Annotated in this window: 44 protein-coding genes and 1 pseudogene; 25 read left to right on the top strand and 20 right to left on the bottom strand. The window is 68.0% G+C overall.

The features are described 5' to 3' along the window. The 9 genes from A5655_RS22970 to A5655_RS23010 form a co-directional block, all read right to left on the bottom strand. On the bottom strand, positions 1–577 hold a 577-nt coding region (locus A5655_RS22970), incomplete at its 3' end, for an MlaD family protein (RefSeq protein ID WP_156765005.1). Then, positions 577–1743 carry an MCE family protein gene (locus A5655_RS22975; RefSeq protein ID WP_067014091.1) on the bottom strand — a complete coding sequence of 389 codons (1167 nt, stop codon included), beginning with the start codon at positions 1741–1743 and terminating at the stop codon, positions 577–579. The genes A5655_RS22970 and A5655_RS22975, both read right to left, overlap by 1 nt. A 14-nt stretch (positions 1744–1757) precedes the next feature. Continuing rightward, positions 1758–3161, bottom strand: a complete 1404-nt coding sequence (locus A5655_RS22980) for an MCE family protein (protein ID WP_067014093.1) — start codon at positions 3159–3161, stop codon at positions 1758–1760. Next, complete coding sequence (locus A5655_RS22985; RefSeq protein ID WP_067014095.1) at positions 3161–4243, bottom strand: MCE family protein; 1083 nt, start codon at positions 4241–4243, stop codon at positions 3161–3163. The genes A5655_RS22980 and A5655_RS22985 overlap by 1 nt, the downstream gene beginning before the upstream one ends. Continuing rightward, a complete protein-coding gene (locus tag A5655_RS22990) occupies positions 4236–5270 on the bottom strand; it encodes an MCE family protein (protein WP_067014097.1) in 1035 nt (344 codons plus the stop codon). Before A5655_RS22990 ends, A5655_RS22985 begins: the two co-directional genes overlap by 8 nt. Then, positions 5267–6493 carry an MCE family protein gene (locus tag A5655_RS22995; RefSeq protein ID WP_067014099.1) on the bottom strand — a complete coding sequence of 409 codons (1227 nt, stop codon included), beginning with the start codon at positions 6491–6493 and terminating at the stop codon, positions 5267–5269. Before A5655_RS22995 ends, A5655_RS22990 begins: the two co-directional genes overlap by 4 nt. A gap of 138 nt (positions 6494–6631) precedes the next feature. Next, the gene (locus A5655_RS23000; protein WP_067014102.1) at positions 6632–7543 is read right to left on the bottom strand and encodes an SDR family NAD(P)-dependent oxidoreductase; all 912 of its coding nucleotides are present in this window, start codon (positions 7541–7543) and stop codon (positions 6632–6634) included. Further along, positions 7540–7869, bottom strand: coding sequence for a ferredoxin (gene fdxA / locus A5655_RS23005; protein ID WP_067014104.1), 330 nt, complete (start codon positions 7867–7869; stop codon positions 7540–7542). The genes A5655_RS23000 and fdxA overlap by 4 nt, the downstream gene beginning before the upstream one ends. Then, positions 7866–9431, bottom strand: a complete 1566-nt coding sequence (locus A5655_RS23010; RefSeq protein WP_067014106.1) for an NAD(P)/FAD-dependent oxidoreductase — start codon at positions 9429–9431, stop codon at positions 7866–7868. Before A5655_RS23010 ends, fdxA begins: the two co-directional genes overlap by 4 nt. Before the next feature lie 142 nt (positions 9432–9573). On the opposite strand from A5655_RS23010, the gene A5655_RS23015 reads away from it, so the two are divergent. Then, complete coding sequence (locus tag A5655_RS23015) at positions 9574–10173, top strand: TetR/AcrR family transcriptional regulator (protein WP_067014108.1); 600 nt, start codon at positions 9574–9576, stop codon at positions 10171–10173. Between the two features lie 98 nt (positions 10174–10271). On the opposite strand, the gene A5655_RS23020 is transcribed toward A5655_RS23015, so the two are convergent. The 5 genes from A5655_RS23020 to A5655_RS23040 all read right to left on the bottom strand — a co-directional run bounded on the left by A5655_RS23020 (position 10272) and on the right by A5655_RS23040 (position 16166). Then, positions 10272–11906 carry a fatty acyl-AMP ligase gene (locus A5655_RS23020; protein WP_067014110.1) on the bottom strand — a complete coding sequence of 545 codons (1635 nt, stop codon included), beginning with the start codon at positions 11904–11906 and terminating at the stop codon, positions 10272–10274. A 256-nt stretch (positions 11907–12162) separates the two neighbouring features. Continuing rightward, a complete protein-coding gene (locus tag A5655_RS23025; RefSeq protein ID WP_197508780.1) occupies positions 12163–13119 on the bottom strand; it encodes a 4-(cytidine 5'-diphospho)-2-C-methyl-D-erythritol kinase in 957 nt (318 codons plus the stop codon). A 22-nt stretch (positions 13120–13141) separates the two neighbouring features. Next, positions 13142–14059, bottom strand: a complete 918-nt coding sequence (rsmA, locus tag A5655_RS23030) for a 16S rRNA (adenine(1518)-N(6)/adenine(1519)-N(6))-dimethyltransferase RsmA (protein ID WP_067014114.1) — start codon at positions 14057–14059, stop codon at positions 13142–13144. Further along, positions 14023–15150: a resuscitation-promoting factor gene (locus A5655_RS23035; RefSeq protein WP_197508781.1), complete on the bottom strand. Its 1128-nt coding sequence runs from the start codon at positions 15148–15150 to the stop codon at positions 14023–14025. The genes rsmA and A5655_RS23035 overlap by 37 nt, the downstream gene beginning before the upstream one ends. 161 nt (positions 15151–15311) lie before the next feature. Further along, on the bottom strand, positions 15312–16166 hold the full coding sequence (locus A5655_RS23040) for a TatD family hydrolase (RefSeq protein ID WP_067014119.1): 855 nt from the start codon (positions 16164–16166) through the stop codon (positions 15312–15314). A gap of 18 nt (positions 16167–16184) precedes the next feature. Here A5655_RS23040 and metG point away from each other — a divergent pair, with 18 nt between their 5' ends. Continuing rightward, positions 16185–17741 (top strand): methionine--tRNA ligase, encoded by a 1557-nt coding sequence (gene metG, locus A5655_RS23045; protein WP_067014121.1) that lies wholly within the window; start codon positions 16185–16187, stop codon positions 17739–17741. Between the two features lie 128 nt (positions 17742–17869). Next, positions 17870–18232: a PAS domain S-box protein gene (locus A5655_RS23050; protein WP_067014172.1), complete on the top strand. Its 363-nt coding sequence runs from the start codon at positions 17870–17872 to the stop codon at positions 18230–18232. 90 nt (positions 18233–18322) lie between these two features. On the opposite strand, the gene A5655_RS23055 is transcribed toward A5655_RS23050, so the two are convergent. Together A5655_RS23055 and A5655_RS23060 are read right to left on the bottom strand one after the other, a co-directional pair. Beyond that, positions 18323–19096 carry a bifunctional 2-polyprenyl-6-hydroxyphenol methylase/3-demethylubiquinol 3-O-methyltransferase UbiG gene (locus tag A5655_RS23055; protein ID WP_067014123.1) on the bottom strand — a complete coding sequence of 258 codons (774 nt, stop codon included), beginning with the start codon at positions 19094–19096 and terminating at the stop codon, positions 18323–18325. Between the two features lie 18 nt (positions 19097–19114). After that, positions 19115–19999: a WecB/TagA/CpsF family glycosyltransferase gene (locus A5655_RS23060; protein WP_082978834.1), complete on the bottom strand. Its 885-nt coding sequence runs from the start codon at positions 19997–19999 to the stop codon at positions 19115–19117. Between the two features lie 256 nt (positions 20000–20255). Between A5655_RS23060 and A5655_RS23065 the strand changes: the two genes are divergently transcribed. Then, the gene (locus tag A5655_RS23065) at positions 20256–20813 is read left to right on the top strand and encodes a serine acetyltransferase (RefSeq protein ID WP_067014125.1); all 558 of its coding nucleotides are present in this window, start codon (positions 20256–20258) and stop codon (positions 20811–20813) included. Here the strand turns inward: A5655_RS23065 and A5655_RS23070 are convergent. Both A5655_RS23070 and A5655_RS23075 read right to left on the bottom strand, forming a co-directional pair. After that, a complete protein-coding gene (locus tag A5655_RS23070) occupies positions 20810–21538 on the bottom strand; it encodes a TetR/AcrR family transcriptional regulator (protein WP_067014127.1) in 729 nt (242 codons plus the stop codon). The genes A5655_RS23065 and A5655_RS23070 overlap by 4 nt on opposite strands. Positions 21539–21669: 131 nt before the next feature. Beyond that, positions 21670–22347, bottom strand: a complete 678-nt coding sequence (locus A5655_RS23075) for a TetR/AcrR family transcriptional regulator (protein ID WP_067014129.1) — start codon at positions 22345–22347, stop codon at positions 21670–21672. Positions 22348–22831: 484 nt separating this feature from the next. Between A5655_RS23075 and A5655_RS23080 the strand changes: the two genes are divergently transcribed. The 16 genes from A5655_RS23080 to A5655_RS23155 all read left to right on the top strand — a co-directional run bounded on the left by A5655_RS23080 (position 22832) and on the right by A5655_RS23155 (position 42053). After that, complete coding sequence (locus A5655_RS23080) at positions 22832–24052, top strand: PPE family protein (protein ID WP_067014131.1); 1221 nt, start codon at positions 22832–22834, stop codon at positions 24050–24052. A 115-nt stretch (positions 24053–24167) separates the two neighbouring features. After that, a complete protein-coding gene (locus A5655_RS23085; protein WP_067014133.1) occupies positions 24168–24998 on the top strand; it encodes a glucose-1-phosphate cytidylyltransferase in 831 nt (276 codons plus the stop codon). Beyond that, positions 24995–25657, top strand: a complete 663-nt coding sequence (locus A5655_RS23090) for a PIG-L deacetylase family protein (RefSeq protein ID WP_067014135.1) — start codon at positions 24995–24997, stop codon at positions 25655–25657. Before A5655_RS23085 ends, A5655_RS23090 begins: the two co-directional genes overlap by 4 nt. Before the next feature lie 23 nt (positions 25658–25680). Beyond that, positions 25681–26727 (top strand): NAD(P)-dependent oxidoreductase, encoded by a 1047-nt coding sequence (locus tag A5655_RS23095; protein WP_067014138.1) that lies wholly within the window; start codon positions 25681–25683, stop codon positions 26725–26727. After that, positions 26724–27281 carry a dTDP-4-dehydrorhamnose 3,5-epimerase gene (rfbC, locus tag A5655_RS23100; RefSeq protein ID WP_067014140.1) on the top strand — a complete coding sequence of 186 codons (558 nt, stop codon included), beginning with the start codon at positions 26724–26726 and terminating at the stop codon, positions 27279–27281. Before A5655_RS23095 ends, rfbC begins: the two co-directional genes overlap by 4 nt. A 103-nt stretch (positions 27282–27384) precedes the next feature. After that, positions 27385–28890 (top strand): sugar transferase, encoded by a 1506-nt coding sequence (locus tag A5655_RS23105; RefSeq protein ID WP_082978835.1) that lies wholly within the window; start codon positions 27385–27387, stop codon positions 28888–28890. Then, positions 28890–30365 (top strand): flippase, encoded by a 1476-nt coding sequence (locus tag A5655_RS23110; RefSeq protein ID WP_067014142.1) that lies wholly within the window; start codon positions 28890–28892, stop codon positions 30363–30365. The genes A5655_RS23105 and A5655_RS23110 overlap by 1 nt, the downstream gene beginning before the upstream one ends. Next, positions 30362–32380 carry a glycosyltransferase gene (locus A5655_RS23115; RefSeq protein WP_067014144.1) on the top strand — a complete coding sequence of 673 codons (2019 nt, stop codon included), beginning with the start codon at positions 30362–30364 and terminating at the stop codon, positions 32378–32380. Before A5655_RS23110 ends, A5655_RS23115 begins: the two co-directional genes overlap by 4 nt. Positions 32381–32397: 17 nt before the next feature. Next, a complete protein-coding gene (locus A5655_RS23120; protein ID WP_067014146.1) occupies positions 32398–33819 on the top strand; it encodes a hypothetical protein in 1422 nt (473 codons plus the stop codon). Then, on the top strand, positions 33800–35041 hold the full coding sequence (locus A5655_RS23125; protein WP_067014148.1) for a class I SAM-dependent methyltransferase: 1242 nt from the start codon (positions 33800–33802) through the stop codon (positions 35039–35041). Before A5655_RS23120 ends, A5655_RS23125 begins: the two co-directional genes overlap by 20 nt. Continuing rightward, positions 35038–36135, top strand: coding sequence for a class I SAM-dependent methyltransferase (locus A5655_RS23130; RefSeq protein WP_067014150.1), 1098 nt, complete (start codon positions 35038–35040; stop codon positions 36133–36135). The genes A5655_RS23125 and A5655_RS23130 overlap by 4 nt, the downstream gene beginning before the upstream one ends. Continuing rightward, on the top strand, positions 36132–37247 hold the full coding sequence (locus A5655_RS23135; protein WP_156765006.1) for a glycosyltransferase family 4 protein: 1116 nt from the start codon (positions 36132–36134) through the stop codon (positions 37245–37247). Before A5655_RS23130 ends, A5655_RS23135 begins: the two co-directional genes overlap by 4 nt. Before the next feature lie 3 nt (positions 37248–37250). Then, a complete protein-coding gene (locus A5655_RS23140) occupies positions 37251–38810 on the top strand; it encodes a polysaccharide biosynthesis tyrosine autokinase (protein ID WP_067014152.1) in 1560 nt (519 codons plus the stop codon). Continuing rightward, the gene (locus A5655_RS23145) at positions 38807–40285 is read left to right on the top strand and encodes an O-antigen ligase (RefSeq protein WP_067014154.1); all 1479 of its coding nucleotides are present in this window, start codon (positions 38807–38809) and stop codon (positions 40283–40285) included. Before A5655_RS23140 ends, A5655_RS23145 begins: the two co-directional genes overlap by 4 nt. Continuing rightward, positions 40282–41373 carry a glycosyltransferase family 4 protein gene (locus A5655_RS23150; protein WP_067014156.1) on the top strand — a complete coding sequence of 364 codons (1092 nt, stop codon included), beginning with the start codon at positions 40282–40284 and terminating at the stop codon, positions 41371–41373. Before A5655_RS23145 ends, A5655_RS23150 begins: the two co-directional genes overlap by 4 nt. Before the next feature lie 8 nt (positions 41374–41381). Then, complete coding sequence (locus A5655_RS23155; protein WP_067014158.1) at positions 41382–42053, top strand: class I SAM-dependent methyltransferase; 672 nt, start codon at positions 41382–41384, stop codon at positions 42051–42053. Here the strand turns inward: A5655_RS23155 and A5655_RS23160 are convergent. Beyond that, a complete protein-coding gene (locus A5655_RS23160) occupies positions 42047–43723 on the bottom strand; it encodes a hypothetical protein (protein ID WP_067014160.1) in 1677 nt (558 codons plus the stop codon). The genes A5655_RS23155 and A5655_RS23160 overlap by 7 nt on opposite strands. Positions 43724–43728: 5 nt before the next feature. After that, entirely contained in the window at positions 43729–45594 is a 1866-nt protein-coding gene (locus A5655_RS23165; RefSeq protein WP_067014162.1) for a bifunctional diguanylate cyclase/phosphodiesterase, read from the bottom strand. 249 nt (positions 45595–45843) lie between these two features. Here A5655_RS23165 and A5655_RS23170 point away from each other — a divergent pair, with 249 nt between their 5' ends. The 5 genes and pseudogenes from A5655_RS23170 to A5655_RS23190 all read left to right on the top strand — a co-directional run. Continuing rightward, entirely contained in the window at positions 45844–46638 is a 795-nt protein-coding gene (locus A5655_RS23170; RefSeq protein ID WP_067014164.1) for an FkbM family methyltransferase, read from the top strand. 88 nt (positions 46639–46726) lie between these two features. Then, the gene (locus tag A5655_RS23175; RefSeq protein WP_067014166.1) at positions 46727–47914 is read left to right on the top strand and encodes an NAD(P)/FAD-dependent oxidoreductase; all 1188 of its coding nucleotides are present in this window, start codon (positions 46727–46729) and stop codon (positions 47912–47914) included. Further along, the gene (locus A5655_RS23180) at positions 47911–48813 is read left to right on the top strand and encodes an RNA polymerase sigma-70 factor (protein ID WP_067014168.1); all 903 of its coding nucleotides are present in this window, start codon (positions 47911–47913) and stop codon (positions 48811–48813) included. The genes A5655_RS23175 and A5655_RS23180 overlap by 4 nt, the downstream gene beginning before the upstream one ends. Positions 48814–48829: 16 nt before the next feature. Then, positions 48830–50083 carry an aminodeoxychorismate synthase component I gene (locus tag A5655_RS23185; RefSeq protein WP_067014170.1) on the top strand — a complete coding sequence of 418 codons (1254 nt, stop codon included), beginning with the start codon at positions 48830–48832 and terminating at the stop codon, positions 50081–50083. A gap of 708 nt (positions 50084–50791) precedes the next feature. Further along, positions 50792–51400: pseudogene (locus A5655_RS23190) on the top strand (SAM-dependent methyltransferase); the annotation flags it as partial. Positions 51401–51524: the final 124 nt, after the last annotated feature.

Below are 51524 nucleotides of genomic sequence, written 5' to 3' on the forward strand. Positions count from 1 at the left end.
GGAGCAGTATGTGGACCTGCGCCCGCGGCACAACGCCGGACCCTACCTCGAAGACGGCTCGGTAATTCCCGTCGAGCGCACCACGATTCCGCAGGCGGTCGGGCCGATGCTGGACCGGGTCAGCGCGCTGATCGACAGCATCCCCAAAGGCAAGATGAGCGCGCTGCTCGACGAATCGTTCCGGGGGCTCGACGGGAATTACCGAGCCGTCTTCGAGGTAGGGTCCGGCGTTGTGCCGCGGGCGCAGGTCCACATACTGCTCCCCGATCGCCGAGATGCTGCGCACCTCCGCCCGCAGATCGGCGGGAATCCGCGGCGACCGGTCAAGCGAGAGCGTCGCGCGCACCCGGTCGGGCTCGAGATCGACCGCGGTCACCTTGCCCACCTGCACGCCCCGGTAGGTCACGTTGGCGAACCGGTATATCCCTCCGCCGGAAGGCAATTCCATCCGCACGGTTATGTGGTCGATGCCCAGCAGGGTCGGCGCCTGTACGTAGACCAGGGCCATCGCCAGGACGCCGACGATCGAGACGATCGTGAAGATCGTCAGCTGGATCTTGACCAGACGCGTCAGCATCAGCCGCCCGCCTGATCTTGCGGTGGGAAATCGGTGGGCAGCGGAGCCCCGTCGGTCGGCACCGGAGCATTCGGCGGCGGCGCGCCGGCGCCGGGCTGATCGTACGTGAAATTCAGATATTCCGGTTCTCCCGGTGCGGGAACGAGTTTCGCGCCGGGCTGACCCCACCGGGTGCCGAGCAGCAACGTCCGCTTGAGCCGGGGAAGCGTGAGATCGGCAATCAGGAACATGTTCATGTAATCGCCCCTGACACCCCGGTCGATCAGGTTCTGGCCGTAGGGGAAGGTCGTCGCCCAGACCAGCGCGCTATCCAGATCGGGACCGATGTCGGCGAGCGCCTTGATCGTCGGTTCCAGGTTCTTCAGGTCGCGCACCAGGTCGTCTCGCGCGTCGTCGACGAGGCCGGTGGCGGTGTCGCTGAAGACCCGCAACTTGTCCAGCGCCGTCGTGAGGCGCGGCCGCTCGCGGATCAGCACGTCCAGGGCCGGGGGAATCTTCTGCAGCGCCTGGGTGATCACGTCGCGCTGCCCGGCCAGCGTGTCGGTGAGGCGGTTCAGGTCTCCGATGACCCCAATGAGGTTGTCGCGCTGGGCGTCCAGGGCCCCGACGAAATCGCCGAGCCGGGTCAGCAGGTCGCGGATCTGGTCCTCGTGGCCGGACATGGCGGCGCTGAAGTTGTGGATGATGTCGCCGATTTGGCCCAGCCCCCCGGCGTTGACCACCACCGACAGCGACGAGAGGGTCTGCTCGGTCGACGGATAGGTCGACGACCTGTTCAGCGGGATGGTGGCCCCGGGTTGCAACCGGCCATTCGGGGCCTGCCCCGCCGGGGGACTCAGCTCGAGGTGCATGGATCCCAGCAAGCTGGTCTGCCCGACCCGGGCCACCGCGTTGGCGGGGACGACGACGGAGGGCTTCACCGAGATCGCGACGTCGGCGTGCCAGTCGTGGAAGGTCATGTGGTCGACGCTGCCGACGACGACGTCGTTGAGCGTCACCGGTGAATTCGCCTCTAACGTGCTGACATTCGCCAACTCGACATAGTAGGTGGCGGCGCCGGCACCTCGTCCCACGGTGCCCGGTAGCGGCAGCGAGTTCAATCCCTGGAACGCACATCCGGTGGGGGCGAGCAGGAGGAAGCCGCCGATGGCGAGCGCCCGGCGCACGGTCGGAGATCGGCTCACGGCTGCACCCCTGCCGCCGGGAGCAGCATGTCCTGCACGTTCGCCGGCTCGCGCGCCGGCATGTCCTGCGGCTCGGTGCCGGTGGCCGTGGTGGGTGGCGGCTCGGGTTGCGCCAGCCCGGGTATGCGTCCCGGCGGCGGCGGTGGCGGCGCCGCCGGCGGGGTGTCGCCGGGCAGCCCGCCGTACGCGGACACCGCGGGCGGCAGCAACGGCAAGGTGGGCTTCGGGCCCTCGCCGCCGGGCGCCAGGCGCGGTTCGGAGTAGACGATGTTGTCGGGGCTGGCCGACTTCATCAGGAACATGCTCGTCGGAATCGGCAGGTAGTTGAAGCTCATCGATCGCAGCGCGGGGCCGAGATATTGGGCGCACAGCTTTCCCGTCTCCGGCGCGGTGGCGTTTTCGAGCGCCCCGATCTGAGAGCAGATGAACTGCAGCGGGTTCGAGAAGTTGTTGAACACAATGGATCCGATGGTGTCGCCGGTGTCGGGGTTGTACGCGTTGTAAAAGTTGGCGAACGCGTTCGGGGCCACATGCAAGAGGTTTTCGAGATCCGTGCGGTGGTCGACGAGGTTCTTCGTGACGTCGGCCAACCGCTGGACCTGCTCGGAGAGCTGGTCACGGCTACCGGAGACGAAGCGTTGCACCTCGCCGACCACGGATGACAGATCGGTCAGGGCGGCGTCCAGATCGGACCTGCCGTCGTCGAGCACGCTGGTGAGCGTGGCGAGCCGATTCTCGAACGAGACGACCTGCTCGTTGCTGTCGCGCAGGGCCGTCACGAACACCTGCAGGTTGTTGATGATGTCGACGATGTTGCCGCTGCCGTTGGCCAGGATCCTTCCCACCCCGGACAGCTCCGCCAGCGTCCGGCGCAATTTCTCGCCGTTACCGCTCAGCGCGTTGGCGGCGCTGTCGATGAACCGCGCGACCGACGGCGTCGACACCTGACTATTGGGTCCCAAATCCGTTGCGAGGCGTGTCAGTTGGGTCTTCACCTCGTCCCACTCGACCGGTACGGCGGTGCGCCCGACGGGAATCACCGCGCCGTCGCGCATCGCCTGCCCGCCCCCGTGGTACGCCGGCGTCAGCTGGACGTAGCGCGCGGACACCAGGTTCTGGGCGACGATCACCGCCTTGGCGTCGGCGGGCACACGCACGTCGCGGTCGACGTTCATCGTGACCCGGACCAGGTCGCCCTCCGGGCGGATCGACGTGATCTTGCCGACCTTGACCCCGGAGACGCGCACCTGGTCGCCGGGGTAGATCGCGGTCGCGGTGGTGAAGTAGGCGGTGATCGTCTTCGGGCGCCAGAATGACTGGTAGGCAACGAAAGCCGCGCTCCCGATGCCCACCACGGCCAGCACGACGGCCACGCCCACTGCCAACCTGTTCCGCGACATCAGTGCGGCACCTCGGGGATCCCGTTGCGCGGGAACGGGAATTCCGCGCGCGGCCCGGCGTTGTCCGGCGGCTGCCCGGAATTGTTGCCTCGGCGGAAGCCGAAGTAGTAGTCGAGGAACGGCTGGATGAACTGCGGCGGCATGATATTCGGGGTGAACGACTGGTAGTAGAACCCGCTGGACACCGCTTCCCCCTGGGTGACCTCGTACTTGGCCAGGCCCGGAAGGGCTTTGGCGATGTTGTCGCGGTTCTTTTGCAGGATGGCGGTCACCGCGTTGAGCTTCTGCAGCATCGGCGCCAGGGTCTTCTCGTTGTCGTGCACCAGCCCGGACAGCTGCTTGGCCATGGCCGACACGTTGGCCAGTAGGTCGACGATCGCCTGGCGCCGCCGCGCCAGCACGTCGAGCAGGTCGTTGGTGTCGAGGATCAACCGGTTCACCTGCTGGCTGCGTTCCGACAGGATGCCGGTGAGGGTGCCGGTGTCCTTCAGCACCTCACCGAGCGTCTGGTTGCGGCCGTTCAGCGACTGCGACAGCCGGGTCAGGCCATCGAACATCGGCCCCAATTGCGGTGCGACCCGGTCGATCGTCGCCGACAGCGTGTCGAGCGATTGGTTCAGCGATGCGGTGTCGGTGCCGGCAAGGTCGTTGGTGAGGCCGCTGACCGATTCCGTCAGGGAATACGGCGCCGAGGTGCGCGAGACCGGGATGACGTCGGACGAATGCAGCGTGCCGGCGCCCGCCGAGTCGAGGGTGAGCACCCGCCGGCCCAGCAGCGAACCCGTGCGGATGTGTGCGGTGGTGTACGACCCGAGCCGAATCCTGCCGTCGACGTTGAAGGTGACCAACGCATCGCCGCCGCTCAGCGTGATGCCCGACACCGCACCGACCTTGATGCCGGACGCCGTCACGTCGTCGCCGACCTCCAGCCCGCCCGATTCGGTGAACAACGCCCGGTAGCGGACGTCGGTCGCCATCGACATCAGTCGCTGCGGTTGCAGGCCGACGGCGATGACGAGTGTCACGAGGACAACGCCGATGAAACCGGCCCGAATCAGGTGGGCGCCGCGGTACTTACGCATCGGGTTCCGCGCACCTCCCGCCGGTCTGCCGCAGCCAGGGGAACACCGCGGTCCGGCCCTGCAGGTCGGTGACCCTGACGGTCATCCCGCAGACGTAGAACTGGATGAAGCTGCCGTACGCGCCGAGGCGGACCAGTTTGCGGTAGTTCCCCGGCGCCTTCTGCAGCGCCACGTCAAGCTGGTCCTTGCCCTGGTCGAGCAGGGGCGCCAGGCGACCGAGCTGTTCCACGGTGCCGGCCAACGGCGGCCGCGCCTTCCTCAGCAGGTCGGTGATGGACGCGGTTCCGTTGTCCAGCGATTCGATCGCGGCACCGATCGGATCGCGGTCCTGGGAAAGGCCGGCGGTCAAGCGCTCGAGCCGGTCGATGGCGCTGGAGAACTTGTCCCCGTCCCGGACGAGGGTCCCGAGGACCGCGTGCATGTTGTCGATCAGTTGTTGGACCGTTCGGTTGTTGTCGGCCAAGGCATTCGAGAACGACGAGGCCTTCGAGAAGACGGAGTCCAGGGTGTCGCCCTCGCCCTGGAAGACTCGCACCAGCGACGAGGTGAGCGCGTTCACGTCCTGCGGGTTGAGGCCCTGGATAACGGGTTTCAGGCCGCCCAGCAGCAGGTCGAGGTCGAGGGCGGGAGCCGTGCGGTCGATCGGGATCTGCGCCCCGGCCGGCAGCCGCCGAGTCGATCCGGGGCCGTCGACCAGTTCGAGATAGCGATCCCCGACCAGGTTGAGGTAGCGAACCGCCGCCTTCGTGCCGGTCGTGAGCGCGACCTCCCGGTCGGCGTCGAACTTCACCAGGACGGTTGTGTCCGTGCGAAGTTCGACGCTGTTGACCGTGCCGACCCGGATACCGGCCGCGCGCACCGAGTCGCCGGGTTTGAGGCGCGACACGTCGGTGAAGATCGCGGAATAGCCGTTCGTCGCGCTGGTGCGGTATTGGCCGAAGATGAAGAAGAGGAACGCGGTCAGCGTCGTCATCACGACGGCGAAGGCCCCGAACTTGAGCACCGTCGCGCCCGTCGAGCCGCTCACCCGGGCTGTCCGACCTGTGCGGAGTTGCGCGGCGGCCCGTCGATCGGTCCGTACAGCAATTGCTTCAGCCCGTCGGAGTTGAGCAGGATGCCCTGGTTTCCGTACTGCGTCGGATTCGCACCCACGTCGGTGACCAGGAACGGCGGAGCGGTTTCGTAGGGCACCGCCGGCAGGTGTTGGTCCGCGCAATGCGGACCGCCCGTGGCCGCGACCTTGGGCAGGTGACCCGGGTAGCGATAGCGTTCGATCCCGAGCGTGAAGCTGACCGAAACCACGACGCCCGGATCGCCGGGCGGCGGGTTCTTCGAGATCGGCACCAGGCCGGCCAGCGCGCAATTCAGCGCGTCGTGGTACTCGTTGGCGATGTCGGTGGTCGGCGCCAACAGGCGGGCGACATCGGTCAGCGCGCTGCGGTTGCCGCCCACGACGTCGTTCCCGACGTCCGCCAGGCCGATCGAGCTGATCAGGAACGCATCGAGGTTGGCTTGTTCGTCGACGACCGTCTGGCTGATGCGTGTCGTGTTGTCGATGACCTCGACGAAGTCGTGCGCGCCATCCGCATAGGCGCCGAACGCCTTTCGCGAGGCGGCGATGTCGTGGGTCAGGTCGGTCAGGCCAGGATCCAGCTTGGCTAGGAACGAATCCAGGTCCGCGAGCATCTGCCCGATCTGGTGCCCGCGGCCGTTAACCGCCGAGGCGAGCGCGCCCAGCGTCTCGGTGAGTTTTTCCGGCTCGATCTTCGACAGCACCGAGGTGAGTTCTTCGAACACCGTATTGATCTCGACCGTAACGCTTTTGGCATCTAGAACCTGGCCCGCGCGCAGCTTTTCCCGCGAGGGCTCGGCCGGGGGAATCAGCTGCACGAACTTGGCGCCGAACACCGTCGTCGAGGCGATGTCCACGAGCACGTTGGCCGGAATCAGGCGTAACTTCGACGGATCGATCGCCAGGTGCAGCGCCGCCTGGCCGTCCGGCCGCTCCTCTATCGAGGAAACCGATCCCACCTGCACCTCGCGCAATTTCACCTTCGCGTCGGGATTCATCACCAACCCGGCGCGCGGCGACAGCACCGTGACCGGCACGCTCTCGTCGAAGTCCCCGCGGAAGGAGAACGCGGTGAGGGCGACGACCCCCGCGATCGCCGCGAAGGTCACCAGGCCCATCAGCGGGCGAACGACTGACGGACCGGAGACGTTGCGCGCCAACCCCCTTGGCTCAGTCATGGCTCGAGCTCCTTGTCCGCAGCGCCCCCCGGGGCGGATCACTGAATGCCCCGGCGTGAGGCCAGAATATGTCAGTGCTGACGTATTTGGAAGACGTCAGTACTGACAAATTTTGCTGCGCGCACGGGTGCCAGGTCGTTAGACCGGTTCTGCCGGTGCAGGTTCGGCGAACCCGCGGCCGAACCGCTCCACCATCTGCCAGTAAGCAGGCACGTTGCCGTCGCCCAGGTAGTCGACCAGCAGCCGCACCTCGGGCGGCAGATGCCCGTCGACGTCGGTGAAACCGTACTCGCGGGCGAGCCTGGAGGCGAAGAACGATCGGCCCGTGCGGGCCATCCGGTCGGTATCGGTGAACAGCGCGACGACGGCGCGCCCCGGGAAGCGCGGCGACTCGCAGATGTCGAGGTCGAGCCCGAACAGCTCGCGCGAACCCGACGGACCCTCCGTCGCGAACGCGAGGATGCGCTCGGTGAGCACCAGTCCGGGCCACAAGCCGATCACGGCGACGTTGTGCTCGCGCAGTTCGAGCGCGGTGTCGTGGGTGATCTTCTCGATGGCAGCCTTGGCCGCCCCGTAGGGCGTCGAGAGCAGGTAGTCCTGGCAGCCGTGGGAGGAGATGTTGACGATCAGCCCACCCCGCTGCTCGATCATCATCGGTGCGGCGAGCGCCGAGGTCACGAAGTTCGCGCGGGGTCCGACGGCGAGGCTGTCGGTGATCGCCTGGAACGGCAGCGTCCAAAACGGCTGCGCCACCATGGATGTGAAGTCCGGCGAGGCGACGTTGACCACCATGTCGAGCCGGCCCGCCTCGCGCCGCAACTCGTCGAACACGGCCACCACCTGGTCGTCGTCGGAGTGATCGCAGGTCCTGGCCACCGCGGCGCCGCCGAGCTCGCGGATCTGGCCGGCGGTGTGCTCGAGCCCGGCGGCGTTGCGGGCGGTGAGCCAGACGGTGGCGCCCTGAGCGCCGAGCTCGATCGCGATGCCCTGGCCGATGCCCTGGCTGGCGCCGGTGACCAGGGCCACCGCGCCGTCGAGGGTCCGCGTCACTGGCACTTGCCCCCGGCCGGCTCCAGCTGTTTGACCGCCAGCGGATCATGCTCGCTGACACCGACTTTGGCCGCGCCGCCCGGCGAACCCAGCCGCTCGAAGAAGTCGGCGTTGATCTGCGTGTAGGCGCTCCACTCCTGGGGCAGGTCGTCCTCGTAGTAGATGGCCTCGACCGGGCAGACCGGCTCGCAGGCACCGCAGTCGACGCACTCGTCGGGCTGGATGTAGAGCATCCGGGCGCCTTCGTAGATGCAGTCGACCGGGCATTCCTCGATGCAGGCCTTGTCCTTGAGGTCGACGCAGGGTTGGGCGATCACGTAGGTCATCGCGAGACATCCTCGAGCGCCTGGTGCGCGGCGTTGTAGCCGGGGGTGAAGGTAATGCCCGGACCCCCATGGCATCCCGCGCCGCCCAGGTACAGCCCCTCGACCGGAATCGGCATGTCGAGGAAGCCCTTGGGCCCGGGCCGGTTGGGCCCCATCAGGTCCGGATGCAGCATGCCGTGGCAGAAGTCTCCGGCGGGGGCCGCGAACATCGTCTGCATGTGGTACGGGGCGAACGTGATATGCCGAATCTGGATGTCGCGGAAGTTGGGTGCGAAGCGGGTGATCTTGTCGATGACCTTTTCCGCCATCACGTTCTTGAGCTGGCCGTGCATTTCGCGCGGGGTTTCGACCGGGAACGCGTAGGCGAACGCGCTCGCCGCGTGCTTCCCCGGGGGCGCCATGCTGGGATCGTGCACGGACGGGATCTGCATGCCCATCGACGGATTGTCCGGAATGATGCCCCGCTTGCACTCCTCCCATTGGCGTTGCTGTTCTTCGGGTGAGCCGAAGATGCCGATGGACGATTGCATGCCCGGTTCGTTGAGGAAGTCGTACGGCGGGGCGAATTCCGGCAGGCCGTCGAGGGCGAAGTGGATCTGGACGAACGGCGCCCGGTGGTCGCGCCCGCTGAGCCGGGTGATCAGGTCGGCGGGCAGGTGCTCGACGCCGACCATATCCATCATGGTCAGGTCGGGCGACAGGTTGGACACGACAACCGGGGCGGTGATCTCGAAGCCATCCTTGAGGCGCACGCCGGTCACCCGGTCGTTCTCGACGAGGATCTTCTCGACCTTGGCGCGGTATCTGACCTCGCCCCCGTGGGAGACGAACAGGTCGTGCAGGTGCTGGCCGAGCGCCCCGATCCCGCCCTCGAGCTTCGTCATCATCGCCGCCCCTTCGTTCGGGACGGCGAGCGCGAACGCCAAACATGTTGCGCTGCCGGGGGTGTAGGGCCCGCGGTAGGTCGAGTTGATGGCGAGGAAGGCGAGCATGCCGCGCAGCACCGCGTGCTTGTCCTTGTCGGGCAGGAAGCGGTCGATGGGATCCATCGCCGAGCCGAACAACACTTCGTGGATGGCCCTGCGTTCGGATTCGTTTGCCGCGCAGGCGTACATCTCATCGAGCGTCTTGGGCGGCGTGCACACCTCGAAGCGGCCGAGCGCTTTCGCCGGCCCCTGGCTCCAGCCGATCATCTCGGCCATTCCCGTGACGGCGTCGGTGCCGAGCTTCTCGGCGAGGTGGGTCATCAGCTGCATCGGATCGCGGTAGAAGATCATGGGTTCTTCGCCGTTGTCGCCGAGGTTGACCGACTGGACTTCGGCATCGACCGTGGGCAGGGTGTCCAGTCCCAGCTCTTTGGTGATCGCCGGGGCGGTGGGGAACTGCACCGAACCCGCGATCTCGTAACGGAATCCGTCGATCAGCTCGACCGTGGCCGCCATTCCGCCGCTGTAGGTGTTGGCCTCCAGGCACAGGGTGCGCAGGCCGCCGCGCTGCAGGACCGCCGCCGCGGTCAACCCGTTATGGCCGGCGCCGACCACGATCGCGTCATAATCCGTCATCGCTGATACTCCTTGTCCGAACAGTCTTCGAGGCGAGCCGGCCGCACAGCCGAAGCGGGTGGAACCTAATATATGTCAGTACTGACTCAATTGGAAGGTGTCGGCGCTGACAAGGCCAACCCGACGTGATGGGATGCCAGGTATGAGCGAGCGGACGAATCTGCACAAGCTGCGCCACAGCAGGACCCATGAGGCGCTGCGGCAGGTGGCGTTGAAGCGGTTCGCCAGCGAGGGCTTCGGGAACGTCACGGTGCAGCAGCTCGCGCAGGAGGCCGGCGTCACCGAACGCACGTTTTTCCGGCACTTTCCCACCAAGGAAGCCGTGCTGTTCCAGGACTACGACACCCAGGTGGAGTGGCTGGCCGACGCGCTGGCAACACGTCCGCGCTCGGAGTCGGTGTTCGAGGCGGTGCTGGCCAGCATGGCCAGCTACCCGCACGACATGGAGCTGGTTCGGCAGGCGGCGCTCGCCCGGGCCGAGCTGATCACCGGGGAGCAGATCGCCGGCCACCTGCGAGTGGTCCAGTCGTCATTCGCCGCGGTCATCACCGACTTCGTCAAGCACCGCTACCCCGATGTGGACAACATCGACCTGGTGGCCAACGTCGCGGGCTCCACGCTGGCCGCCGCAATGGTCATCGGGGTGGAGACGTGGGGGCGCAACGGTTGTGTCGACGATCTGGCGGCCATCTCCGCCACCTGTCTGGACTTGGTGCGGTCGGGGCTTTCGCCGCTGACCTGAGGCCTCGCCGATCGCGAGCGCGCGTGTCTGTAAGGCGACACGCCGCAATCCGTGGCAATTTGCGCGCGCTCGCCGCAACGGGCGCGGCCGAACGAAAGCTAGCTGACCAGGCTGACCGACGTGGAGCGGCGCAGCTTGCCCGACGGCGTCTTCGGGATGGTGCCGGGGCCCAGCACCACCACGTTGCGGGGCCGCACGTCGACCTCGGCCACCACTTCGTGGGCGACCTGGTGCTCGATGCGGCGCACCTCGGCCGGGTCCTGCCAGGCGTTGGACTCGACCGCGACGGCGAACGTCTCGCGCGAATGGCCGGCGTCGAGGCGCACCGCGACGGCGCAGCCGGGCCGGACCCCCTCGACGCGGCCGGCGGCCCGCTCGATGTCGGTCGGGTAGATGTTCCGGCCGGCCATGATGATGACGTCCTTGACGCGGCCGCACACCACGACGTGGCCCTCCTCGGTCAGGTAGCCGAGGTCGCCGGTGTCGTACCAGCCGTGCTCGTCCTGGGCCGGGATGAAGCCGCCCATGGTGAGGTAGCCGGGCGTCAGCGACTCGCCGCGCAATTCGATGACCCCGACGCCGCGCGCGGGCATCACGTTGCCGTTCTCGTCGATGATGCGGGCCTCGAGGTCCTTCAGCAGGGGGCCCAGCGTGGCCAGCCTGCGGGTGTTGCCCTTGGTGGCCGGGACGGCGCGGCGCAGGGCGGCCAGCAGGTCGGCGTCGACCTCGTCAACGACGAGCCCGGCGTTGCACTCGGAGAACGAGACGGCCAGCGTCGTCTCGGCCATGCCGTAGGCCGGCAGGATCGCCGAGGGCCTCAGGCCGAACGGCTTGCCCGCGTCGAGCACGACCGCGACGTCGGCCGGCTCGACGGGCTCGGCGCCGGACAGCGCGAAGCGCAGGGTCGACAGGTCGAAGTCGCCGGGCTTGGCGTTGCGGCGCAGCCGCTTGGCGAGCAGCGCGTAGGCGAAGTTGGGCGCCGCGGTCATGGTGCCCTTGTACTTGTCGATGAGCTTGGCCCACAGCAGCGTGTCGCGCAGGAAGTCCATCGGCGTGACCTTGACCAGCTCCGCGCCGAAGTACATCGGGATGGTCAGGAACCCGACCATGCCCATGTCGTGGAAGCAGGGCAGCCAGCTGACCATGACGTCCTTGTCGACGTCGTACTGGGCGCCGATGAACATGGCCTCGGCGTTCGAGTAGATGTTGCGGTGGGTGATCTGCACGGCTTTCGGAGATCCGGTCGAGCCGCTCGTCAACTGCATGAGCGCCAGGTCGTCCTCGCCCACCTCGACGGGGTCGATCGGCTCCGACGCGAGCAGGTCGGCGACGGTGAGGACCGTGAGGCCCTTCTCCTCGAGGACGGGGATGGCCACCAGGAAGGGCTCGGACACGATGACGGCCTTGGCCTCGATCATGCCGATGACGGTCATGGTGTCCTCGGCCCACACGGCCAGGTCGGTGCGCGGCGTCGGCTGGTGCAGCATGGTCAGGCTGGCACCGCGCATCCACAGCCCCTGCGCCGTCGGGGCGATCTCCACCGGGTAGCCGGCGAGCACACCGACCGCGTCGCCCAGGCCGATGCCCGCGGCGGCCAGGCCGCCCGCGATGCAGCGCGCGCGCTCGTGGACCTCGCCCCAGGTGTGCCGGACGGGTTCGTGGGGTTCACCGGTGACCATGCCCGTCGTCGCGGTGCGGGCATTGCGGAACATCTTGTCGGTAAACCTGCTCACAAAAACCTCCTCGGTTCCGGCAGTTGCCCCAAGGCCCGGAATCTCATGTTCCGCCTGCTGGGCGCCACTTTGAAGCAGCCACGCGAGCACAGTTGCGCAGCGGTTAGGTCTCGAACCGGTGATGAGCCAACGAGCCCACCGGCAATTCCGGTGGGCGAAGTAATCGAGTGGTCTTGCTTACCGCTGCTCGTCACCGGGAGCCATCTTAAACTCCTCTTAAGTAACTGCCAAACCGTGACGCGGCTTGAGCGCGAATTCACACTTCAGTGGGGGCCGGCACCACGCGGGCACCGGGCACCGGGCCGCTGGCCACCCGGACGGTGCGACAGACACCCGCTCCGGACAGCTGGGTCCCGACATCCACCGCCGACGCCGCCGATGTGCACAGGAAGGCGCAGGTCGGGCCCGACCCGGACACGATTCCGGCCAGGGCGCCGGCCTCCACCCCGGCGCGCAGCGCCTTGCGTAGGACTGGGTTCAGGCTCACCGCGGCCGCCTGCATCTCGTTGCCCAGCAGCGGCGCCAGCTGCTCCGGGTCGCCCGCGGCCAGAGCCGCAAGCACCGGCCCGGGCTCGGCGAGTCGCGGCGGATCCCCGGCCTTGCGCAACCGGTCGAGCTCTTTGAAAACTTTCGGGGTGAGCAGCTCGCTGTCGGCGAACGCCAGCACCCAGTGAAAGCTGTTGCGTGACAGGACGGTGGCCAGCTCCTCGCCGCGACCGGTTCCCAGCGCGGTGCCGCCGTGCAACGCGAAGGGCACGTCGCTGCCGAGCCGGGCGGCGAGCATGCGCAGGTCGCGGCGCGGCACGTTGAGTTCCCACAGCGAGTTGATCGCGACCAGCACCGCCGCCGCGTCGGCGCTGCCGCCCGCCATGCCCCCGGCCACCGGAATGGACTTGTCGATCATGATCGACACGTCGGGGGCCCGCCCGACGTGTTCGGCCATCAGCTCGGCCGCCTGCCAGGCGAGGTTGCGCTCGTCGGTGGGCAGCTTGTCCGCGCCCTCACCGACGAGCTCGAGCGAGAGCACGTCGGCGTTGCGAACGGTCACCTCGTCGAGCAGCGAGACGGCCTGAAACACCGTTGTCAGTTCGTGGTAGCCGTCTCTGCGGCGGTCCCCGACCGCCAGGTAGAGGTTGACTTTCCCGGGCACCCGGACGGTGACCGACCCGGTGGGCACCCACTGCGCGGCGGTGTTGCCGTCAGACATTGTCAACCACCGCAGCAGACTATCGCGGTCAGCTCGCCGAAGCGTGCCCCGAAAGGGCCGAGCGCTGCAACAGCCGCACGAAGTCGTCGATGGACAGCGTCTCGCCGCGCCGGGCCGGATCGATGCTGGCGGCCAGCAGCCGATTCGCCGACTCGTTGCCTGAGCCGGCCCACTCGGCGAACGCGTTGCGGGAGGTCTTGCGCCGCTGGGCGAAGGCGATGTCCACGAGTTCGAACACGCGCCGCCGGAAGGCGTCGTCGGTCGGCCAGGGCGAGGTCGAGTGCCGGTCGATGCGGACCAACCCCGAATAGACCCGGGGGATCGGCCAGAAGACGGTGGGCGACACCATGCCGCAGCGGCGCACCCGCCCGAAGAACCGGACCTTCACGCTGGGCACGCCGTAGTCCTTGCCGCCCGGCTCGGCGGCGAGCCGCTCGGCGACCTCGGCCTGCACCATCACGGTGACGACCCGAATGGACGGGAATTCGGCGAGCAGGTGCAGCAGCGCCGGAACCGCGACGTTGTAGGGCAGGTTGGCGACGACGGCGGTCGGCGGCTCCCCGGGGACCTCGTCGCGGCGCAGGGTCAGCACGTCACGGTTCAGCACCGACAGGCGCTGTAGCTCGCTGTGCGAGTGTTCGGCGACGGTCTGCGGCAGCCGGCCGGCCAGCACCGGGTCGATTTCGACGGCGGTGACGGTGGCGCCGCGGTCAAGCAGCGCCAGCGTGAGCGACCCGAGCCCCGGACCGACCTCCAGGACGTGGTCGGAGCGGCCGACGCCGGAGGTCGTAACCACCCGCCGCACGGTGTTCGCGTCGTGAACGAAGTTCTGCCCCAAGGCCTTTCGTGGCCGAAATTCCAGCTCTTTGGCCAGCCGCCTGATCTCGGTGCGCCCGAGAAGCCGGATGGTCAGCTTGCACCAGCTCTTCCGCTGCACACGGGCCAGGCGCCCCAGCCCTGGCGCTGCCGGGTCACCTCGGCGACGGCGATCTGCTCCTCGCGGGTGGCGAGGTCGGCGCGGGGGGCGAAGCGCAGCCCGCCGTTGCGCTCCCAGGTTCCTTGGTCGAACTGCACACCGCCGTAGTACCCGTTTCCGGTGTTGATCGCCCAGTTGCCGCCGGCCTCGCAGCCCGCGATGGCGTCCCAGACGGATCCGTTGCTCACCGGGGGCACGTCGGTGCCGGGCTTGGTGCCCACGCGGACCACGGCCTCACGGGCGGGGGTGATGACCGTGTTGGCGACGGGCAGCCGGCCGGTCTCGACGCCGTTGACCGTGGCCACCGCGAACGTCACGTCCTGCGTGCCCGGGCTGCCCGCGTCCTCGACGACCTGGCGGCTGACATTCATCTCCGGATCCTCGATCCGGTGCGCCGGCGGCTGCAGCGGCACCCGCTCGGTGACCCGCTGGATCCGGTTGCGGGTCACCTGGATCTGCATCCCGTCGACGATCGGGGACGCCGCGCCGGGTGCCACCTGGTCGCTCTCGAGCAGCGGCGCGCCGGCGGCGTTCAACAGCCCGGCGACGTTGGCCGCGGCGAGGTGGACGGTGCGCACCGCGCCGCCGTCGTTGATCTGGACCGTCTTGGCGCTCACGACGGGCAGCGCCATCCCGGCCAGCGGAACGCGGCTGCCGCGGGAGGCCGCGGCAGGGGCGGTGTCGGTCATCGCGAGTTGGGCCAGCGCCTCGTCCACGGTCGAAGCGGTCGTCCACACCTGCTTGGAGTCGTGGCCGTCCAACGAGATCTGCAGCGGCCGGCTGCGCCGCAACACGATGTTGGCGGCGTCACGAACCTCGACGTCGGCGGCCGGGTAAAGGTCGTCGCGCTCGTCGACCCTGAAGCCGTTCTCCTGGACGATGTCGATCACCCGCGACTTCATGGTCGACACCCGCATCGCGATTCCGTCAACGGTCAGCGTCACGGTCTTGGACGCGGAAACTGCCAACCCGCCGGCGAAGCTCAGAACCAGCAGCAGGCCCGCGACGACGAGCCGCAACATCGGTGATGAATTGTGATGAAGTTTTGTCAATACAGTCAACGCGCGCTACCCCGACCTCAGCAACCACTCACGAACCACTCAGCAGGAAAATGACAAAAGGGCCCAAAGGCCCCACCGTTCGATCACAAGACGGTAACGAACCGGCCAATGTTGGGCAACTCCAACGGCACGGTGTTAGCGAATTCACCGCCCCGCCGCAGCTACTCCGAAGCCAGTCCGTAGACCCGCCGGGCATTGCTGGTCGTGACCTGTGCCACATCCTCGGGGCGCCGATCCAGCAGTTCAGCGATCGCCCGCACAGTATAGGGAAGGCAATACGGCTCGTTCGCTGCGCCCCGATAGGGGTGCGGGGTCAGAAAGGGCGCATCGGTTTCGACCAGCATCTGCTCCGGCGGGATCAGCGCGACGGCCTCCCGCAGGGCGCGCGCGTTGCGGAAGCTGACCGTCCCGGCCAGGCTCAGCAACCACCCGCCGTCGACGCACCGTCGGGCCATCGCACTGTCCGACGAAAAGCAGTGAAAGATCACCGCATCGGGGGCGCCCTCGGCCGCCAGCACGTCGAGCACCTCGGCGTCGGCCTCCCGGTTGTGGATCATCAGCGGTTTACCGCACCGCTTGGCCAGGTCGATATGCCATGCAAACGCCTCCCGCTGCGTCGACGGCTCCGCGCAGCCATCCAGGCGGCCCGGCCAGTACAGGTCCATCCCGGTCTCCCCCACCGCCACCACCCGCGGGTGCACGGCGAGCCGCTCGATCTCCGCGCGGGCCGCGTCGTCCAGCGCATTCGCGCGCGTCGGGTGCAACGCCACCGCGGCGTAGACGCGCGGATCCCATTCGGCCGCGCGCGCCACCCAGCGCGCCGAATCGAGATCGTCGGCGATGGTGACCACCGCGCCCACACCGACCGCCGCGGCGCGGTCGAGGATGGCCCGCACGCCCTCGGCGTCGCTCGCTCCGCACGCGTCGAGGTGGGTGTGGGCGTCGATCAGGGGCGCCAGCGGCTCGGGCGCGGGCGGCGCCTCTCGTTTACCAGAGCGGTTGGAGCTCACCGCCACACAATAGGGTGAGTCTCGATGAGGCCCTACTACGTCACCACCGCGATCACGTACCCCAACGCCGCGCCGCATCTGGGGCACGCGTACGAGTACATCGCCACCGACGCCATCGCGCGGTTCAAGCGGCTGGACGGTTACGACGTGCGCTTCCTGACCGGAACCGACGAGCACGGGCTCAAGGTCGCCCAGGCCGCCGCAGTCGAGGGGCTGCCCACGGCCGAACTGGCCCGGCGCAACTCGGACGTGTTCCAGCGCCTGCAGGAGCGGCTGAACATCTCCTTCGACCGGTTCATCCGGACCACCGACGCCGACCACCACGAGGCCTCCAAGGAGATCTGGCGGCGGATGGCCGCCGCGGGCGACATCTACCTGGACACCTACTCGGGCTGGTATTCGGTGCGCGACGAGCGGTTCTTCGTCGAATCGGAGACCGAGGTCGTGGACGGGACCAGGATCGCCGTCGAGACCGGCACGCCGGTGACCTGGACCGAAGAACGGACTTACTTCTTCCGGTTGTCGGCGTACGCCGACAAGCTGCTGGCCCACTACGAGGCGAACCCCGACTTCATCGCCCCCGAGGTGCGGCGCAACGAGGTGGTCAGCTTCGTCTCCGGCGGGCTGCGCGACCTGTCGATCTCGCGGACCTCGTTCGACTGGGGGGTGAAGGTCCCCGATCATCCCGATCACGTCATGTACGTCTGGGTCGACGCGCTGACCAACTACCTGACCGGCGTCGGCTTCCCCGATACCGGCTCGGAGTTGTACCGCCACTATTGGCCCGCCGATCTACACATGATCGGCAAGGACATCATCAGGTTTCACACCGTCTACTGGCCGGCGTTCTTGATGTCCGCCGGAATCGAGTTGCCCCGCAAGGTTTTCGCGCACGGGTTTCTGCTCAACCGCGGCGAGAAGATGAGCAAGTCGGTGGGCAACATCGTCGACCCCGTCGCCTTGGTCGACGCGTTCGGCCTGGACCAGGTGCGGTACTTCCTGCTGCGCGAGGTGCCGTTCGGCCAAGACGGCAGCTTCAGTGAAGAGGCCATCGTCACCCGGATCAATGCCGATCTGGCCAACGAGCTCGGCAACCTCGGCCAGCGCTCGCTGTCGATGGTGGCCAAGAACCTGGACGGGGTGGTGCCCGAGCCGGGTGAGTTCACCGCGGCCGACACCGAGCTGCTGACGACGGCCGACGGCCTGCTCGAGCGCGTGCGGGCCCATTTCGACGGGCAGGCCATGCACCTGGCGCTCGAGGCGATCTGGCTGATGCTCGGGGAGGCGAACAGGTATTTTTCGGCCCAGGAGCCGTGGGTCCTGCGCAAGAGCGAGTCCGAGGCGGATCAGGCGCGGTTCCGTACCGTCCTCTACATCACGTGCGAGGTCGTGCGCATCGCGGCGCTGCTCGTCCAGCCCGTCATGCCCGACTCGGCCGGCAGGCTGCTGGACCTGCTCGGTCAGGACGCGGACCGACGCGCCTTCAGCGCCGTAGGCACGCGGCTGGTCGCCGGAACCGCGCTGCCGCCGCCGACGGGGGTGTTCCCGCGCTACCAGCCCCCACCTCCGCCGGAAGACTGAGCGCGACGCAGGGACGTTCGGCCGGGATCTTGACACCCTGGGGAATATCGACCGAACGACCGGTAGTCATAGGCCATAATCGGCCTGTGGAGAGAGAGCGACGACGCAACCCGCAATCGAGCGAGCCGCTGACTACTTTGCAGCAGTTGCCTGCGCTGGTCGTCCTCGAACGGATTCCGGTGCCAGTGCTCGCGATCGGGAACGACGGCGCCATCTTGTTCACCAACACCGCGTTCGCCGACATGCTGGGGTTCGAGCCCGACGAAGTCCTGTCGCTGCGGTTCCAAGACATCTTCCACGGGGCTCCTGAATCTGAATCCTTGCTATCCGTGGTTCATGCCCTGGCGAACATGGTCGTCAAATTGGCCCACAAGGACGGCTCGATGGTGCGCGCCCTGATGAGCAAGTCCGCGCTGCTGCGCGCGGACGATCAGTTCGTGCTTGCGGCGTTCCAGGATCTGACCGAGCAGTTGTGGGAAGACGAGCACTGAGCCACACTTTGGCTGCTCGAATTTCCAACTGCCCCTGTAGATTTCGAGCGCACCGTGTCCGCTGCGCGACCCTGGTTCGTCAGGCGACGGTCACTGCCCCATCTTCGGGTTGGACGACGAGACGCCGAAGACAGCGTAGATACTTACCGTGGTGAATCGGTCGAGTCGACGCGAACGCTTGCGGATCTTCTCGAGCAGAGGCAGGAGCCGCTTGTCACCCCGGTTGTAGGCGACGTCGATAAGCCGCAGCCCGCTGTCATTGAACGCGGCCCGGAACTGCTCAGGAGTATTGCCGTTCAGACCGATATCCAATAGCGAGCCCACCGGATGGCAGTTGTGGCGCGCCGCGGCAGCGAGCACCACACGCTTCGGCAAAACGGCGTGCGCCCACGGCACTTTCAGACCGGTGCGACCATGGTCGCCAAACGGGCTGGAGTAAAGCGGACTGAAACCGGCATAGATCACGCCATGCGGCCGGATCAGCCGCTCGCCGAGCGCTTTCAGCAGCGACGCGACGTCGGCAACGTGTTCGAAGGTGTCTTTGGAAACGATCACGTCGAACGGCTGGTCCACCGGAAGCGAAGTCGCTTCGACCGCTTGAAACGTCACGCGGTCAAGCAGATGAGGAAACCGCTGCGGCAGGTTGCGGTTGGCGAATGCGATGCGGCCCTCGTCGAGATCTACGCCAACTACCTCGGCCCCTTGTTGAGCCAACTCAACCGACATGGCGCCGTGGCCGCAGCCGACCTCGAGAACACGCTTGCCGGCCCAATCCACCGGCGCGCCGAACCGCCGCCAAAACTCTTTGTTCGACGCGTCCTGCTCTTGGAAGTACGTCCGGGCGTACTCCTCGGTTTCAGTCAAGGCGAGACCTTCCGATCATCAAACCGCCAGAGCCTTTCCATCCAGCGCAGGGATATAGGTCTTGCGGATGTCTTGTATGCGTATAAGGAACAGAAGATTCCCTATCACGTACCTTCTAGCCAATCGCTTCGGCTCGTTCACCAAGCGAAAGACCCACTCCAGGTGAAGTTGTCGCATCCATTGCGGCGCTCTTTTTACTTTGCCGGCGATGAAATCGACGACGGCGCCCCCGTTGATGAGTATCGGGTTATAACTCGCATTTTCCTTGAGGTACAAGGAAACCAGTTCCTGTTTGGGCATGCCCATTGCCAGTACGACAACCCGCGGCCTGTACTGCTCCACGAGCGATAGGTATGACGCCGTATCCCTGAACCCATCTGCGCAAAAAACGACATTGTGCCCGGCTTGCTTGAGTTCTTCAGCCGCCTTGGACAGGTAAGGCTCCCGGGTCCCAAGGATGCCGACCGTCTCCCCTCGTGCTTTGTCGAGAAATTCCGGTATCAGGTCGGTCCCGTTCATGTTCAGGCCCGGGTCGCCCTTCAACGCTTTGACGAGCAGCTGCATGCCTATGCCGTCGCGAAAGACGACGTCGGACCGCAACACCGCGTCGGCGAATTCATTGTTTCGGTAGCACACGTTGAGGCCATGTGCGTTGAGAAAAGAAATAATCTGCGGCGATTCCGAAGCGAGGCACTTTGCGATCAGCGCGTCCGCCTGGTCGCGGTCCTTGATGGGGGTGATGCTGTTGATCACCTTGTTGATCAGCCCGGGATCCGCCTTGCCCGTCGGTACTTTGTTCGGCGCCTGGCGGAGCCCCGCGCCACCGTATTCCTGGAGGAACCGCTTGCCAGCGCTCCCGCCGGAGCATCCCTCCGGACCCATAGGCAGACTGACGGTAGACATGAAGGGCAGGCTACATGCATAAAGTATGGAATGTAAGCTATAGAAGACTATGAGTTAGAGCACGTCTGGCCTGGACGCGTAGGCGGTCGGCAAGTGCGACGGCACTCACCGAGCGGTGCCGTCCTGATCGGACCCGCCTTAAGGGCATCCGGCGCGTCCCGGCGTCGCGGTCGACGAAACCAAACACCTTGAAAGTGCCTGTGAACTATACGTATGGTTCTACCCTGCTCTGGATACCTGGAGTATCGTTACCGCCATGATCAGGACTCGGGAGGACCTGAGAATGTATCTGGCGGCCGACTTGAAGGCGCACGGCCTAGAACGCTGGAAGTTCCGCTACCAGCTCTTGGAACGTCCCGCCTACTTCCAGCGGATGCTGCGAAAATCCGAGTACTGGACCAACACCGCCCACACGCCGATGGGCCATGCCATCGCATTCTGGTTGAGACTGCGGACGAAGCTGCTCGGCGAACGACTCGGGCTGTATGTCCCGCGAAATGTATGTGGGCCCGGCCTTCGGCTGGCACATCCGGGCGCCCTGTGGATCCACCACAAGGCGCGCATCGGTGCGAACTGCAACATCCACCACGGCGTCTCCGTCGGGGAAAACCGAGGGAAGGTCCCCGTAATCGGTGACGGCGTATGGATTTATCCCATGGCTATGGTGCTCGGCGATGTCCACGTGGGCGATCGCGCCTCCATCCTGGCCGGCGCCGTCGTAACCCAGCCGGTGCCCGACGACGCGGTGGTGGCCGGCGCGCCCGCCCGGATAATTACGGTGGCTTCCCGAGATACCGCAGTCGCCAACGCCTAGCCGACCTCCGGGACGGCGACCGCCTCGCCGGGGGACGATCCGGCCGGCGGGGCATGGCGAAGCGCCTCGCGTGCCAGAAATTCGCGGAAGTACGGAAGCGACGCCTCGGCGACTATGCCCGCCAGCAGAAGTTCCCAGAATCGACCCGTGTGCGGATCCAGGCCAGTGCCGGCGACCGTACCCTCACTACGCCCGGCGGCGCCCTTCGCCGCGATCGCGTTGTACAGCAAACGGGTTCCGAACATGGCGCCGACGATCGACTCGCTGATCGCCACCGGGTCCAGATCCTTCCGGACGTCGCCTTCGGCACTTGCCCGCTGAGCCTGAGCCGCCATCAGCTCAACCATGTTCGCGCAAAAGCGCATGGCTGCTTCGTTGAATCCGGCCAGAGCCGCCGTCAACTGCTCGGCGGCGCGGGCCGTCTTGTCGGTACTGAGCATGTTGGCGATCGTGAAGGTGCCGTGAATCATGTTCTCGAGCGCCGGCGATGACGACCCGCACACGTTGCGGAAGGCGACAAGTATTGTCTCCGAACCCTCCTCGATGATGGCCGACGCCAGCGATTCCTTCGAATCGAAGTGGTGGTAGAGCGCCCCCTTGGTCATGCCGGTCCGCTCGATGATCGTGTTCCACCCGGCCGCAGCGTACCCGACGTCGCCGAAAACGTCGATCGCCGCATCGAGGATCTTCCGCCGGGTGGCTTCCGATCGAACCTGGCGCGCCATCCCTCTACACCCCCGGATTTCCGTCGATGTCCCTGGGCGCGGATCTCGACCCCTTCACCAACCTTCCGGCCGGAGGGGTAAGCGTAACAGCCGCCAACCCGCGGTCCCGATCGCGCGACCTGCACATGGCGCTATTCAGAATCCGCGCCCGTTGAGGTGGATGTGATCGCGAGTGCGGCGCGGCGCCTGAGGAATTGGCGGAAGTAATCGATGCGGCCCGCCTGCAAGATTCCGGTCAGCATCAGCAGCCAGCACTTCTCGAGGTGTTGCAGAAACTGTTCCGGCTCCTCCAGATTGCTGGTTTGTCGCAGCCCCATGTGCAGCGAAACGATCAGGCGTCCCACGTCCTGTGGGTCACACTGCCCGTCGATGTCGCCCTCGGCGATGGCCTGCTCGACGACTCCGGCCAGCGCCTTGGCCCATTCCTCCAAGAGCTTCTTCTGCAGCCCCTCCGACCGACCGACCGACTCGAGGAGGTTGAGGCCGGCCCTGACCCCGTCGGTTTTGATGTCCCCTACGGCGATCAGATACGAGAAGTCGATGAGGGTCTCGAGGCCCGAAAGTCCGCGAGTGAGCAGTTCTTCCACCGCGACATTTCCCGCGGCCGTCTGCCTCTCGATGATCGCGACGGCCAGCGCGTGCTTGGAACGGAAGTGGAAGTACATGGCCCCCTTCGTCAGCTCCGCTTCCGCGAGGATGTCGTCCAGGCCGACGTCGTGATAGGCGCGTCGAGCGAACTGATGCGACGCGGCCCGCAAAATCTGTCGCCGCGTCGCGTCTGCGCGTCCGTCGGTCGAATGGGTGGTCATCGGAATCGGGAACGCAGCTGCCCAGTGCGCGTCGACCGCGCCGCTGCGTGAGCAAGGCGGGTGATCATTCCAGAGCCTGCGTCGTGGCCCGGATCGATCGCTTCCACGTTTCTCGATGCCTTCCTCGAGTAGGCCACACACCTTGGTTTCCAGGGCCAGCACTCCCCGGCGTGTCTCGGGCTGCATATGGGCCGTCTTTGAGGTTAGCAGTCAGGGGTCGCCCAACGGCATTCAACGCAGCGGGTCGCGTTGTCCAACCCGGAAATACTTTCAGTTCGCGATGATGCTGCACTCCGAACTAAAAGTATGTAGAATCGTCATCTATGTGGTCCTCAGTTTCTTCCGCTGGTCAGCGCGATTTTTGCGGGCCGCGGGCGCGCAACGCGCTTCGATCACCGCATCAGCCACTGCCCCGGAAGACCCGTACGGACCTCGCTCGACGTGTGTCGTTCGTCACGTCGCCGACCGGTAGGGGCCCGTCGAAATGATCGATTTTGGCGCCCTTCCGCCGGAGATCAACTCCACGAGGATGTACGCCGGCCCCGGGCCGGGGTCGCTGACGGCGGCCGCGGTGGCCTGGGACGATCTGGCCACCGAGCTGCATTCCGCCGCGTCCTCGTACCGGTCGATCATCTCGGGCCTGACGGTCGGGCGGTGGCTGGGTCCCTCGTCGCTGAACATGGCATCTGCGTTCGGACCGTACGTCGCATGGACGGCCGGGGCCGCCGCTCGGGCCGCGGAGGCGGCCGGTCAGGCCAGGCTTGCCGCGGAAATCTACGACGCGGCCTGGGCCGCGACCGTGCCCCCGCAGGCGGTCATCGCCAACCGGGTTCAGCTCGCGTCGCTGATTGCCACCAACTTCTTCGGTCAGAACTTGCCGGCGATCGCGGCCAACGAGGCCCAATACGGCGAGATGTGGGCCCAAGACGCCGTGGCCATGTACGAATACGCAGCCAACTCGGCGATGGCCGCCGAGCTGACGCCCTTCACTTCTGCGCCGGAGGTCGCCGACCCCTCCGGGGTCGCAGCGCAGTCGGCCGCGGTAGCCCAGACCGCTGGTTCCGCGACGCAGCAGTTCTCGCTGACCAGCTTGATGTCCGCGATGTCCTCGATGCTGCAGAGCCTGGCTTCGCCCGCCTCGGCGAGCGCCGCGGGTACGGAAACGCCCTGGGGGACGCTGGTGGGCGGCGTCACGTCCGGGACCGGCGGGCTGTCGCTGTCGAGCTTCATGAGCAACATGGAGAGCAACCTGCCCTCCCTGCTCCCCGGCTATCTGATGGTGGCCGTGACCCCGCTGTATGCGCTGTCCAGCGTGCTCGGCATGGCCCAGACCATGCAGGGGATAGCGACCACCGCGGCCCAGGGTGTCGCCGATGTGGCCGCGGACGCAGCCGGCGCGGCCGCCGGCGCCGCCGACGCGCTCGGTGCGGGCGTAGCGGGCGCGATGGGCCAGGCGGGCGCACTCGGGCCCCTGTCAGTCCCGGCCAGCTGGACCAGCGTCATCCCTGCGGCCCATTTGACCAGCGCGGGCGCGGTGTTGCCCAACGCCGGCGGCCCCGGCGGCCTCGGCGCCTTGCCACCGAGCATGCTGGGCGGTCTGCCCAGCACCGCCGCGGGGCGTCAAGCGCCGGGTCCGCGGTACGGCCAGATACCGACCGTCATGGCGCAGCCGCCGTCCGGCGGCTATGGGGCGGCGATCGTATGACCGCCGCGAGGGTGCCCGCGCGGGCCGGATCCGACCCGAGTCTCCAAATACCAGAAGTATCTTTCTTGGCCGCTGGGCGGGTATTCGGTCTCGCCTCGTTGAAGGGATGGTTGTCATGAAAGTAGTGCTGTTCTGCGGTGGTTACGGCATGCGGATGCGGACCGCCGAAGGCGACCAGGTTCCCAAGCCGCTGCAGATGGTCGGGCCCCGACCGTTGCTGTGGCATGTGATGCGCTACTACGCCCACTACGGGCACAAGGAGTTCATCCTGTGCCTGGGCTACGGGCAGGCGATGGTCAAGGACTTCTTCCTCAACTACCGCGAGATGGAGTCCAACGACTTCGTCATGCGCGCCGGTCAGATCGAGCTGCTCGATTCCGACATGGCCGACTGGAGCATCACGTTCGTCGACACCGGGCTGGAGTCGCCGATCGGCGAGCGGCTGCGGCGCGTGCGCAAGTATCTGGGCGACGACGAATACTTCCTGGCCAACTACGCCGATGTGCTGACCGACGCACCGCTCGACACCATGATCGACCGGCTGAGGACGAGCGGCGCCGCCGCCTCCATGCTGGTCGTCCCGCCCCAGTCGTCCTTCCACTGCGTCGACGTCAGCACCGACGGTGACATCAAGGAGATCGCCCCGATCGCTAAGTTTCCGATCTGGGTGAACGGCGGCTACTTCGTATTGACGCAGGAGGTCTTCGACCTCATCCCGGAGAACGGCGACCTCGTCGGCGACGCCTGCATGGCGCTCGCCGGGACCGGCCGGCTGCTGGGGTATCAACACGATGGCTTCTGGAAGCCGGCCGACACGTTCAAGGAGCGCGCCGAGCTCGACGCCGACTACAACGCGGGAGTCCGCCCGTGGATGGTGTGGGAGCAACCGCACCGAGCCCGCGCTGTGCCGGCGTCGGTTGGACGCCACGCGAGGCTCTCGGCGTGAACCGGCTGAACACCGGCGCAATCAATTCGATTGCCGTCATCGGGGCGCACTGCGACGACATCGTCATCGGTGCCGGCGCGACGCTGATGCAGATCGCCCACCACAATCCGGGTGTCGTCGTGCACGCCCTGGTGCTCACCGGCGCCGGCACCGAACGCGAGATCGAGGAAAAGAACGCATTCGCGGCGCTGTTCCCGCGGTCGGAGGTCCGGCTGACGGTGGGTGATCTGCCCGACGGCCGGCTGCCGGACAACTGGGGGGCGGTGAAGGGCTACCTCGCCGAGTTCCGGCGCGACTGCCAGCCCGATCTGGTGATCGGGCCGCACCGCCACGACTACCACCAAGACCATCGCTTGGTCGCCGAGCTCATCCCGACCGAGTTTCGTGGGCACCTGGTACTGGGCTACGAGATTCTCAAATGGGAGTCCGACTTGCCGAATCCCACTCTCTACGTGGACATTCCGAGCGAGATAGCCCACAAGAAGGCGGAGCTGCTCGCGCAGTCATACCCGTCGCAGTCGGGCCGGGACTGGTTCGACGACGAGGCGTTCCTCGGCCTGATGCGAGTGCGGGGGGTCCAGTGCCGGGCGCGCTACGCCGAAGCCTTCGTGGGCGAGAAGGCGGTCGTGAGCACGTTCGCCGCTAGTTCACTCAACTGACTTTCGACGGGAGGGACGACACCATGCGAGTGCTGGTCACCGGCACGGAGGGCTACCTGGGCTGCCTCCTCGCGCCGCTGCTTATCGAGGACGGCCACGACGTCGTCGGTTTGGACACCGGCTATTACAGGGCCGGTTGGCTGTGCCCCGGACCGCTCGCCGGCAGCGCCCACGGGGTGGCACCGCTCACCCTCATCAAGGACATTCGCGACGTGACCGTCGCCGACCTGCGCGGGTTCGACGCGATCGTGCACATGGCGGAGCTGAGCAACGATCCGATCGGCGACCTGATCGGCGACGTGACCTTCGAGATAAACCACCGCGGCAGTGTGCATTTGGCCGAGTGCGCCAAGAGCGCCGGCGTCGGCCGGTTCGTCTACATGTCGTCGTGCAGCGTGTACGGGATCGCGGACGGGACCGTCGACGAGACCAGCCCCATCAACCCGCTGACCCCGTACGCCAAATGCAAGGCCCTGGTCGAACGGGACCTGACCGCGATGGCCGACGACGACTTCTCACCGGCATTCCTGCGCAACGCGACGGCATTCGGCGCCTCGCCGAGGATGCGCTTCGACATCGTGCTTAACAACCTGGCGGGGTACGCCTGGACCGAGCACCGCATCGCGATGACCAGCGACGGCACCCCCTGGCGGCCGCTGGTACACGCCCTCGACATCGCGCAGGCCATCCGGTGCGCGCTTCGCGCCGACCGACAGACCGTGCACAAGCTGGTGGTCAACGTCGGCAGCGACGAAAACAACCGCACCGTACGCGAAATCGCGGAGACCGTCAGCGCCGAATTCCCGGGCTGTGAACTGACTTTCGGCCCGCCCAATGCCGACAACCGCAGCTACCGGGTGGCGTTCGGCAAGATCCACGAGGTATTCCCCGACTTCCGCGCCGCGTGGGATGTCGCGGCCGGGGCGGCGCAACTGCACCGCGTCTTCCAGAACATCGCGATGGACCCCGAGACATTCCACGGCCGCGGACATACCCGCCTCAAGCAGATCGAATACCTGCTCAAAACCGGGCAGGTCGACGAGAGACTGTTCTGGAAGGAGACCCAGTGAAGTACACGCCCACGAGTGTCGCCGGGGTGACGATCATCGACATCGAACCCCATCGCGACCATCGCGGCTTCTTCTCTCGGTCCTTCTGCGCCGACGAATTCGTGACATACGGCCTGATTTCCGAAGTTGCACAAACGAACCTGTGCTTCAACTACACCCGGGGCACGGTGCGCGGCCTGCACCGGCAGGCGCCGCCGCACGCCGAGGCCAAGCTGGTCCGCTGCGTCCGCGGCGCAATTGCCGACGTCGCCGTCGACGTCCGACGCGAATCGCAAACTTACGGCAAGCACGTGATGGTGGAGCTGAGCGCGGAGAACCGCCGGGCGCTGTTCCTGCCCCCCTACGTCTTGCATGGCTTCCAGACCCTGACCGATGACACCGAGGTCATGTACCAGGTCAGCGGCCCCTACGTGCCCGACAGCGAAGAGGGATTCCGCTGGGACGAAACCGAATTCGGCATCAAGTGGCCGCTTCCGGTGACGGTCATGTCGGAGAAGGACGCCAGCTGGCCTCCCATGGGGGAGACGGTGCCGGCCGAGAGCGAGGCGTCATGACGCCATACCGCCTGCCCTTTCCGGACACCCCCGTTGGGTGCAACGCCGAACTCCCCCGCGCCGCTGCCGAATCGGCGACGGTATAAGCGAGGGACCTGCCCGCATGACGACAACCCTAAGAGCCGAAAGTGGCATATCGCTGATTCAGGCGCAACCCGCGCAAAGGGTTGGCACCAAGGTTGCTTCGCGTTGGCGGCAGACATATTCGGCGCGTCTGCGCATCACCGACTCGGTGATCGTGTCGACCGCGGTCGCGGTCGCTCAGGTCGTCCGGTTCGGGGACTCACCAAACGCGTCGGGATATCCCGGCCAGGTTATGACGCTGTTTTCGGTCCTCTTTGCCACACTGTGGCTTTCGTCCCTGGCGATGTTTCAGACTCGTTCGACGCGAATCATCGGCGCCGGAATCGACGAATACCGGCGCATCGCCAGCGCCTCCTTCTGGACGTTCGGATTCATCGCCATAGTCACGCTGCTCGCCAAGATCGAGCTGGCCCGCGGCTATCTTGCGGTCGCACTTCCCATCGGCACAATCGCACTGCTGGCGAGCCGCAATTTGTGGCGGAAGCATGTCTGGCACCAGCGGGCGCGAGGCGAATACCAGACGATGGTATTGGCGATTGGTGACAGGCCAGGCGTTTCGCATCTTGCCCGCGAGCTGATCCGCAACCCGAACGACGGGTACGTGGTGGTCGGCGTCTGCATTCCGGGCTACGGTCCGCCGCGCGGCGAAACGCTGACCGTCCAGGGCCAGCAGATCGCGATCCTCGGCGACGAAACCACCGCGGTATCTGCGATCGCCGGCTGCGGCGCGGACACGGTGGCGGTGACGCGCACCGAGCATTTCGGCGTGCATGGGATCCGGGACCTGATGTGGCGGCTGGAGACCATGGACGTCGACCTCGTCGTATCGCCGGGGGTGGTCGACGTGGCCGGCGCGCGATTGTCCCTGAAACCGATCGCGGGTTTTCCGCTTCTCCACGTAGAGAAGCCGCAATACGAAGGCACCCAACGGTTTCAGAAGCGAGCGTTCGACTTCTGCTTCGCTCTGGCCGCGATCATCGGAACATCACCGCTTCTCATCGCGGCGGCCGCATGCATCAAGGCGACCAGCCGGGGGCCGGTTTTCTACCGCGCCGAGCGCATCGGTCTGGATGGCAAGCCCTTCACGATGCTCAAGTTCCGGACAATGGTAGACGGCGCCGACACCCAGATCGACCGGCTGCTGCCGCTCAACGAGGGCGCCGGCGGGATGCTCTTCAAGATCCGCCAGGACCCCCGGGTGACGCCCGTCGGCAAGATACTGCGCCGATTCAGCGTCGACGAGTTGCCGCAGTTCATCAACGTGCTCAAGCAGGACATGAGCGTCGTCGGACCACGGCCACCGCTGCGGCGCGAGGTCGAGAACTACGACGGTCAGGTAAAGCGGCGACTGCTGGTGAAGCCGGGGGTTACCGGGCTGTGGCAGGTCAGTGGCCGGTCGGATCTGTCGTGGGAGGACTCGGTTCGGCTCGACCTGTCCTATGTCGACAACTGGTCGATGGCCGGCGACCTGGTGATCATCGCCAGGACGCTCAAGGCGGTGCTGAGTAGCGACGGGGCGTACTGATGGCGCCCGACACCACGATTGAGCCGACGGCGGCGCAGACCGCCGCATCGGTGCCGGGGTCACGGATCGCGCACGCGTTCTCCGTCCAGCTCGTCTGCCGGGCGCTGGGGATGCTGGCCTCGGTGGTTTCGGTGGCGATGACCGCCCGTTACCTGGGTCCCGGCCGCTACGGCCAGCTCACCATCGCGGTCGCCTTCGTCGGAATGTGGGGCAGCCTGGCCGATCTCGGCATCGGCACCGTAATCGTGCGCCGCGTCACCTCGGGCACCGGCAACCTGGAGCGCCTCGTCCGCGTCAACAGCGGCCTGTCGCTGATCTACTGCGTCCCGCTCGCGATACTGACGGCGGGTTCCGGTCTGCTGCTCTATCACGACCACGACGTGCGGATCATGCTCGTGGTTTTGTCGGGCCAGCTGCTGATGTTCACGATGGCAACACGGTTCGAGCCGGTGTTCCTATCGACCGTCCGCTTCTCGGCCGTGGCGTTGTCCGATGTCGTGGGCCGGGTGGCTACGCTAGCGATGGTCAGCTACTTGGTGGCCACGCGGGCCGACGTCATCTGGTTCGCGGTCGCGCAGCTCATACCCCCGGCGCTGCAACTGCTGATTCAGGGGAGCGCCGCCGCCCGGCACATGTCGTTGCGGCCGATTTTCGCTCCGAGTGAAGTTGCGGACCTGTTGCGCGAGAGCGCATTTCCGATCGGAGTGGCCGTCGTCGGCGTCCTATACTGGCGCACCGACGGCGTCATCCTGTCAAGGGTGAGCACCCATTCCGAGGTGGGGGTCTACGGACTGGCCTACACGGTCGCATTCAACACCCTCGTCGTGTCGATGTTCTTCCTCAAGGCGACCCTGTCGACCGCAACCGAACTGTTTTCGCGCGACCTCGCCGCGTTCGCCAATTTCCTGCGGCGCTGTGTTGAGCTGATGTATTTCGCCGGTGTCCCCCTCGCCGTCATCGGCGCATTACTGGCACGGCCCCTGATCGAATTGTTCGGCGACCGGGAGTTCGTCGAACGCGGCGCACCGACGTTGGCGACGCTATTCGTCGCGGTGGCTTTGCGTTTCGTCACCGGCACCCTGGGCCAGGGGCTGTTCGCGTGCCATCATCAGAAGTTCCTGTTCCGGCTGTCCATCGCGACGCTCGCGTTCAACGTCGCGCTGAACTTGTTGCTGGACCGGCCGTTCGGCGCGGTCGGGGCCGGTCTCGCGTTGATAGGCACGGAGCTGTTCGGCATGGCAATGGCTACCTGGTGGCTGCGTCGCGAGTGCGGCTACCGCACGCCGGTCGCGTTCTTGATTCGGCTGCTGGTGCCGATGGCGGCGTGTGTCTTGGTGGCGCTGCTGCTGTCCGGTTACCACGTGGCGTTGATCGTGATCGCCGCCGCCGCGACCTACCTGGCTACCAGCGCGGTGATCGGGCCGTTCACCTGGTCGACATTGGCCGCGCTACGCCGAAGGCCGGTGGTCGCGTGACCCGGGAATTGGACCGCGCGTACCTGAAGCGCCCGGTCGGCGAGCTCACCAGGTCCGGCCGACCCATGGTGGTGGCGATCGTGACCTACAAGAGCCACGACCTGGTGGAGCAGTGCCTGGCCGGCGTCGCCGAACATCTGCCCGACCTGCCGGTGTACGTCTACGAGAACAGCGGCGACACCTATCCCGGCCGCGAGGAGCTGGCCGCCAGGCACCCGCGGGTGCACTGGGTGCTGGGCCCGGTCAATCTCGGCTTCGCGGCGGCGTTTAACGCCCTGGTCGAGCACACCCCGCCGGATGCCGATCTGCTGCTGCTGAACGCCGACGCCCGGTTGGTCGGCCCGCTCACACGCACCCGGGAGTTGCTCCACCAGACGAAGGTGGCCGCGGCGTCGCCCATGATCCACGACGACGGTGCCCCGGGGCCGGAGCGGTGGGACATCGCAACGCGGCGGCGGACCCTGAGCCGGGCGCTGGTCGCGACCGCCGGCTATTCGGATCTGCTTCGCGGCACACCGCTTTCCCACCTTTACGCCCACCAGCCTGACGAATCGCAAAGCATCGACGGCTATATCGGCGGCGCCTGCCTGGCGATCAACCGTGCGGCCTGGAACGAGATCGGTGGCTTCGACGAGGAATTCTTCCTCTACGGGGAAGAGGCCGACTGGCAGGCACGCGCCACAGCCGCGGGCTGGCGCGTGTTGCTGGCCAACGAACTCGACGTCGACCACGGCAACCCGGCCGCCGCCAAGAATGCCATCGATCCCGGCTCGGGTCACGGCGCACAGGTCGCGACTCCCGAACGGCGCCGCAATCTAGACTTGGCGCGCGCCAATGCGGCACTGCTGCTGGAACATCAACGCGGTGTCCACAGCGCGGACCTGTACCTGGCGAGCACCACCGTGCTCGAGCGGCTGCAGCGCTCAAAGCGCGACGCGCGTCGGCGGTCGTCCAGCGCTGCCGTTTCGCGGAGTACCGGAAAGCCGGCGATCGTGATCACCACAAACCGGCTCGTCTACGGCGGTGCCGAGCGCCAAAAGGCGCTCTTGGCCACCGAATTAGACCGTCGCGGCTATCCGGTGACCATCGTCTGCATGCAGCGGTTCGGCCCGTTGATCAGGGAAATCCCCCACACCGTTCGGGTGGTTCGCCAACCCTGGTGGGCGCCGGTCGTCGACCTTCCCCCGGGCCCCGCGGTACTGGTCAGCGGTGACACCAACACCGAGACGGGTTTTGCGACCTTGTGGCGGGCGCGCGGCGGCGGCCGACGCTGGTTGGTCGCGCCGCACGTTCCGCCGGAACCCGAGCGCCCCATCTACTCTCGGCCGCTGGCGGCGGCGATGAGTCGTGCAGATGGCTTCATCACGCTGGCACAACGGCATTGGGAGATGTTGACCGAACACCATCGGCTTCGGGGACGGCGATTCGTCGCGCCCAACGGGGTGGCCTTGATGGATGAGCCCGAGCCCCGGATTCGGGCCGCCGGTGAACCCGTGCATCTGGTGATGCTCTCGCGCATCGTCGAGCACAAGAACCCGCAGCTGCTGATCGAGGCGCTCGCCGGCCTGACCGACATGCCTTGGGAGCTCTCCATATTCGGCGACGGACCTGATCGGGAGCGATTGCAGGCGCGCACCCCGGCCGCGCTGCGCGACCGCGTGCACTGGCGGGGCTGGTCGGCGGGGCCCGGGCCCGCGCTGGCCGAAGCCGATCTGTTGTGCGTCCCCAGCCGTTCCGAGGCGTTCCCGCTGGCGATTCTCGAAGCGATGGCCCGGGCGGTACCGGTTGCGGCGTCGGCGATTTGCGCCGTCCCCGAGATGCTGGACTTCGGCAAGGCGGGATTCGTCGTCGAGCCCGTGACCGTGTCGGCGTGGCGCGACTGCCTCGCCGAGATCCTGGCCAAGCCCGGCGAACTGCCTTCGATGGGACGGCGGGGCCACGAGCGCATGCGCGTGCACTACACGGTGGAAGCGATGACCGACGATTACCTTGAAGCCATCGAGGCCGTGCTGTGAGCGCTTTGAGACTGAACTTGAAATCGCCCCTCCGGACCAAGCGCCGCGAGCGGACGGTCGTCACCGGGCCGACGCGGGTGTACGAAACCGTGATCCTGGGCGGCGGCCCGGCCGGGACCGGGGCGCTGGTCTGGGCCGCGCGGCACGGTCGGCTGGGTGCGTGGCTGGACGGCGGCGTCGCGCTGGTTGAGCAGGCCGAGGAGTTGGGCGGGACGCTCGGCCGGTACCCGCTGAATGCCGACTCTCGGGGCACCTCGTTCCTGGAGTGCCTGGACGGTCCGGACTGCGAGCCGCTGCTGGCCGACGTGCGGGCCGATCCCGTAGCGGGAGAACTGGAAAACTTCCGAGCCGGGCGGCCCACGCTGGAACTCGTCGATCGCTTTGAGCGACGCCTCGGTGCCGCCATCCTGGCCGAGTTTGACCGGCATCCGAACAGCCACGCCTTCACCCGCACTCGCGCCGAGGCGATCCGGCTGCAGGAGGACGGCTCGGTCGCCGTCTCCGCGGCCACGGGCGACGGGCAGCGCGCGGTCATCCGTGCCGCCAGTGCGGTAGTGGCGCTCGGCGGGCGGCCCAACGCGTCATGGTCTGAGATCGAGGTGGCACCCGGAATCGACCTTGCCCACTGGCGCGAGAAGATCGTGTCCAGCCACCGGCTCCTGAGCCATGGTGGCCCAGAAGAGGTCGCGCGACGGCTGGCCCGCATACCGGGCAACCCGCGAGTGGTCGTCCTCGGTGGCGCGCACAGCGCCTTTTCGGCGGCGTGGATGCTGTTGGAACGGATTCCGGGGGTGAGCTTCGGCCCCCGGGACGTGCAGATTTTGCATCGGAGCGAACCCCGGCCCACGTACGTGTCGCGCGCCGCGGCCCATATCGACTTCTACGAGTTCTCCGAATCGGACGTATGCCAGGCCACCGGTCGCGTGCATCGGCTCGGTGGGTTACAGGGTGACGGGCGTGAAGTGTGGCGTCGCATGCATCGCAAGCCCGGTGCCGAGCCGGACGACCGCGCGGTGGCCATGCCGATCGGCGGCCTGTCGCGTGCGGTCCTGATTGACCTGCTGACCGAGTGCGATCTGATCGTTCCCGCTCTGGGCTATCGCCTTGCCGCGCCGCCCATTTACGACGCGCGCGGCGCCCGGGTGCCGCTGGCCCGCACCGGCCCGTCAGTCGCGCCGAGCGCGCGGCTGCTCGCCGAGGACGGCATGACGATCCCGGGCGTGTTCGGGGTCGGGCTGGGCAGTGGGTTCCTGCCCTGGGGCGCGATGGCGGGAGAGGAATCCTTCAAGGGGCAGCAGAACAGCCTCTGGCTGTACCAAAACGGCCTTGGCAAGCTGATTTACGACAGCACGCGGCGGCGCGCACAGCAGCTCGCCTTGGACATTCAAACACCCAGCAACACAGAGGAGTGCGAGTCATATGCTTTGCCGGTTGTGTGACTCGGACCGCCTGCTCAGCGTCGTGGATCTGGGCGCCACTCCGCCGTGCGAGAAATTCCTCACCGCCGAGGAGCTCGACCTCGCGGAGCCGACCTTTCCGCTGCACCTGCGGTTGTGCGAGGACTGCCTGCTGTTGCAGATCCCGGCGCTGATCACGCCCGAGGACACCTTCACCGAATATGCTTACTTCGCTTCGTATTCGGACAGCTGGGTGCAGCACGCCAAGCTCTTCGTCGACGAAGCCGTCCAGCGGCTCGGGCTCGGCCCGCAATCGCGGGTGGTCGAGGTCGCCAGCAACGACGGCTACCTGCTGCAGCACGTCGTCGCGGCGGGAGTGCCGTGCCTGGGCATCGAGCCGTCCGAGAACGTCGGGGCCGTGGCCCGCGCGCGCAACATCCCCACGCTGACGGCGTTTCTCGACGAGAAGGTAGCCGCCAAGGTCCGCGAAGAGCATGGGCCGGCGGACCTCGTGGTCGCCAACAACGTCTACGCCCACATCCCCGATCTGCGCGGCTTCACCCGCTCGCTGCGCAGGCTGATGGACGACGACGGCTGGCTGAGCATCGAGGTGCACCACGCGCTGAACCTGGTGCGGCTGGGGCAGTTCGACACGATTTACCACGAGCACTTCCAGTACTACACGCTGTTTTCGGCGATCTGCGCGCTGGCCACCTCCGGGCTCGCCGTCGTCGACGTCGAGCTGCTGCCCACCCACGGCGGATCGATGCGGATCTGGGCCCGCTCGGCGGAGATCGCCTCGCGGCCGACCGAACGGGTGGAGAAGGTGATGCGCGCCGAGGAAGCGGCGGGGCTGCATCGTGCCGACGGCTACCTGCAACTGCGTCCGCGCGCGGAGGCGATCCGGCACGACCTGCTGCGCTTCTTGCTGCAGTGCCGCGCCGACGGCAAGCGCGTCGTCGGCTACGGGGCCCCGGGCAAGGGCAACACGCTGCTCAACTATTGCGGGATCCGGCCCGACCTGCTCGAATACACCGTCGATCGCAACCCGTACAAGCACGGGCGCTTCACCCCCGGGACCCGGATCCCGATCTACGAGCCGGAGCGCATCGCCGATGACCGCCCGGACGTCGTGCTGGTGTTGCCGTGGAACCTCGAAGCCGAACTGACCGACCAACTCCGGTACGTCGCGGAGTGGGGCGGGCAGCTTGTCTTTCCGCTTCCGACCCTGCACACCGCTCAACTTGATAGCGTGCGGCGATGAGGACCTGCCGCGGGTGCGACGGCACCGATCTGCAACGGGTCCTCGACCTGGGGAACGTGCCCGCGGGCGACGACTTCCCCCCGGCCGCCGAGCCCGTGCGGCCCGAGGAATCGTCGCATCCGCTCGCGATGGATCTGTGCGGCCGCTGCGGCCTGGCCCAGCTCGCCCACGACGACACCGCGGCCGCCGAGCCGCGCGGCATCGAGCCGCAGGCCCTGCGCGACCAGGCGGCCGAGGCCGTCCGGCGCGTCGCCGACGCGGGCTGGCTGCGCGGCGCCACCGTACGCGAATTCGGCAGCCCGCACGGCGGAACGTGGCTGCCGCTGCTGGCGGAGCGCGGTTTCACCGAGGCCGAACGCGCCGACGTCGTGCTCGACTCCTTCGGCATCATGCACGAGCCGGACCAACGGCTGGCGTTCCAACTCCGCGCGGAGGCCACCGCGCCGGGCGGAGTGTTGCTGCTGCAGTTCCACTCGCTGTTGACGATCGTGACCAACGGGCAATGGAATGCGTTGCGCCACGGGCACTTCGGCTACTATTCGCTGACCGCGTTGTCCAACCTGCTCGCCGAGGCCGGCATGACCGTCGCCTCGGCGTGGGAGTTCGACCTCTACGGCGGCACGGTGTTGGTCGCGGCGGTGCACGGCGCCGTCGAACCCGACGGACGCGCCCGGGAAATCCTGCGGCGCGAGCACAACATCGGCATCACCGAGGCGGCCATCGTGCGCAGTCTGCAGTGCGCCGCCGAGCGTCACGCCGCGCAGCTGCGCGACTGGCTGGTCGCGGAGGCGTGCGAGCGACACGCGGTGTACGGGTACGGCGCCGGATCGCGCGTCGTTTCGCTGTTCAGCATCGCGGGCGTCGATCGCCGGCTGCTGCGGGCCGTGGCCGACGCGTCGCCGGCGAAGCAGGGACGCCGCATTCCGGGCACCGACGTCGGGATCATCTCACCCGAAGAGCTCATCGCGGCCGGGCCCGATCGCGTCATGCTGACCCTGCCGGACCTGTACGACGAGGTCCGGCGGGCCTACCCGCAACTGGACGGGCGCTGGTCGATCGACCCCGGCGCCGACGGGAGCCAGGCGCTGCTATGAATCACATTCGGGTGCTTTGGCTTTCGCCGTGGATGCGGCCGCTGGCGCGCATCCAGGCCGAGGCGCTGCAGCGGCGGGGGGCCGACGTGTTGCTGGTGACCTCCGACCAGCACCCCGAGTCGGACGCCGCGCGCGATTACGAGCTGGTGCTCGATCCGCGGTTTCGTGCGGCCGGGACGTGGCCGTCGAGCCTTGCGGCCCTGCGCCGCATTCGTGGCTACAAGCCGCAGGTGGCGATCACCGAGCTGGTCCGCGATCCACGCTGGATGGCGTTGGCAGGCGGCGTGCCCCGGGTGCAGCTGGTCCACGACGACAGCCCCCATGACGCCGGCGAACAGCGGCCTGCCTACGAGCGCGCGGTATTCGACCGCTGGGGGGCCCGATCGGCGGCGACAATCACCTACAGCGACTACGTCGCGGAGGCCATCAGCACCCGGCGAGACGTGGCCCGGACACCCGTGCACACATTGCCTCTCACGAGCGACCTCGACGTGGATCTGGTGCCGCCGCCGGTGCGCGCCGAGGCGCGCCGCGATTTCGTGATGGTGGGCCGCCTCAACCCCTACAAGAACATCGACGTGGTGCTGCAGGCCTGGCAGCGGCACACCACCGGCGACGGATGGCGCGGCGACGACCTGGTGCTCATCGGCGACGCGCCGATCGGCCTGCGAAGCGCCGCGCTGCCGCCACACACGCGGTGGTGGTCCGGGAAGTACCGTTATCGCGACGTCGTCGAGACACTCTCCGCCGCAAAGGGTTCGGTCGCCCATTACCGACACGCCTCGCAAAGCGGGGTGCAGGTGCTGTCCATGCAACTGGGCGTGATGCCGATCGTCTCCAGCATCGGCGGGCTGCCGGAGTACCAGCCGCCGGGCGGCCCAACCGTGGACGTCGACGATGTCGCCGGGCTGGCCGCCGCGTTCGACAAGCTGGCGGACCCGGCCACGGCGGCGCGCCTCGGTGCCGAGGCGGCGCACCACTACGCGGAGCGCTTCAGCGTGGACCGGGTCGCCGACCGCATGCTGGACATCATCACTGGGGTCTTGGTCACGCATCCGCCGCATGGCGCGCGTGAGCTCGAGAGCGCCGGAAGGCGCCGGGAAAGGTTTTAACCCATGGATTTTCGCACCTTCGTTCGCACGCTGACGACCCACTGGAAGCTGTTCCTCGGTGCGCTGCTGGCGTGTCTGGCGGGCGCCGCGGCGATTACGGTGCTCCAGACGAAGCTTTATCAGTCGTCCGCCACCATCCTCATCTCGTTTACGGGTGAAACCGACCTCTCCCAGGTGTATTCCGGAACGCAGGCCGCCCAGGAACGCCTGTCGTCCTACGCGGCGGTGGCCGGCGGGCATGCCGCGGCGCAGCGCGCAGTCACCCAGTTCCGCCTGCCGATCAGCCCGGACGTTCTCGCCAGCGAGACCCACGTCGAATACACCCCGAAGTCGACGATGTTCACCATCTCGGTCAGGGATACCGATCCGAATCGGGCTGCGACGCTGGCGAAAGCGATGGCTGACACCTTCGCGGGGACGGTCGCCACCCTTGGCGCGAATCCGAAGGACCCGGTGGCACTCGTGAACAGCTCACCGCCTCAAGCGCCGCCCCCTCCGGCACCCGCGCCGCAGGCACCCGCGCCGCAGGCTCCCCCGGCGCCGGACACCGATGGCCAGCCCGCGACGCAACCCACCGAGGCCACCCCGTCCGCGGACCCGCCGGTCGCGCCGCCCCAGCCGGCGCAACCCCTGGCGGTACCGCCCCAGCCGGCACCGAACATGCCGATCGCCCGGGCCACCATCATCGAGCAGCCGGGGGTGCCGGACAGCCCGATCCAACCGGTGCCGATGCGCAACATGGCAATGGGACTTATCGCGGGGCTGCTGCTGGGAACCGGGGTGGCCCTGACCCGCGAGGCCGCCGACCGCACCGTGCGCGACCGTGCCAAGCTGGAACGGCTTTCCGACTTGCCGACGTTGGCCGAGCTCCCCGGAAAGCGCGGCACCGCACCGCGATTCGGCACGGACATCTCATTCGACGACGCGGTCCGCGGTTTGCGCGCGCGCCTGCTGCGCGCGTTGGCACCGGGAGCGCGCCAGGTATTGCTGACGGCGCCGTTCGGCGGCGAGGGAACCACGACGACGGCGCTGAACCTGGCCAGGGCATTCGCCGAGTCCGGCGAAGAGGCCTTGCTCGTCGAGGGCGATACCCGCCGACCCGTGATCGCCGGCTTGCTGAAGGTTGATTCGGGGGAGGGGTTGGCCAACGCGTTGGCCGACCCCGACATTGCGACGGAAACCGTTAAGCCGACCGCGATTCCGCGGCTGTTCATTCTGGCGGCGCGAGCGGTCCGCCGGGATACGCTGCCGTGCAGCGCTTACCTGCCCGAGGTGCTCGACAAGGTGCTGCAAGACGTGTCGGCCACCTTTGACCGCACCGTGATCGACGGTCCACCGGTGCTCGCAGCGGCCGACTCCGGCCTGCTGGGCGCCGCCGCCCAAGCCACCGTATTGGTGGTACGAGCGGGCCGCACCACCGAAGACGAACTCAGCGACGCATTGATCGCGCTACGCGCAGCGGGTGCCGACATCGTCGGTACGGTGCTGACCGATGCCCGGATACCGCGCCACGCCAGGGCCGCGGCACGAAACTACCGGGCAAAAGTGGGCTCACGGAAGTGATCCTCTATCTGCAGAATCGGCACCGCCTGGCGATGTCTGGCGCCATCCTCGCGGCATTCCTGTTCGGCTGCTTTGCGTTTGGCGTGATGTCGGCGCGCAACACCACCCAGGGGATCCTCCTGATCGGCCTGTCGTTCTGCCTGGTGGTGTATTGGACGAAGCCGGCGATGATGGTCGGGGTAGCGCTGTTCTTGGGGTTCGCCGCGCTGCCGGAAGGATTGCACATCGGCAAGGTGGTCGGCCCCGCGACGATCTACCTCTGCCATGTGGCACTGATAATCGCCATCTGCTTCCTGCTCCCGGTCGTCCGACTGCGCTTGTCCGAGTACCTGTTGCCGGGGATGTTCGTGCTGACGGTGGCCTACTTCGCCGCGGTCGGATTCGCGATGGGACATCCCCCCGCGATTATCGTGCGGGAGGCCACCTTTCTGCTCGAGATGGTCGGCGGGTTCATGCTTGCCCTGGTGATCGTGTACAGCGGCCACGTCAAGCTGTCGATCCACGCGATGGTCCTCACCCTGTGGTTTTCGGCGGGCATGGCCGTCGCAAGTTCCTCGGGCGGGCTGCGGCTGGCCGGCCGGCTGGAAAGCCTGCAGTCGGATACGGGCGACGCCGCCAGCCGCGTCATCACCGCTACCCTGACCCCGGCGATCGCCGTGCTGGCTGCACTGGTGGCCACCCAGATCGTCGGCCGGGTAAAGCCCTTTTGGTACCTCGCGTTGGGTCTGCCGGCGTTGATCGTCTCGGTGCTGGCGTTCTCCCGCAACACCCTGATCGCGGTGGGCGTGGCCGCCGCCGTGGCATTTCTCGCCAGCTTGGGCTGGGCATCCCTGCGGCGGGCGGCCAGGCTGGCCATTGCCGGCGCAGGGATTTTGGCGGTGGCGCTGCCGGGCGCGCTGTTTCTACTGCAGCACTCCACGGCCGGCGACTGGTTGAACGACCAGATCAACGGATTCAGCCACCGCGTGCTGGGTGGCGTATCGAGCAGCGCGCTCGCCGTGGACTCCTCGACCCTCGACAGGTTGGCCGAAGATGCCAACCTCAACCGCGTGATCGCCCAGGCTCCGATGTTCGGACATGGGCTGGGCTATGCCTATCAAGAACCGTTCGGCAGGGACCCCGACGCATTCACCAACACACTGGGCACCACCTATTCGCACAACTTCTACCTGTGGTGGCTGGCCAAATCCGGCGCGGTGGGCATGGCGGCGTTTGCCGTGTTCGCCCTCACCCCGCTGGTGCAGGCGCTGCGCAGCGCTTCGGCGTCCGCGAAGGCCAGTGCGGCGGTTTCTGTCGGCCTGCTGATGATGTCGATCGTCGATCCGCTGCCCGAGGACCCGGCCAACGCCATGACGCTGGGCATGGCGCTCGGCGCGGCGCTGGCATTCGCCCGCCTGCGGAAGCGTTCCGGCACCTCCGACGACGCCGGCACCGAACCCGCCACCGAGCCCATGCCGGTCGGAGCCCTGCGGTGAGCGCGGTGCGCGTGCTCGTGGTGGGACCGGCCCCGTCCGCCGCGAACAGCCGCGGCGGCATGGCGACGGTGGCCGCGTTGATGGCGGCGCATCCGGACCGATCAATCCGCGTCACCGTGGTGCCCACTTACGTGGACCGGTCGAGATTCATGAAGCTACTGGTCGGCGCCCGGGGAATGCTTTGGGCCAGTTGGTTGCTCATGCGCGGCCGCGCCGACGTGCTGCACGTGCACATGGCCCATGGCGGCAGCGTGGTTCGCAAGGCGGTGACGCTGTGGGCGGCGCGGCTGGCGGGCGTGCCGGCGGTGGTGCACTGCCACAGCTACGACTTCGGCGGCTGGTTCGATCGGCTGCCGTCGCCCGCGCGGGCCGCGGTGCGCCGCGCGCTCGTCGCCGACCACTGGGTGGTCCTGGGTGAGCGTCATGTCGACGAGTATGCGAGCCGACTAGGGCTGCCCGACAACCGAATCAGTGTGCTGCACAACGCCGTCCGGGTTCCGGAACTCCCCGTGAGCCAGTCCGGTGTCGAACGGGTGGACGCCGTGGCGCTGGGCCGGATGGGGACGCGCAAGGGCAGCTACGACATCGTCTCAGCCGTGGCAGCGCTCGACCCTACGGTGCGCGGCCGGCTGCGCGCCACGCTGGCCGGCGACGGTGAGGTCGACGAGGTGCGCGCCGCGGTGGCCGCCGCGGATGTCGGCGAAACGATTCACGTGGCCGGATGGCTGGACCCGCCGGCTCGCGACGAACTGCTTTCGAGCGCACACGTTTTCCTGCTGCCCAGCCGGGACGAGGGTCTGCCGATGGCGTTGTTGGAGGCCATGGCGTACGGGCTGGCGCCGGTAACCACGTCGGTCGGCAGCATCGGGGAAGCGGTGACCGACGGTATCACCGGCATCGCGGTGCAGCCCGGGTCGTCGGACCAGATAGCGCAGGCCCTGACAGCGCTCGTCACCGACGAGGACCTCCGCGGCCGGTTGAGCACCGCCGCACGCCGACGCGCTCTCGACTTCGGGCTAAGCCAGTGGCATCAGTCACTGGCCCTGCTGTGGAGCGACCTCGTGCGCCACGACCGCGTCAAGGTATGAGGGTAGGAATGTCTAACTGGCTGCGAGACACCGCAACAGATGTCAATTCAGGCCGATCGCTGTCTGGCCGCGCCCGCGCACGACGATGGCAGCACTTCAACAGCTGCTTTCCGTCGGTGTCGGAAATGAGGGTGCTGGATCTGGGTGGAACGCCGGAGTCGTGGCGACTCGCGCCCGTTCGCCCCAGGTCGGTCGTCACGGTCAACTTGGCGCCTGCGGAATCGGAGGACCCGAACATTGTCGCGGTCCAGGGCGACGCATGCGAACTTCCGAATTCGGTTGCCCGGGACCGCTTCGATCTGGTGTTCTCCAACTCGCTGCTCGAGCACGTGGGCGGCCACGTCCAACGCCAACGGCTTGCTGACAACATCCACTCGCTCGCCGACCGCCATTGGGTGCAGACGCCATACCGATATTTCCCGATCGAACCGCACTGGCTTTTCCCCGGCATCCAATGGTTGCCCTATGAGGCGCGCGTGCAGGTATCGATGCATTGGAACCGCGGCCACATCCGCACCCACAGTCGCGAGGCGGCGCAAGACCAGGTCGACGAAATCGAACTGATCGGCATTTCGCAGATGCGCCGCTATTTCCCGTCGTCCGTCGTTTGGTACGAGCGGTTTGCCGGATTGGTCAAGTCCCTGGTCGCCATCAGAAATGGCGACGCGACGGTTCACTGACCGTTCGGTGACGTGGTCGAGTCGCGCGGAATATCCAGCGTGGCAATGGGATACAGCCCCGATCCGTCGCGGCCGTCGCGGGCCAACGACATCGGCGCATAGTTCACCACGTGCGACGCGTTCGGCTTGTGCTGCTGCCAGTCAACGGACGCGCGCAGCGTGTAGTGGCCCGGCGCCAAGCCGTTCAGGTCGACGCGCACCGACTCCGTCGTCGTCGCCGGGACCGCCTCCTCGCGCGAGGTGCTGGTGTCGTCGCTGACCAGCGCCTTGAGGTTGACCGTCGCCGGCAGGCTGCGAACCACCGCCCCCGAGAAATCCACCAGCTTGTAGCCCGGCACCCACTGCTCCGTGGCCGCCGCGGAGCCATAGTTGGTCCAGGCCACGGATATGCTCGCCGTCTTGCCCTGTATCGACTGGGAGCCCGGCCGCGCCTCGACCGAATACCGGTAGCCCGCAGAGATATTCGCCTGGGCCCACAGCAAGAACAGCTTGGGGTCCATCGCCGACCTGGAGTCGCGGTCCGCGAAGTTGACGCTCGACGTCATCGACACGTGATACCTGACGACGTCGTGCAGGCCCTTCTCGTAGTAGGACCGCGGATCGGTCCCGTTCGGCAACTGGCACCACTCGGTGATCACCGGCGCCGAGGCCAGCCGCTGCTTCAGCGCGTTGACAACCGGATCGTTCGTCTTGACGTAGTACGACTCGTTGGACTCGGCCCAGGTCTGGATCGGTGCATAGACGCCGAGGCAGTCCCCGCGGATCCCCACCGGCGCGGACAGCTTCTTGGTGACGTCGTCGGCCAGCAGCTCGCGCACGATCTCGGGGTTCTGCGGGGTGACCACCAATTGCGTGTGGGGGAACGCGTTGACGTTCGCCGCCACCAACTGCTGGATCGACGCCTTGGTGATGCTTTGATCCCGGAACTGGCTGTAATACCCCAGCATTCCCACGCTTTCGTCGGGCGACGGGCCCGGCGCGCCCAACACGTCACGCAGATACGCGATGTGGTTCTCGCTGAAATCCCCGTACCCGGAGAACTCGAAGACGCTGAGCCGCTCGTCGCCGTCGTAGCGGCGGCCCAGCGCCGCCAGCAGCTGCCCGAACGCGTTGAGGTAGGTCGGGTCGTTCCAGCTGGGCACCACCTGCGTCACCCCGGGCGTGGGGCTGTTCGGCGGCGCGGAATAGTTGGTGGCCGCCGAGCGCATCCAGTCGGGAATCGCGAGGTTCGTGTTGTCGGGATACGAGTCGTTGCAACAGGAGTTGTAGGCGTACACCCGAAGCGTCAGCCGCATGTTGCGGTTCGCCAGCTTCGTCAGCGCGTCGTCGATCACGCTGAAGTCGAACTTGCGGTCGTCGGGGGCGTCGGGCGGCAGGGTGCGGGGGTCGACGGGCTGCAGCTGCCGCCACGAGATGCGCATGCTGGCGTCGTAGGACGCGGGCCACGCCGGGTATCTCTGCTGTGCGGGATTGCCTTGGGGGAAAAGCGGAATCAGCAAGTCCTCGTACTGGCCGCGCAGCGGATTGGCGATCTCCTGGACCGTCGGCGGGATGGCCGGGAAGACCATCGCCGACAGCGGCCCCGGATTGGGGTGACCGCCGCACCCGTTCAGTAGCAGCGCCGTGCACGAAATAACCGCGGCAGCGCCCTTTTTGAATGATCGAAACATCTGGGTTAGATCGCGCCTAACGACAGCGCCTCGCGGTCGGCGAGGAACGGCATCGGCATCCAGCGCGCGGACAGCAACGCTTCCATCGCGTTGCCCGGCACGGGCCGGGACAGCAGGAAGCCCTGCGCCCGGTGGCATCCGTGTTGCATCAAAGTCAGTGCGGCGGCGGGTGTTTCGACTCCCTCGGCGACCAGTTGCAGCCCGAACGCCTCGGCCAGGCCGATGATCGCCCGGACGATGGCCAGGTCGCCGGCGTTGGTGCCGAGGTCGCGGACGAACCCGGTGTCGATCTTGAGCATGTCGACCGGGAGTGACTTCAGGTGCGACAAAACCGCATAGCCGGTACCGAAGTCGTCGATGGCGATCTGGACCCCGACCTCCTTGAGCTCGTGCAGCGTCTTGCGGGTGGTTTCGATGTCGTGCACCACGGCCCGCTCGGTGATCTCCAGGCAAACCGATCCGCCGTCGATGCCGAATTCGTCGATGGTGTCGGCGACGCTGCGCACGAAACCCCGCGTGATCAGCTGGATGGGTGACACGTTGATGCGCAGGACCGCGCTCTGCCCAACGCCGTTGGCGCGCCACCGGCTGAATTCGGCGCAGGCGGCTCGCATTACCCAGCGGCCGAGCTCCCCGGCCAGGTTGGTCGACTCGGCCACCCCGATGAACGAGTCCGGCAGCAGCAGGCCCCAGATCGGGTGCCGCCAACGGACCAGTGCCTCCGCGGCCACGATGGCGCCGGTCCACAGGTCGACCTCGGGCAGATAGTGCAGCAGCAGCGCCTCGCTATCGATGTCGCCCTGCAGGTGCAGCTCGATGTCGTTGCGGAAGGCGCTCTTCAGCGACATGTCGTCGGTGGACAGCGCCACCTGATTGCCGCCCGCGCGCTTGGCGGTCAGCACGGCCTCGTCGGCCCGGCGCAGCAGGTCGGTGCTGTTGTCACGCCCCGGCATGCCCACCGCCAGCCCGATGCTGACGGTGCGGGTGATCATGTGTCCGCCGATGGCCAGCCGCTCGCGCAGCATCGACCCCAGCCGGCGGGCGAACGACTCCGCCGTCCCCGTCGACATCGCCTGGTCGGGGATGACGACGAACTCGTCGCCGCCCAGCCGGGCGATCATGCTCTGGTTGCCCGCGCAGACCCGGATGCGTTGCGCGAAAACCCGGATGAACCAGTCACCCGCGGTGTGGCCGAGGTAGTCGTTGATCGGCTTGAGCCGGTCCAGGTCGAGGTACAGGACCGCGACCGGCCCCGCGCTGCCCGGCGCGAGCCGTTCGGACAGGTGCGCGACCAGCGCCCGCCGGTTGTACAGGCCGGTCAGGTCGTCGTGCTCGGCGAGGTAGCGGAGCTTCTCCTCGGCGGCGATCCGCGCCTGCAGCTGGGCGAACAGCGCCGCGATGGCCTCGAGCGTGTTGATCTCTTCTTGCTTCCACTTGCGCGCGCCGTTCTTGACGAAGCCGAGCACGCCCGTGGTGGCCTCGCCCGAGACCAGCGGCGCGGCGGCCACCGATGGCGACGAGGGCTGCTTGGCCCCACCGAGGCGGCGGCGCAACCCGCCGTTGTTCTGCTCCGGCCGGATCACGACCGGCTTCCTGCCGTGCTCGCACTGGGCGAGCACCGGGTCGGCGCTGGTGAAGTGGACGACGGCCATCGGGTCGGGGTCGGGAACGTCGGTGCGCGGCGGCCATTCGGCCACCAGGACCGAGGCGCGGATGTCGTGGTCGTGGTGGCGCAGGAAGCACGCGTCGAGGTCGAACTGCTCGACGAGCTGCGCGAGCACCCGCTCGCTGACCTTGGTCGCGGTGGCTCCCGTCGCCTCCATCAGCTGGGTGGCCACGGAGGTGACGACGAGATCCAGGCTGCGCGGCAAGGACTCCTCCGATGGGCGTGTCCCAGCTGGGCTTGGCCCGTTCGGGGGCCCAATCAGGGGATGTTCGTCTTTCCAGTTTGCCTCGCCCGATGCACGCCGGTGCGCACTGGGGAGCCCCATACTTTCGCGGTGGCTGCATTCGGCCCGGGGCAGGTCACGAATAGATGCGAAGCGTATCATGTGCGACCCGGCTCAGCCCCGGTCAAGCGCTGCCCCCAAAGCCCCCAAGAGGACGGGAGACCACCGCAGATGCCTGTCGCACGCTCGGCGAAACGTTGGCTCGCGCCGGCGGCAAAGACGTTGGCGCCCCGCCTGTTCTGGCGCCGCAAGTACGGCATCCTGCAACGCCTGGGCGAGGCGCGCCCGGACGTGCGACTGGTCGCGTCGCTGTGCGATCCCAACCGCGTCTCGCTGGACATCGGCGCCGACGTCGGTGAGTTCACGATCGCGATGCTCGCGTCGTCGCGATCGGTGATCGCGTTCGAACCCCGGCCGGCGCAGGCGCGGGACCTAGCGTCGATGTTCGACGCGGTCGGCGCGCCTGTCCGGGTGGAAGCCGTGGCCCTGTCCGACAGACCCGGCGTGACGACCATGCGGGTGGTGGAATCCGACCCGGGCCGCAGCACGATCGACGGCGACAACGCCCTGGGCGACGCGGACGGCGGCGCGGTCCAAAGCATCGAGGTACCGGTCAAGCGGCTCGACGACCTGAGCCTGGGCGACGTAGGCCTGGTGAAGATCGACGTCGAGGGCCACGAACTGGCCGTGCTGCGCGGCGCGACCGACACGCTCGCGCGCAACCGGCCGGCGGTCCTGGTGGAGGCCGAGGAGCGCCACCATCCCAATGCCGTCGCCGCGATCACCGAGCTGCTGACGGGTCTCGGGTACGAGGGCTACTTCGACACCGGTGACGGCCGGCGGCCGGTCGAGGAGTTCGACGCGGCCCGGCACCAGAACCCGGCCAACATCGGGGGCCGCGAGGACGGCTGGGCCGCGCACGGCGTCTATGTCAACAACTTCGTCTTCGTCCCGAAGGGCGTGTGAAACAGCTCACAGCCCCGCCCCGGACTGTCACGGCCGGCCCGCCCGCGGTGTCTCAAGGGCACGAGACCCGTGAGAGTAGGAGACAGAAATGACCCAGCCGGCCGCCCCCAGAACCCACGTCGTCGTCGTCGGCGGCGGATACGCCGGAACGCTGGCCGCCAACCACCTGCGCCAGCGCGCCGACGTCGACATCACCCTGGTCAACCCGCGCCCGGTGTTCGTGGAGCGGATCCGGCTGCACCAGCTGGTCGCGGACACCAGCGCGGCCATCGCCGACTACGACACGCTGCTCGGCGAGCGCATCGGGCTGGTGATCGACGCCGTCGACCGCATCGAGGCCGCCGACCGGCGCGTGGTGCTGGCCTCGGGCGCCGAGCTGGACTACGACTACCTGATCTACGCCGTCGGCAGCACCGGCGCGATACCGCCAACCGTGCCGGGAGCGGCCGAGTTCGCCCACTCGGTCGCCGACCTGGAAAGCGCGCAGCGGCTGCGCTACGCGCTCGCCGACCTGCCGCTGGCTTCGCCCGTCACCGTGGTCGGCGGCGGGCTGACCGGCATAGAGACCGCGTCCGAGCTGGCCGAGCTGGGGCGCCCGGTGACCCTGGTCTGCGGCGGCATCCTCGGGCCCTCGCTGAGCGAGAAGGGCCGGCGGTCCGTCGCCAAGCAGCTGCGCCACCTGGGCGTCAACGTCCTCGAATCGGCCGCGGCGAGCCAGGTGCGCTGGGACGCGGTGGTGCTCACCGACGGGGCGGTGCTGCCCAGCGCGGCGACGGTGTGGACGGCGGGTTTCACCGTGCCGGACCTGGCCGCGCGCAGTGGGCTGAGCACCGACGCGCTGGGCCGCCTGCTCACCGACGAGACGCTGACCAGCGTCGACGACCAGCGCATCGTCGCCGCGGGTGACGCGGCCGCGCCGTCGGGCCAGCCGCTGCGGATGAGCTGCCAAGCCGCCGGCCCGCTCGGGGTCCAAGCGGCCAACACGGTGCTCAGCCGCATCGCGGGAGAGGCCCCGGCGCTGCTGGACCAGGCGTTCACGGGGCAGTGCATCAGCATGGGCCGCTCGCACGGCACCATCCAGCTCGCCCGCAAGGACGACACCCCGGTCCAGCTATACGTCGGCGGCCGGTTCGCCGCGTCGGTGAAGGAGACGGTCTGCAAGGGCACGCTGTGGGTCATTCGCCGCGAGGCCGCCAAGCCCGGCTCGTACTTCTGGTTCAAGGGCGGCAGGCGGCTCGTGCAGGCCCCGGCCGACGAGCAGGTCGCGCTGCCGTGACCCGTTCGTCCGAGCACGCCGACCGATTCACGCTGCTGCGACCGCTGCTGTTCACGATCGCCTACGAGATCCTCGGCTCGGCGACCGAGGCGGACGACGTGCTGCAGGACAGCTATCTGCGGTGGGCGAAAGTGGACCTGTCGGCCGTACGCGACACCAAGTCCTACCTGGCCCAGCTGGTCACCCGGCAGGCGCTGAACGCGCTGCGGGCCGACGCGCGCCGCCGCGAGGAGTACGTGGGGCCCTGGCTGCCCGAGCCGCTGCTGCTCGATGAGCAGGACCCGTCGGCCGATGTCGTTCTGGCGGAATCGGTTTCGATGGCGATGCTGGTGTTGCTGGAGACCCTGAGCCCCGACGAGCGGGCGGTGTTCGTGCTCCGGGAGGTGTTCGGCTTCGACTACGGCGAGATCGCCGAGGCGGTCGGCAAGCCGGCCCCGACCGTGCGTCAGGTCGCGCACCGCGCGCGCGAGCACGTGCGGGCGCGGCGGAAGCGCTTCGATGCGGCGGACCCGGAACGCAACGCCGAAATCACCGCCCAGTTCCTGGCCACGGCGGCCAGCGGCGACGTGGAGGCGCTAATGACGATGCTCGCCCCGGACGCCACCTGGACGGCCGACAGCGGCGGGGTCGTCAGCGCCGCCCGCAGGCCGGTGGTCGGCGCCGAGCGGGTGGCGCGGGCGATCGTCGGGCTGATCCGCAAGGCCTCCGCCATGGCCGGGGTGCGTGTGGACATGGTGACCTGCAACAGCGCCCCGGCGGTACTGCTCTACCTCGGCGAACAGCTCGAGGGCGTGATCACGCTGGAGATAGCCGGCGACAAGATCACCAACTTCTACGTGATGCGCAACCCGCAAAAGCTGGCGGCCATGGCCACCGCTCGCGACATCAGCCGCGGCTAGGCGGCAGACTAGGGCGGTGCGAACCGACCGGCTTGGCGACCTCGGCGCCGCGCCCCGGGTGCTGCGCGCGGTCGGTGACGCCACCGCCCGGTTGGGGTTGCCACCGCCGGCCGCGCTGACCGGCGAGTGGTTCGGTTCGCTGGCGGTGATCGCGCCCAGCGTGTCGGCGGGGCCGGTCGCGGTCGACGACGCCTTCGCGGTCCGGCTGGGCGCCCCGGCGCCCGGCTCGGAGGCAGTGGGCGGCGGGTGGGTCGGCTACCTCTCCTACCCCGATCCCGGCGCCGACGGGCGGGCAAACCGGATCCCGGAAGCCGCCGGCGGCTGGACCGACTGCGTCCTGCGCCGCGACCGCGACGGGGGCTGGTGGTACGAAAGCCTGTCCGGCGCGCCGATGCCGGGCTGGCTGGGCGCCGCGCTGGCGGCCCGGCCGGCACCGCCGCGCGACTGCCGGATCGACTGGGGCGGCGCCGACCGGGCCGTGCACCGCGGCGGCGTCCTGGCCTGCCTGGAGGCGATCCGCGCCGGTGAGGTCTATCAGGCCTGCGTATGCACGCAATTCACCGGGTCGGTCCGCGGGGCCCCGCTGGATTTCTTCGTCGACGGCGTGGCCCGCACCTCCCCCGCCCGGGCTGCCTACGTGGCGGGGCCGTGGGGGGCGGTGGCGTCGCTGTCCCCGGAGCTCTTCCTGCGGCGCCGCGGCGCGGTCGTGACGTCCAGCCCCATCAAGGGCACGCTGCCGCTGGATGCGTGGCCGTCGGCGCTGCGGGCTTCGGCCAAGGACGTCGCGGAAAACATCATGATCGTGGACCTGGTCCGCAATGACCTCGGCCGCGTGGCGACCGTCGGCACGGTCACCGTGCCCGAGCTGTTGGTGGTGCGGCGCGCGCCGGGCGTGTGGCACCTGGTGTCCACGGTGTCGGCGCGCGTTCCCGTCGAGCTGCCGACGTCGGCGTTGCTGGACGCCGCCTTTCCCCCGGCTTCGGTCACCGGAACACCGAAACACCGTGCGCGGCAACTCATTTCGCAATGGGAGCAGAGGCGTCGCGGCATCTACTGCGGGACAGTCGGTTTGGCCTCCCCGATCGCCGGGTGTGAGCTGAACGTCGCCATCCGCACCGTCGAGTTCGACGCGGGCGGCGGCGCCGTGCTGGGCGTCGGCGGCGGGATCACCGCCGACTCCGATCCCGACGCCGAATGGGAGGAGTGCCTGCACAAGGCCGCCCCGATCGTCGGCCTACCGTTGATCGCGGCGCCGGCGGCGGCCGGCTAGGAGGTCGGCGAGGTGAAAGATCGGCGCCCCGGCCGTGAATTTCGGCTAACCCCCCACGCCACGTGCGGCTTTTGCTTAAGCTTCATGGATTGACCCGCGCCGATCGCGAGTCGACTGCCGGAGGGGGCCGTCATGAGAATCGCTGTCCTGGGCGCCGTTGCGTCCGCCCTGATGGGCGGGACGCTGGCGGTCACGCCCCTGACCTCGGTCAGCACACCGCTGCCGGCCGCGGGACCATGCGGAAATGGGGGCCCCTGCCAAAAGGTGGCGTCGGTCCTGATGCCCGAGACTCCGCCGTCGGCGCCCGGCACGCAGGCCGCCCCCGCCGCAAACACCGGAGAGGCGCCCAAGCCGGCCGCGGAGGCGACCAATCCGGCGGTGCCCGGTGGGCCGACGTCACCCGGTGGGTCCGCGGCCCGCGCGGTGCCCGGGCTGGGCGGATCGGGAGGCGGCGCGCCGGCCGCGGCGTTCCCCGGCGGGCTCGACACCGGTCTGCCTGACGCCGCGGCTGCGGTCCTGCCCCAAATCCCCGGCGCCATAGACAATGCGGCGGCCATCCAAGCCGCACCCGCCGGGGCACAAACCGCCTGGTCGATCGTCCAGGGCGTGGTGGGCGTGGGAACCACCGTGGTCGGCGTCGGAACCAGCGTCGTGGCCACCGCGTCCACCGCCGCCATCGCGCTCTCCTACCTCAAGAGCAACGGCCTGCTGCCGGCCGGCTTCACCGTGGGCTTGCCGGCCATCCCGGGGCTCGCCGCCGCGGCGGCGGCCGTACCGGGTGCGGCGGCGGCCGTTCCGGGTGCTGCCGCCGCGATTCCGGCGGTGTTGGCGGCCGCGCCCGCCACCCTCCCGGCGCTGCCCGCGGTTCCCGCGGGGTTGCCGGCGCTCCCCGCCGCCCCGCGCAAGAAGTCGGCGCGCCGAACGTGGTTGGCCTCGCTGGCCGACGAGCGGCGCACCTGTGTGTTCTTCGAATCGCCGCGGCGGCTGGCGGCGTGCCTGCGCGACGCCGCGGACGAGCTCGGCGGCGCCCGCCGGGCGGTGGTCTGCCGGGAGCTGACGAAGGTGCACGAGGAAGTGGTGCGCGGGTCGCTCGAGGAGCTGGCGGCGTGGGCGAACGACGGGGTGCTGGGCGAGATCACCGTGGTGCTCGCGGGCGCGACGCCCCGCGCCGACCTGCCGTCGCTGGTGGCCGAGGTCCAGGAGCTGGTCGCCGGCGGGGTGCGGGTCAAGGACGCCTGCAGCGAGGTGGCCGCGGCGCATCCGGACGTGCGTACGCGCCAGCTCTACGACGCGGTCTTGCAGCTACGTGACGACTAGTTCAGGGTGTGCAGGCCTTCAGCGGACCGATCCCGGGTGTGCAGATCTGCGGGCGCGGCAGAGCCCAAGAGCCGCGGACGAGGCGCCGTAGCCGGCACCCCGGCAACCACGCACGCGGCCCCCC

The sequence above is a fragment of the Mycobacterium sp. 1081908.1 genome (genome assembly GCF_001673535.1).
GTDB lineage: Bacteria > Actinomycetota > Actinomycetes > Mycobacteriales > Mycobacteriaceae > Mycobacterium.

Bases quoted from the DNA above. Each gene is read 5' to 3' on its own strand.
- A5655_RS22980 (WP_067014093.1), bottom strand. From the start codon at position 3,161: ATGTCGCGGAACAGGTTGGCAGTGGGCGTGGCCGTCGTGCTGGCCGTG.
- A5655_RS22985 (WP_067014095.1), bottom strand. From the start codon at position 4,243: ATGCGTAAGTACCGCGGCGCCCACCTGATTCGGGCCGGTTTCATCGGC.
- A5655_RS22995 (WP_067014099.1), bottom strand. From the start codon at position 6,493: ATGACTGAGCCAAGGGGGTTGGCGCGCAACGTCTCCGGTCCGTCAGTC.
- fdxA (WP_067014104.1), bottom strand. From the start codon at position 7,869: ATGACCTACGTGATCGCCCAACCCTGCGTCGACCTCAAGGACAAGGCC.
- A5655_RS23010 (WP_067014106.1), bottom strand. From the start codon at position 9,431: ATGACGGATTATGACGCGATCGTGGTCGGCGCCGGCCATAACGGGTTG.
- A5655_RS23015 (WP_067014108.1), top strand. From the start codon at position 9,574: ATGAGCGAGCGGACGAATCTGCACAAGCTGCGCCACAGCAGGACCCAT.
- metG (WP_067014121.1), top strand. From the start codon at position 16,185: ATGAGGCCCTACTACGTCACCACCGCGATCACGTACCCCAACGCCGCG.
- A5655_RS23060 (WP_082978834.1), bottom strand. From the start codon at position 19,999: ATGTCTACCGTCAGTCTGCCTATGGGTCCGGAGGGATGCTCCGGCGGG.
- A5655_RS23065 (WP_067014125.1), top strand. From the start codon at position 20,256: ATGATCAGGACTCGGGAGGACCTGAGAATGTATCTGGCGGCCGACTTG.
- A5655_RS23070 (WP_067014127.1), bottom strand. From the start codon at position 21,538: ATGGCGCGCCAGGTTCGATCGGAAGCCACCCGGCGGAAGATCCTCGAT.
- A5655_RS23075 (WP_067014129.1), bottom strand. From the start codon at position 22,347: ATGACCACCCATTCGACCGACGGACGCGCAGACGCGACGCGGCGACAG.
- A5655_RS23080 (WP_067014131.1), top strand. From the start codon at position 22,832: ATGATCGATTTTGGCGCCCTTCCGCCGGAGATCAACTCCACGAGGATG.
- A5655_RS23085 (WP_067014133.1), top strand. From the start codon at position 24,168: ATGAAAGTAGTGCTGTTCTGCGGTGGTTACGGCATGCGGATGCGGACC.
- A5655_RS23095 (WP_067014138.1), top strand. From the start codon at position 25,681: ATGCGAGTGCTGGTCACCGGCACGGAGGGCTACCTGGGCTGCCTCCTC.
- A5655_RS23105 (WP_082978835.1), top strand. From the start codon at position 27,385: ATGACGACAACCCTAAGAGCCGAAAGTGGCATATCGCTGATTCAGGCG.
- A5655_RS23110 (WP_067014142.1), top strand. From the start codon at position 28,890: ATGGCGCCCGACACCACGATTGAGCCGACGGCGGCGCAGACCGCCGCA.
- A5655_RS23125 (WP_067014148.1), top strand. From the start codon at position 33,800: ATGCTTTGCCGGTTGTGTGACTCGGACCGCCTGCTCAGCGTCGTGGAT.
- A5655_RS23130 (WP_067014150.1), top strand. From the start codon at position 35,038: ATGAGGACCTGCCGCGGGTGCGACGGCACCGATCTGCAACGGGTCCTC.
- A5655_RS23135 (WP_156765006.1), top strand. From the start codon at position 36,132: ATGAATCACATTCGGGTGCTTTGGCTTTCGCCGTGGATGCGGCCGCTG.
- A5655_RS23140 (WP_067014152.1), top strand. From the start codon at position 37,251: ATGGATTTTCGCACCTTCGTTCGCACGCTGACGACCCACTGGAAGCTG.
- A5655_RS23155 (WP_067014158.1), top strand. From the start codon at position 41,382: ATGTCTAACTGGCTGCGAGACACCGCAACAGATGTCAATTCAGGCCGA.
- A5655_RS23160 (WP_067014160.1), bottom strand. From the start codon at position 43,723: ATGTTTCGATCATTCAAAAAGGGCGCTGCCGCGGTTATTTCGTGCACG.
- A5655_RS23170 (WP_067014164.1), top strand. From the start codon at position 45,844: ATGCCTGTCGCACGCTCGGCGAAACGTTGGCTCGCGCCGGCGGCAAAG.
- A5655_RS23175 (WP_067014166.1), top strand. From the start codon at position 46,727: ATGACCCAGCCGGCCGCCCCCAGAACCCACGTCGTCGTCGTCGGCGGC.